Origin of the sequence: Frigidibacter sp. SD6-1 (genome assembly GCF_030143255.1) — a bacterium.
Classification (GTDB): Bacteria; Pseudomonadota; Alphaproteobacteria; order Rhodobacterales; family Rhodobacteraceae; genus TMP-24.
Map to the genome: position 1 here is coordinate 280434 of NZ_JARJNR010000005.1, position 53514 is coordinate 333947.

A 53514-nucleotide genomic window follows, 5' to 3' on the forward strand; every position below is an offset into this window, starting at 1 on the left:
TGGCTGATCTTCGGCGGCAAGTCCGACGATTACCGCGAGGACAGTGATTTCGCCCGGTTCGCCCGGCTTGATCGTGATGGCGACGGTCTCCCGGCAGGCAGCGGTGCGCGGGGATATGGCGGCGATGCCATGTCGGACACCAACAGCTGGTCGGACCAGATCGGCAGGCTGCGGCAGCGGGCGACCGGCATGCTGGGCAGCCTTGAGCGCGGCAGCAAGGACTATGTCGCCCAAAGCGCCCGGGTTCTGTCGGACTTCACCGCCGACATGACGGCCGCATTCCGCCATGGTCTGGACGACCTGTCCGAGGCCGCCGGTGAACGGGTGATGCAGGCGCGCCAGGCGGCTTACGCCGCAAGCCTGCGGGTCGAGCGCGGCGCCCGGGCCGGCGGGCGCCAGGCCGGCCAGATGATGAGCGATCATCCCCTGGTCGCGGGCGCTGTCGCCCTGGCGATGGGGGCGGCGCTGGGGGCGGCCTTGCCGCGCACCCGCATCGAGGACCGGAATTTCGGCGCCGAAAGCGACCGGCTGATGGCCGCCGCTGCCGACATGCTGCGCGAAGAGCGGGCGCGGATGATGCGTGTGGCCGAGGGCGTGGTGGATGAGGTCAAGAGCGCTGCCAAGGATGCCGCAGACGCCGTTGCCGAGGGCGTAGAGGAGCTGGGAACCAACATCGAGGATCGTGCGGAGCGCGAAAAGAAGGCCGCAAGAATGACCGAGGGCGCGCAGGAGGCGCAGAAGTCGCGGGCGAAGACCTGAACCTCCCGGCGACGTGCGTGCGCATCGCGAACCGCCGGCCCCGGTCCTGCCAGACCGGGGCTTTTCCATGTCGCCCGCCGACCGGCGATGGAACCCAACGCCGTCCCGGATGTTGTGACCGTGATCTCCACTTCAATCATAAGGATCTGTCATGACCGACAAACTGTTTCTTGCTCTCGCCGCTATCATGGTCTTCGGCCTCTCGGCCTGCGAAACCTTCGAAGGTGCAGGGCGCGATATCGAAAACGCGGGTGAAGCCGTAACCGATGCCGCGCAGGACGCGCAATATTGACACGACCGGCGCCGGTTTCCCCCGGAGGCACAAGCTGTTTTCGCTTACGGTCTCCGGAAACCGGCTCTCCGACAAACTGTTTTCAAGAGAAGAGGCAAGGCCATGGGAACCTGCGCCACATGCGGGAACGCATATGACAAGAGTTTCGACATTACGATGGGCGGAACGACCCTGACATTCGACAGTTTCGAATGCGCGATACACAGGCTGGCACCGTCCTGCAGCCATTGCGGCTGCCGGATCATCGGCCACGGGCTGGAGGCAGACGGCGCCATCTTCTGTTGCGACCATTGCGCCCAAAAGGCCGGGGTCGAGGGGCTGAGGGACCGGATCTGAACCTGAGGGAACCGGAACTTGCGGACGGCGTTGAGGGCGGCATCCGCAAGGGCGATTCCACATGAACGATCTGTCCCCCCCGCGCATACCCGGCCTGCGCTATTATCCCGACAGCCGCCCCGGGATCGCCCGGCGCCGATGCGGCAAGGGTTTTGTCTATGTCGCCGCAGATGGCACACGGATCGCCGAACCGGCCGAACGCGCCCGGCTTGCCGCCATCGCTGTGCCACCGGCATATGAAAATGTCTGGATCACACCCCATGCGAATGGCCATCTGCAGGCCACAGGTCGCGATGCGCGCGGTCGAAAGCAATATATCTATCACGACGGCTGGGCCGAACATCGCGCTCTGGCGAAATACGACCAGCTTGCAGACTTCGGCCGCTGCCTGCCCCGTCTGCGCTCTTACGTCGCGCGCAGCCTGCGGGCGGGGACCGGATCGGTTGATCTGGCCGTCGGCGCGGTTCTGGCGCTGATCGACCGGGCCTCGATCCGGGTTGGAAACTCCACCTACATGCGCGAAAACCGAAGCTTCGGAGCGACAACGCTGCTTGGTCGGCATGTCCGCTTCGGCGAGGACCGGGTGAGAGTGTCCTTTCGCGGAAAGGGCGGCAAACTGATCAGGCGCACGCTGGCAGGGCGCGCGCTGCAGGCCGCGATGAGCCGCATCCACGACCTGCCCGGCGCGGTCTTCGCAACCTGGATCGGCGAGGACGGGGAACCCCATGCCGTGACTTCGGAACGGGTCAATGCCGTCATTGCCGAGATCTGCGGAGAGGCCCATACGGCCAAGACCTTCCGTACATGGAACGGCACACACGCCGCCTTTTGCCTGGCGATGCAGCCGGGCCCGGTGAGCATCCGCGACATGGCCACCTGCGCGGCAGAACGGCTGGGCAACACGCCGGCGGTTGCGCGGTCTAGCTATATCCATCCCGCCGTCATTGCGCTTGCGGGCACCGACTTAGACGTCCGCCAGGCCCGCATGGCCGCCCTTGCCACACCTGCGAACGCCGGCCTTCGCGCAGGCGAAGCCGAACTGATCGGCTTTCTGGACGGATGAAGGGGCTGCCCCGGGCCATGGAACTCGCGCAGCCATCGCTGCGTTGACATGATCGAGCGGCCGACGGACAGGAACATGACGCAGAGCGATCCGGAACGACATGCCGAAGAAAACAAGCACGAGGATTCGCTCACCGATCACGAGATGCAGGCGATCGAGGAGCGGACGCCGATCCGGGCGGTGGCAATCTTTGAATCGATCCGGCGGGAAGGCCGGATGGAATTGCATCGACCGGCCACCGCGCTTGCCACCTCGGCTTTTGTTGCGGGCCTGACGCTTGGGCTGTCTGTCCTGTCGGAAGGTCATCTGCGCGCCCATCTGCCCGAGGCAGACTGGCGCCCCGTGGTGGAAAGCGCGGGCTACAGCGTCGGCTTTCTGTTCGTCATCCTCGGGCAGATGCAGCTTTTCACCGAAAACACCATCAAGGCGCTTTGCCCGATCCTCGACGACAAGTCGCCGGCGATGGTGGCGCGTCTGATCCGGCTCTGGTCCCTGGTGCTGGGCGCGAACCTGTGCGGGGCGGCAACGTTTGGCGCGGTGCTGTGGATCTCGAAGGATCTGCAGCCCGAGGTCTGGCAGGCGATGCGCGCCATTTCGCTGCATGCAACCGGCTTCGGCTGGGGCGAGACGCTGCTGCGCGGGATCGGCGCGGGATGGCTGGTGGCCACGCTCGTCTGGATCATGCCGAACGCGGGCGACAACCGGTCATTCGTCATCATCCTTGTCACCTATCTGATCGCCCTGGCTGATTTTGCCCATGTCGTCGCGGGAATGACCGAGGCGTCGCTTCTGGTGCTGGCCGGCGATCTGGGCGTGGCGGCGGCGATCGGCGGCTTCCTCGTACCGGCGCTGATCGGCAACCTGCTGGGGGGGTCGGTCTTCTTCACCACGCTCGCCTGGGTCCAGATACGCACCGAACTGGCCGGTGAGGAAACGCGCATTGCCCGGCAATTCCGCCACCGGTGACGTGCCTCTGCCGGGAACCGCAGGGCAGGTGAGCGGTTGTCGTTCGGTCGCGGCGGTGCGACCAGCCATCGAGGAAGTGATGCGCGACATGACCCATTCCGGCACGGCAGCGGACCTCTGCGGCATCTGCGTGATCCTGAACGGCAAGTCGGGCCGGCAGGACAGAAGAGAGCATGAGGCGCTGATGCGCGCCTTTCGCGAAAGCGGGCTGGATGTCGCCGTCAAGCGTCCGTCTTCCGGCGACCGGATCGCGGCCGCCGCTGCCGAGGCGGTGGCCGAGGGCTACGGCATCGTCGTTGCCGCCGGCGGCGACGGCACGCAATCGGCTGTCGCGGGCGCGCTTGCCGGTACCGATGTTGCGATGGGTATCGTGCCGATGGGCACGTTCAATTTCTTCGCCCGCGAACATGGCATCGACACCGATGCCGCCGCAGCCGTGGCGACCATCCGGCAGGGCCGCATCAAGCGCGTGAGCGTGGGCGACATCAACGGTCAGATCTTTCTCAACAATGCCAGTTTCGGCCTATATCCCGCGATCCTGCGCGCACGGGAGGATATCTACCGGCGCTGGGGCCGCAGTCGGCTGGCCGCCTACTGGTCGGTCCTGAGCGTGCTGATGCACATGCGCCGGCCGATGGTGGTGGATATCCAGGCCGACGGCATCCGCAGACGCTATGAAACCCCGCTGGCCTTCGTCGGAAACAGCGCCTACCAGTTGCGGATCCATGACCTCGCCGGGGCCGAGGCAGTCGGGGCCGACCGGTTTGCCCTGCTTCTGGCGCGGGCGCGCACGCCCTGGGCTCTTCTGGCATCCGCGCTGCGGCTGGCCCGGCGCAGCGCCCGGCAAGGCGTGGACTTCGACCTGGTCTGCGCCGACGAGATCGTGATCGCGACGCGAACGCGGACACGGCTGGTGGCGCGGGATGGCGAAAAGGCGCGGATGCGGGGGCCGTTCCGGCTGACCGTCCGGTCGCGCGCGCTTAAGATCATCGTGCCGACGGACGCTCCGGACGCGCCGTGACTTGCATCGTCCACCTGTCCGACCTGCACTTCGGCTGCATCCAGCCCTCCCTGACCGAACCGCTGATCGAGGCGGTGAACGCCGCCGGCGCGCATGCCGTGGCGGTGTCGGGCGACCTGACGCAGCGCGCCCGCACCAGCCAGTTCCGTGCCGCACGGGCCTTTCTCGACCGGATCGAGGCGCCGGTGGTGGTGGTGCCGGGCAACCATGATGTGCCGCTCTTCAACCCGTTCCTGCGCCTGGCCCGCCCCTTTGCGCGCTATCGACGGTGGATAGACGACAGGCTTGAATCCGTGCATGACCTGCCTGGCGCGGTGCTTGTGGGCCTGAACACTGTCGATCCCTGGAGGCATCAGCGCGGCCGCATCGGCGAGGGCGGGCTTGCGCTGGCCTGCGCGGCTTTCGCGGGCGGCCCCTCCGACCGGTGGAAGATCGTGGTGGCCCATCATCCGTTCGACCAAGCGCCAGGGTCGCGCAAGAAGCTGATGCGGGGTGCCGGCGCGGCTGCTGCCCGTCTTGCCGACTGCGGCGCCCATCTCGTCCTGTCCGGCCATCTTCACAGCTGGCGGGCCGAGCCGTTCGTCGAGACGCGCGGCCAGCGGCGCATGGTGCAGGTCCATGCCGGCACCGGCCTGTCCCGGCGCCTGCGCAACGAGCCGAACGATTTCTGCGTGATGAGGCTTGATGCGGACCGGCTGACGATCGACCGCATGGCCGCCCCGCCGGGCGCGACCCGATTTGACCGGATCGAGCGGTTCGCCTTCCGTCATACCTCCATGGGATGGCTGCCCGGCGGCGCAACCTGACCGCGCCTGCGGCCGAGGGTCGGGGACCGCCGGACCACCATGGAAAAGGCCCGCCTTGCGGCGGGCCCTTCGGTAGCCTGTCGGACCGCGTTAGCCGCGGTAGTCGGGCAACGCCTCCATCTGGTTCTTGGTCATCGAGATGTAGACCCGGATGTCCCCGCCGTCGCCGGAGCGAAGGATGTCGATGTCCGACAGGTTCAGCTGGACCGGCTTTTCGCCGATGCCAAGGAAACCGCCGACATCGACGATGACGGAATCGACGCGGCCGCTGTCATTGAGGACAAGTTCCGACACTTCGCCGATCCATTCGTCGTTCGCATCATAGGCGGCGGCGCCGGTCAAGCGTTCGGCAGTCAGGTCGACCTCGTCGGCCGTCGTATAGCCCTCGCGGACGACCGGCACCCGGGCACCGCTCACGTCGCCGGTCGCATCCGCATCGGCAGCACCCTCGGTGGTGGCCACATCGGCGTCGGCGCTATTGGCGGTGCCGGTCGCCATGTCCGGCTGATCGGTATCCGAGCCGGTGCTGGTGCCGGACTGTGCCTGATCCATGCGATGATAGGCAGGCGCCTGTTCCAGAGACTCGCGTGTCGTGTTCAGCACGAGGAAATAGTCGCTGTCGTTGTCGGTCGTCGAATCGTCGGTGACGAAGCGCAGGGCATTCATGTCGACCGCGACCTGGTTTTCGCCCATCCCCAGAAAGCCGCCGATGTCGACAAGGACAGACTGAACCTCGCCATCGCGGCTGAGGATGATGTCATTCACTTCGCCGATATCGTCCCAGCCGTCCTGAATACCCGCGTAGCCTGCGGCATCGGCGCCCTCACCGCGATAGATGCGCATGCCGATCAGGTTCGAGGCATGAATTTCCTGCGGATCAGCCTGGGTCCGGAACATGTTGTCAGCCGTCTGCGCGAAGGCCGGGGCGCCGATCGCCGCAAGGACCGCGGTCGTCATCATAAACTTCTTCATCGTGTCAGCTCCTTCGGGTTGGTGATCTGCAGCATAAACGCCCGGGGCCCGCGAAAGTTCCGCCCAGGGCCGCCTTGCTGCCGGTGCCCGCCCTATTGGCGGGAGATCATCGACTTCTCGATCCGGCCGAGGGTCCGCACGATGAAGAGAGCCAATGCGGTGACCACGATGCCGTGCAGCCACAAGCCCAGCCCGATGGCCACACCGATAGAGGCCGCCAGCCACAGGCTGGCCCCCGTGGTCAGGCCACGCACCTCTCCCTTGGTGAAAACGATCAAGCCTGCGGCCAGGAAGGCCACGCCGCCTGTCACCGCCTCGACCAGCCGGATCGGGTCCATCCGCACATGGTCGTCAACGTCCCAGGACAGCATTTCAAGGGTCGTAACACTGTAGCAGACCGCGGCCAGCCCGACGAGCATATGGGTGCGCAGCCCCGCCGGTCGATCCATCGTCTCCCGTTCAAGGCCGATGAGGCCGGTCAGGACAAGGCCGCCCAGAAGACGCACCAGTAGCACCGGCCAGGGCAGGTTCATCCCCAGCGAAAGCTCCTGCCGGAGCACCTCGGCTATCCAGGACATATCGATGATCATTCCTCCGAAGCGCCTGCGCGGGTCGTCGAATAACGAACGCCCTGCAGGGAAAGTTCCGCCGCCAACCCGTCGGCGGCGCACCCTCTCTCACCTTTTCCCTGGGTGAGACTGACCCGCCACGGGCGGTCGCGATGCCGCCTCGTCGTCGATCAGATCGAAGATTTCCCAAGACCTGACGATCTGGCACGGCGCCTGATAGTCCATCCTCAGACATCGCAGGAACAGATGGCCTTCCCTGCAAGGCGGGCGCGGCCTCAAAGGTGCAAGGCACCCTATTCAGTAATTGCCAGGGGGATCGCTGGCGGGAAAGGATTCGTCGGATTCTTCATCGACCTTGTCCCAGCTCTTGGGCGGGGTCTCCATCGCGCCGGGTCCTGCGGGCCGCACATGTCCCGGGTCCTTCACCTGATCGTCCTTCTTGTCAGCGTCGTCCTTCCGGGGCGCCTTGTCCTTCCGGGGCGCCTTGTCAGTGCCGGTCATGTTCTGTCCTCCATGAATGTCAGGCTGACACAACTGCCAGGTCCGGCTGACGTTCCGCTCTCGCGCCGGAAAATGCGCGGCCGCATGGTCGGCTGGCGTCAAACCGGACCCTGCCGCATCGGGCCTTCCTGCAAGACGCCAAGCTGGTTCATCACGACCAGCACGCCCGGAACACCACCCGCGCGGGCATCGGCGAGCAGTCTCAGAAACTCCTTCGATACCGCGCCGGTGAGCATGACGCAGCCCTGCCGAACCGCGACGGTCACATTCTGCCCCGCAAGACGGCCGTCCCCGTCGATCGCCTGCCGCACCCGCCCGGTCAGAGCGCTGTCCGTGGGCTGGACCAGCGGCGGGTTGACCGGGGCGGCGGCCATGGGGTTGCGCGGGGTTTCGATTGGCTTCTTCATCCGGTTTTCCTTTCTCTGTCCCGTCGGGCGACCGCAACGCGCGTTGACCGATGGAACGATCTGCCCCGTTGCCGGTTGAACGTCGTGGCGCGGCTCAGTGCGGTGTCCTGCGGATTTCTTCATGCAAGGAAACCGGGCAGCGCGCGGATTGTTCCGCTTTGCCCGCAGGCATGTGGCCAGCCACCGGTCAGGAGAAGACAGATGAGCCTTTACGAAACATCTCCCGCCGTCCTTGAAGGACGCATGCATGCGCACAGGCAGGTTCTGGCAGCGCTCGTGGCGGCGGTGACGGACCCGCGGCCGGAAACGCTGGCAGGCCTGCGGGCGCTCGTCAGCCGGGATGCGGTTGCGGCTTCTCAGTCCGAGGACCCGGGTGCGGTACCGGACAGGGCTTTCGCCATCCAGTCCTCGGTTGCCGAGGAACTGCGTCTTCTCGCGGACGAGGTCGCCCGGATCGTCGCCCAGCCAGCATGTTAGGCGGTCAGGATGGCGCGGCAGCCCCGGGTGGGAAGGCCACGTTTTCGTGATCTGACGAACGAATTGCCGGGCGGGCTGTTGAAAGCGGCGAACAGGCAGGGACGGCCCACGAGGCTGTTCTTCTGTTCGAGGTGAAACACAAGAAAGGCAAATGCATGCGACTGACAACGATTTTCTCGGCCGTTCTGGTGACTGTTCCGCTTCTGGCCAATGCCCAGCCGATTGTCTTCAACGATATCGACCTCGACAAGGACGGCTATCTCAGCTGGTCCGAACTGACGGCGGAATATCCAAACTTCCAGGAGGCTGATCTGGTCATGATCGACCTGGATGGAAATCAGAAGGTCGACAATGGCGAGTTTCTCTCGGCCCTGGAAAACGACCGGATCGATGCGCTGCGCGGCGTGATGAACGATTCTGCCGAAGGTGATGACGGCTGACGCGGACGTAGTCCGTTACCAGAAATGACCGGGGCGCGGCGTTGGTCGCGCCCCTATCTGTTGAGAGCCCCGCGCACTGCTTTTGCCCCTTTGCTGCTAGGTCCGCCTGCTCTCGCTGCGGGCAAGGGCGAGGATGTCGGCGGACGCGCACGAACAGCGGGCGTCCGCCCTGGATTTTCCGCCCTGGATTTACGGACAGGCCGCAACGTAACGTCTGCCATACTGATCGCTGTAGATGCAGTCGCCGGGCGTTTTCGCCTGTCCGATCAGACTGCCTGCAACCGCCCCCGCGACACCGCCCAGCAGTGCGCCTTCCACGCGGTCGTCGTCATTGACCGCCGCACCCAGCGCCGCGCCCGCGGCGGCACCCGTGAAAGCCGAATTGTTGGTGCTGGACTGGCAGGCCGCGGTCATCGCGACGACCGGAAGTACCAAAAGCATCTTGTTCATCGTCAACTCCATGTAGCGTGAGCCAGACAAACAACCCATCATGCGCATTGGTTCCGCCCCGGCTGGTCTCAGTCGGCAAGGGAACTATCCGCGCTGTCGCAGGTTGGTTTGCAGAACGACCCCGGCAAACGGGGTTCCCGCAGGCAGCCGAGGACCGGGACCCATGGACGATCGCAACGGCCCGTTGCCGCATACCAGCGCGTTTGGCGTGGGGCTGGCGCTTCTGGCAACCACCGCTGGCGCACTGGCGCTGTGGAACCTGCAGGGGCTTGCACTGGTGGTGTTCGCCGCAATCCTGATCGCGGTGCCGCTTGCGGCGGCGGCGGGCCTTGTGCGGCGCGTGCTGCCCGTCGGCCAGACGATCGCCGTCATCCTGACCATTGTCGTCTTCCTGGTACTGTTCCTGGGCACGATTGCCGCGATCGGCGCCCGGACAATCTCGGAGATCGCCGCGCTGTCCGCCGAAATTCCGGCGGCGATCGACCGGCTGGACAGCTGGATCGACCTCGGCAGCATCGAAACCTGGATCGCGGCGCGGGTGCAAAGCTCGGACGGCGCCTCGTCGGTCCTGAGCGGGCTTTCCGGGATGACAAGCATCGTGCTCGGCGCTGCCTCGGGCGTTCTTCTCGCGCTGGCGGGCGGGTTGTTCATCGCCGTCGATCCCGCCTGCTACCGCGATGGCTTTCTGCGCCTTCTGCCGCAGCGGTTCCGGTCGAAGGGCGGGCAGGTGCTGGACGCGACGGGCGCTGCGCTCAGGGCATGGCTTCTGGGGCAGGTGGTGTCGATGTTTGTCGTGGGAACGCTGACGGGCATCGGCTTGTGGCTTCTCGGAGTGCCGACGGCGATCGGCCTTGGCGTGGTCGCCGGGTTTTTCGAGTTCGTGCCCTATGTCGGCCCGATCGCCAGCGCCGTTCCCGCAGTGCTCGTGGCCCTTGCGGAGAGTCCGACGACGGCGCTTTGGGTTGTCTTGCTGTACGTCGGCATCCAGCAGGTCGAAGGGGCGTTTCTGATCCCGCTGATCCAGCGCGAGGCCGTGAATCTGCCACCGGCGGTCACGGTCTTCTCTGTCGTTGCCTTCGGCATTCTCTTCGGCTTCCCCGGCGTGGTGCTGGCGGCACCGCTTACCGTCGTCGCCATGGTGATCCTGCGGCAGCTGTGGATCCCCTTCATCGATGCAGGACGCCAACGTGCCTGGTCGCGCGCAAGCCTTGCCGGGGAAGTGTGAGATGCGTTCGCCCGGCACGAGGACATGGTGCGGCCCGCGGCTTCTTCGGCTGGCGCCGCTTCCTGTCCTGTGCGGCTGCGAGGGACGCCACTCCTGGCTGGCCGGCGCCGGGGCGGAAGCGCGCGCCATCGAGAGCTTGTTCTGGCCGTTCCTCATCGGCAGCGCGATTGTCTGGACCGCCGTCATGGCATTTGCCGTTTTCGCCTATCGTTCGGCGGCCTCCGACAAGGGCGAGAGGGTCGGGCGTGCTGTCATTCTCTGGGGCGGTGCCGTGGTGCCGACCATCGTGGTCGCCATGCTGCTTCTGACCGGTCTCCTGACCTTGCGGGCGCTTTCCGCAAGGTCGCCCGCGCTGACGGTGCAAGTCGACGGCGAGCAATGGTGGTGGCGGGTTGCCTACCGTGTCCCCGGGCAGGCCGAGGTTGTCACGGCGAACGAAATCCGCCTGCCGCGCGGCGAAACGGCCGAGCTGCTGCTGACCTCTGACGATGTGATCCATTCGCTCTGGGCGCCGGCGCTGGGCGGAAAGATGGACATGGTGCCGGGCAGGACCAACCGGCTGACCCTGACGCCGCTGACCATCGGCAGCTGGGGCGGGCTTTGTGCCGAATATTGTGGCGCTGCCCATGCGCAGATGCGGTTCGAGGTGGTTGTGACGGAACCCGAAGCCTTCCGCGACTGGCTGGCCGACGAGGCGATGCCCGCAGCGCCAGAGGCGCTGTCGGAAGGCGGGGGACTGGACGCCTTTCTCGATGCCGGATGCGGGGCCTGTCATACGATCCGCGGCACCGAGGCGGACGGACCCGTCGGTCCGGACCTCACGCATGTCGGCGGTCGCGGCCGGATCGGCGCGGGCCTGGTCCCGCTGACCGCGGCGAATTTGTCGCGCTGGATCAGCCATACGGATGACGTGAAGCCCGGCGTCAGGATGCCCGCCTATCCGGACCTCGCACCCGAGGCGCTGGACCGGCTGGTCGCCTTCCTCATGGCGCTGAAATGACCGGCCTGCCAGACATCGGCCCCGCGCCCCCCGACGACGCCGCCCGCGACCGGGCGGAGCGCGACGATCTGCTGGCTGCGTGGGAAACGCCATCGGGCTTCCGGCGTCTCTCGGCGGTCAACAATTCGCTGATCGGCAGATGGTATCTTGGGACCGCCTTCGGCTTCTTCCTGTTCGCGGGTGTGCTCGCCCTGATGATCCGCACCCAGCTGGCGGTACCCGACAACAGCTTCCTGTCGATGGAACTTTACAACCAGGTCTTCACCCTGCACGGCACCGCGATGATGTTCCTGTTCGCGATCCCGATCTTCGAGGCGGTCGCGATCCTCATCCTGCCCGAGATGCTGGGCGCCCGCGACCTGCCCTTCCCGCGCCTTTCGGCCTTCGGGTTCTGGTGTTTCGTCATCGGCGGCACCTTCGTCTGCGGCTCGATCTTCTTCGGTGCGGCGCCGAACGGCGGCTGGTTCATGTATGCGCCGCTGTCCTCGGATACTGACCAGACCGGGATCGGAACCGACATCTGGCTTCTGGGGCTGAGCTTCATCGAGGTCGCCTCGATCGCAGCAGCCATCGAACTGATCGTCGGCGTTCTCAAATGCCGCCCGCCGGGAATGCGGATCAACCTGATGCCGCTTTACTGCTGGTATGTGCTCGTGGTGGCGGGGATGATCCTGTTCGCCTTCCCGCCCCTGATCGCGGGCGATCTGCTTCTTGAGATGGAGCGCGCCTTCGACTGGGCCTTCTTCGATGCCGACCGGGGGGGCGACCCTCTGCTGTGGCAGCACCTGTTCTGGATCTTCGGCCATCCGGAGGTCTATATCATCTTCCTGCCCTCCATCGCGCTGATCGCCACGATGCTGCCCGCGCTGGCCAGGACGCGGATCGTCGGGCATTCCTGGATCGTGCTGTCGGCCATCGGGGTGGCGTTCCTGTCGTTTGGCCTCTGGGTCCACCATATGTTCACCACCGGGCTGCCGAACATCTCGCTCGGCTTCTTCTCGGCCGCGTCCGAGGCGGTGGCGATCCCGACCGGCATCCAGATCTTCTGCCTGCTGGCGACGGTGCTGGTCGGGCGTGCCACCGCCTCGGTGCCGCTTCTTTTCGCGGGGGGCGCGCTTGCGATCTTCGTCTTCGGCGGGCTGACCGGGGTGATGGTGGCGGTGGTGCCCTTCGACTTTCAGGCCCATGACAGCCATTTCGTCGTGGCGCACCTGCATTACACGCTGATCGGGGGCATGCTGTTCCCGATCTTTGCCGCCGTCTACTACTGGCATCCGTTTGTGACCGGCCGGATGCTGTCGCCCCGCCTTGGCCGCTGGGCCTTCTGGCTGATCTTCGCGGGCTTCAACATCACCTTCCTGCCCATGCACTGGACCGGTGTTCTTGGCATGCCACGACGTGTCTGGACCTATGCCGAGGAGATGGGCTGGGGCGCGCTGAACATGACCTCGACCATTGGCGCCTATATCCTCGCGACCGGCGTGGCGATCATGGTCTTCGACGTGGTGCGGCCGCGACGGTTCAAGGCCCCTGCAGGTGTCGATCCATGGAAGGCGCCGACGCTGGAATGGCTGCGCGAAGGGCCTGGCCACCCCTGGGGCATCCGCTCGGTACCCGTCATCACGACGCGCTATCCGCTCTGGCAGCAACCGGGGCTGTTCGAGGAGGTGACGCGCGGCAAGTGGTTCCTGGCGGACGCGTCCGGCGGGCACCGCGAGATGATCGTGACCGATATCCTCGATGCGCGGCCGATGTTCGTGCAACGCGTGCCGGGACCGGGCTGGGTCACGATCCTGTCCGCGGCGTTCCTGGGCGCGGTCTTCATCCTCGCCACCTGGCACCTGTGGACGGCCGCCGTGCTGTGCGGCGGCGGCTTTCTGGCGACGGTGCTCTGGTGGCTGTGGACCGGAACGGGCGGCGTGCCACCCACGCCCGAACGCGATTGCGGTCGCGGCCTGATCCTGCCGCTCTATGCCAGCGGCAACGGATCGGTCGGCTGGTGGGCCATGTTCATCACGATGATCGGCGACACGACGGCCTTTGCCGGGCTGGTCTTCGCCTATGCGTTCTTCTGGACGGTGCATCCCGCCTTTCCGCCCCCCGGGTCCGAACCTCCCGGCCTGCCGACGGCGGCTTTGGCTGCGTTGAGCCTGAGCGTGGCCTGGCTGCTGATGACCGTGGCGCAGGGGGCAAACCGCGCCGGACGCGGGAGTCTTTCCCGCTGGGCGCTGGCGATCGTGCCGCTGGCCGCAGCCGCAGGGGTCGCTTCGCTGGTCCTTGCCGCCGGGGCGGTGGGGCTCGATCCGACACGCCACGCCTACGATGCGACGGTCTGGGTGCTGATCCTTTGGATCGGTGTGCATGTGGCCGTGGGCGTCATCATGGACCTTTACTGCCTCGCGCGGCTGATGGCCGGTCGGATGGACGCAAGCCACGATGCCGAACTGCGCAACAGTGTGCTCTACTGGAACTTCCTTCTGGTGCAGGCGCTGGTCACGATCGCGGTGATCGGTCTTTTCCCGCTGGTGTCAGGAGGCATCCGATGACCTATCCTCGCATCATTGACGACGGCTCGGTCTGGATCGTGATCATGCCGCCGGTGATCTGGGCGGGACATTTCCTGGCCGCCTACTGGATCGCAGCGGTCTGGTGCGCGCGCGGGATGGGCGTTCTGGCGCCGGCGGCCTGGGCGATCCTCGCCCTGACGCTGATCGCGCTGGCGGCAATCGGCTGGATCGCCCGCATCGCGACCGTTCGCTACGAAGGTCTCTTGCGGCACGAGGCGTCGATCGCCGATGACAGGGAACGGTCGCGCGAGCGGTTCCTCGGCCACGTGGCGCTGCTTCTTTGTGCGCTTAATGCGGTGGCGGTGATCTTCACGGCCGCCCCGAGCCTGGTGTTCGGCCAATGCTGACCCCCGCGCGTATCCTGGCGATCGTCCTGCTGGCCGCGGTCTGGCTGTCGCCGCTGCCCGAATATGCCAGGGGCTCCATCATCGTGCATATGACGCTGCACCTGACGGTGATCGCAATTGTCCCAGCACTTCTGGCGCCGCGTCTGCCGCAGCGGCCCGGGCCCTTCGCGCTGGTGGTCGTTCTTCTGGCCGAGATGGCCGTTGTCTGGGGCTGGCATGCGCCCGCCGCCCATCTATGGGCGCGGCTCAGCGGAATGGGTCTGGCGCTGGAGCAGGCAAGCTTCCTTGGCGCCGGACTGATGGTCTGGGCGGCGGCGCAGTCGGCCGGGCAGTTCGGCGGCGCACTCGTCCTCTTCGGCACCGTCATGCACATGACGCTCTTGGGCGCGCTGATCGGTCTTGCGCCGCACCCGGTCTATGGCGCGCTTTGCGCAGGCTGGTTCGGCCTGACGGCGCTTGAGGAACAGCAGGTCGCGGGCGCGTTCATGGCGGTGGCGGGCGGCGCGATCTATCTGGTGGCGGCGCTGGTGCGGCTGGCGCCCGCCCTGGCAGAGCCGGAGGCATCGCGATGAGGATCGGCTGGCCCCATGTCGCACTTGGCCTTGCCGGGCTTGCCGTGGTTGCGGCCGGGTTCTGGTGGTTCGCACCCTACAACGTCGCTGCCTCGCAGCGTCACCTGCCCCCGGTCAGGGCCTTCCTGCATTCCTACATGGACAATGCCGTCGGCCGACGGGCGGCGGCGCTCGACCCTCCCGACTGGTTCAGGGCCGACGACCCCGCGCTGATCCGCCTTGGCGCGGCGCATTTCGCGACCGGCTGCGCCACCTGTCACGGCGCGCCGGGCCTGCCCCGCAATGCCATCGTCACCGCCATGCTGCCCGAACCGACGCTCATCGAAGAGACAGAGCATACCACGCGCGAATTCTACTGGCTGGCCCGGCACGGGCTGAAATATACCGGCATGCCGGCCTGGGCGGGGCAGGGCCGCGACGACGAGCCCTGGGCGGTGGCGGCATTCCTGTCGCGCTATTCCGCGCTCGACCCCGACAGCTATCGCGAGCTTGCCCATGAAGGCGGTAGCGCTGCGCCAGTCGGCGCTGCAGTCGCCTTCGGCGGCATGAGGGAATCTTCCAGATCGACCATCGACAATTGCGCCCGCTGCCACGGCGCCGACGGCATGGGCCGCGACGGAACCGCGCCGAAGCTGGCCGGGCAGAGCGAGGGCTACCTTCTTGCCGCGCTCGACGCCTATGCCGCGGACCGTCGGCAGAGCGGGTTCATGGAACCGGTCGCGATTGCCCTGACCCCGCAGGAGCGGGCCGACCTGGCCCGGCGGTATTCCGCAATGGCGGCCGACCTGGGCACCGGCCAGCCTGGCAGGATCGCGGGCGATGTCCTGCGTGGCCGTCTGCTGGCAACGCACGGCGACGAACATGACGAGCTTCCTTCCTGCATGTCCTGCCACGGCGCCGGGAAGGAACCGCCCGGGCTGGCCAGCGTGCCCCGCATCGCCGGGCAGGACGCGCGTTGGCTTGTCACATGGCTCCGGCTGTGGCGCGACGGGCCGATCCCTGACGGCCCGGCTGCCCGGCGGATGGCGGCGGCGGCGCGGAACCTGAGCGACCGCGACATCGCCGATCTGGCCGCCTTCTACAGCGCGGGCGCGAAAACGGAACAAGCCGGGGAACAAACTGCCCCCTGACATGTTGGGGAAAAAACCACCGACCGCAAAGGAGGCACTCGTGCCCGATATCAGCAATGCCCGCGTACTGGTCCTGGCGACCCATGGTTTCGAACAGTCGGAACTGGAATATCCCGTGAAGCACCTGCGCGAGAAGGGGGCCGAAGTCTGCGTCGCAAGTCCCGATGGTCAGGACATCTGCGGCTGGAGCGACGGCGACTGGGGCGAGAGGGTGGCCGTCGACGCGAAGATCGGCGATCTGCAAGAGGGCGATTTCGACGCCTTGGTCTTGCCCGGCGGCCAGATGAACCCCGATATCCTGCGCACCAAGCCCGAGGCGGTGCGCATGGTGAAGGCATTCTACGACGCCGGAAAGCCCATCGCCGCGATCTGCCATGGCCCCTGGCTTCTGGTCGAAGCCGACGTGCTGAGGGGGCGCAGCGCGACCTCCTACGCCTCGATCGCGACCGACGTGAAAAATGCCGGCGCGGACTGGAAGGACGAGGAGGTCGTGGTCGATCAGGCGATCATCACCAGCCGCTCGCCCAAGGACCTGCCGGCCTTCGTTGCCAAGATCGTGGAAGAGATCGAGGAAGGCGCGCACAATAGAAGCGCGGCCTGAGGCGGACGGCATGGAAAACCGCAGGAATTCGCAAGGTTCGGCCCGCGACGATGACAATCGCGACACGACCAGTCTGCCGGTTGCCGGTGGGACTGTCTCTGGCCAGGGACGGGCGGGCGGCAGGCTGGCCCGGGATGTGGGCACGCGCGACGAACTGAAGCGCGCCACCGAACGGCCCGCCGGAAAGACCCGCGTCCGCAAGGCCGACGAGGAGGACACTGGCGCATGACCCGGATCGGCGCGAAAGCCTGGGTGCTGATCGCCGATGGCGAAAAGGCCCTGTTTCTGGAAAATGTCGGCGATGCGCGCGATCTGCATCTACAGGTGGTCCGCAAGGAAACGCAGTCAAACCCGCCCTCGGCCGAACAGGGCACCGACCGTCCCGGCCGGATGAGCGATGGACCATCCGGCCATCGCTCGGCCCTTGATGACACTGACTGGCATGAGTTGGGCAAGCATCGCTTTGCAAAGGATCTGGCCAGGGATCTTTACCGATATGCCCTCGATGGCCGGTTCAGCGAGATCGTGATCGTTGCGGCGCCGGCTGTCCTGGGCGACCTGCGCAAGGAGCTGCATGAAGAGGTTCTGTCGCGGATCGTTGCCGAAATTCCGAAAACCCTGACCGGCCACCCCGTCCAAGACATCGAAAAGCTGCTGACCACCGAAACCGGATGACCGTCCGGCAGCCGACCGCGCGTCCGCCCGCATCCGGGAACAAACCGGGCGGCAGCTGCGTTCACTCATCACATAAACGAAAGGAGATACCGATGAATTGGGATCAGATCGAAGGCAACTGGAAACAGTTCAAGGGCAAGGTCCAGGCCAAATGGGGCGACCTGACCGATGACGATCTTGACCGGGTGAACGGCAACAAGCAGCAGCTTGCCGGCCTCGTGCAGGAGAAATACGGCAAAAGCCGCGAGGAGGCCGAGCGCGAGGTCGAAAGCTGGTCGCGCGGGCTCTGAGGACTGACGGATGAACACGATGGAAAAGCTGCGCGCCGATGCGCGCGGCACCCTCTTCGACAAGCTCGAAGAGCAAAGGGTCGGCATGCTGGGTCTCGTCGGTTCCGACCAGCACATGCAGCCGATGACCCATTACACCGATGCCGCGTCCGCGGAAGTGTGGTTCATCACCTCGTCCGACACCGATCTGGTGCGGGCGGTGGGGCTGGGCGTGCGTGCCCATCACTGCGTGATGACGCCCGACGGGGAGTTTTACGCCTGTCTGTCCGGAACGCTTGAACAAAGCGAGGATTCCCAAAAGCTCGACGAGCTTTGGTCACCGGTCGTTTCGGCCTGGTTCGAAGAGGGGCGCGACGATCCCAAGGTGACGCTTCTGCGGTTCGCGCCGCAGGAGGCGGCGGTCTGGGCCAGCACCGACAGCGCCATGGTCTTCGGGCTGGAAGTCGCCCGTGCCAACCTCCAGTCCGATCACAAGCCCGATCTGGGCGAACATATGATCATCCGCTTCGATGGCGGGTGACAGGGCGGTTGCCGGGACAGGCTGGCATGAGTGTCTGGGCGCTGGCGAATGATGGGCGCGCAAACAGCCGGTGCCATGGCGATGCCATGGCGCCGTGTCCATCAGCCGATGGACAGCCCATGGACACGGCGGCCTCCGACAGGCGTGCCGTCGAACGCACTTCCTGCAGCGACAGGCATCTCTTGGCAGACGGCTTGACCGGATCGGCGAGGCGCGACGAGAGCGGCAGTGTGACCGGCGAAGAGCCCTGCGGTGCGGCCCTTGCTGGAACTGCGCTTGCGGCAGATCGTTCGCCGGGGAACACTTGACCTGACATGGCCGGACGGATCGCTCTGCCGCTACGGAGCCGGCTTGCCGCATGTGGCGGTCGAACTGACTGACCCGCGCCTGCCGCGTCGGCTGGTGCTCGACCCCGATCTTGCGCTCGGCGAAGCGTATATGGACCGTTCCCTGATCATCCGCGAGGATGACCTCTACGGTCTGTTCGACCTTTTGCTGGGCAATCCGCCGCATCACCGCGCGCCTCGCCGGTCGCGGCCGGATCTGTTCCTCCACCAGGCTCTTCGACGGTTTGCGCAGTACAGTCCGTCAGCGCGCGCCCGCGCCAATGCCGCGCATCACTATGATTTGTCGGACGCGCTATATGAACGGTTCCTCGATGCCGACCGGCAATATTCCTGCGCCTATTTCCGCGCGCCCGATGATACGCTGGAAGAAGCGCAGGCACAGAAGAAAACGCATATCGCAACAAAGCTTCTGCTGCGGCCGGGACAGCGCGTTCTTGATATCGGCTGCGGATGGGGCGGGCTGGCACTTTCCCTTGCCCGTGACCACGGCGTCTCCGTAATGGGTATAACCCTGTCGGAAGAGCAGCTTGCCTATGCGACCGCCCGTGCCCGCGAAACGGGCCTCGCAGACCGCGTGACCTTCAGGCTTGCCGATTACCGCGACATCGCCGGAACCTTCGACCGGATCGTGTCCGTTGGCATGTTCGAACATGTCGGCATACCGCATTACCGCAGCTTCTTTGCCACGCTCACCCGTCTTCTGGCGGACGATGGCGTGGCGCTGGTCCATACGATCGGCCGGACAGAGCCTCCGGCAAGCAAAGGGCGTTGGCTGCGCAAATACATCTTCCCCGGCGGGTATGCGCCCGCATTGTCGGAAATCGCCGCCGCCTTCGAAAAGGAACGACTGTGGCCCACCGACATAGAGGTCTGGCGGTTTCATTACGCCGAAACCCTGCGCCACAGGCGGTCGCGGTTCGAGGCGCGCGAGGCCGAGACCCGCGCGATCTATGACGGCCGATTCTGCCGCATGTGGCGGTATTACCTGACGGCCAGCGAACTGGCGTTCCGCGCGGGAAGGCAGGCGGTGTTCCAGGTGCAGCTCGCCCGCAAGCGGGATGCCGTGCCGCTGACGCGGGATTATCTCTACCCCGGACGCCCACATGTCTCGCGGCGCGCGGCGGCGGAATGAACCGCCGTCGGGCGGGCAGGGGCCGGACGCCGGTTGGCGACGCGCTCAGCCCTGACCAAGGAACTGGCCGCCGATCAGCCAGGCGCCAACGCCATAGGGAACGAGGGCCATCAGGAACAGCAGGCCATCGCAGGTCAAGAGAGACAGCGAAAGGCAGGCGACGCCGATGGCGACGGTCGACGCTGAAAAGGGGATGACTTCCAGAAACGGCATGGCCAGCCCCGAGATCAGGCACAGGATCCGGGGAAGCCAGATCATCGGCCGATGAAACAGGACCGTCAGCCGGTGACGGGTGTGCCGGTCGATCCAGTCAATCACGGGGCGCGACTTTTCGAGCGCCTCCCGCAGGGATTTCCCTCTGACCGACCGGCGCTTGATGAAGCCCGGCAGGCGCACCTCCTGCGCGCTCATCAGCATCTGGGCCGCGACGAGGGCAATGATCACGCCGCATATGGCCGAGACGCCCGGTATGCCCGAAAGCGGCGTCGCGGCCAGGAGAGCGGGCACGAGGATCAGCGGCAGAAGCGAACGGTGGCCCACCGCGTCGATCACATCGGCGACCGACACGCGATCCCGCTCGGCCGCCTGCGCGATCCGGTCGGCAATCTGTCCCAGCTTCTGATGGTCCTCGGTTGGCATGGCTGTTCCTCTCCCCGGACGAACGGCGGGCAGGGCGCAATGTTCCCTCCGGCGGCCGGAACATTGTCGACCATTCGCTGTTGGGCCGAAATTCACCCCAGCAAGGAGCAGCCGACATGACCGATACAGCCGAGCAACGCCAGCGCCAGGTGCAGCGCGATGTGGCGAAGGACAGCGCGGATGCTGTCGGCGACGGCGACGGCGACGGGGCGATCCAGGCAGGGGCCCGCCATTATCCCGCGCCGCCCTTCCCAGAGCAGCATCAGAAGAAGCCGGGATCGGAGGCCGACCTCGACCCCGCGCCGATGTGGCAGGCGCCGTATTACAAGGGGTCCGGCAAGCTTCAGGGCAAGGTGGCGCTCGTGACGGGGGGCGATTCCGGCATTGGCCGCGCGGTTGCGGTGCTGTTCGCGCGGGAAGGCGCGGATGTGGCCTTCTCGCATCTTGGCGAGGAAGAGGAGGATGCCCGCGTCACGCAAGAGGCGGTCGAGGCCGAGGGGCGCCAATGTCTGGTGCTGACCGGCGACGTGGCCGACCGGGACACCTGCCGCCAGCATGCCGAGGCGGTGGTGCAGATGTTCGGCCAGATCGATATTCTGGTGAACAATGCGGCTTTTCAGGTCCATCGCACCGATTTCGCCGAGCTTTCGCCCGAACATTTCGAACTGACGCTGAAGACCAACCTCTTTGGCTATTTCTATATGGCGCAGGCGGTGCTGCCGCATATGCCGCGCGGCGGGGCGATCGTGAATACCGGGTCGGTGACTGGACTTCAGGGGTCGAAGGAACTGGTCGACTATTCCATGACCAAGGGCGGCATCCATGCCTTCACCCGCTCGCTGTCGGGCAATCTTCTCGGCCGGGGCATTCGCGTGAACGCGGTCGCTCCCGGGCCGGTCTGGACGCCCCTGAACCCGTCAGACCGCTCGGCCGGAGAGGTGGCGCATTTCGGTGCCAAATCGAAGATGAAGCGCCCCGCACAGCCCGAGGAACTGGCGCCAGCCTATGTGTTCCTCGCCTCGTCGCACTGCTCAAGCTACATCACCGGGGAAATCCTGCCGGTGATCGGCGGATACTGAGGGCCGGAAGACTGAAGGTCACATTGCGGAAATCAGAAGACAGGCGACCGCATGATGCTCAGACAGATGGCTGGCAAGCAAAAAAGACGGTGCGCCCGCCCATCCCCTGCAGCGGGCCCAGCAGACCGAGGGGAGCCCCGAAGGCTATCGGTCAGGCGTCGACCCTTCGATCACCATGCTCGGCTCTGTCCGCAAGGTGATCGACAGTATCCGCAGCAAGACGGCGCTGCGGCAGGACCCGCTGGAACAGCTGCAATACTCCGGCGGCGTGCGGATACTTCGCTTCAGCAGGTTGGCGGGAGAGGACCGCGACTACACCGTCACCCCCTATGGCGACAGATCCGTGGACCAGCGGCTTAAGGAAAACCGCGACACCATCATCGGAAGCCGCAACCAGCTTCGCGTCAGCCCCATTGCGATGCGCGCCCTGGATCGGGAAGGCTTTAGCCTGGATCAGGTCATCACCCGGGAAACCGGGGGAACCGCGCTGCTGGCCATCGTCGTCGATGAACGGGACGGGGCCAGTAGCCAGGCGGAACAACAGGCGGATCGTGCCGTTGCCTTGCCTTCATCCGGGGCGCTTGCCGGTGTCAGACCGGCATAGTCCGCCGCCGCAGGGCCGGGCCCGCCCGCGCCGGCGATCCTTCGGCGCACGCCAGTCGGCGCAGCCAGTCGTGGACCGCGTCGACCGAGGCGAGCGCATGGCGGGCCTCTGTCGGCCCCTCTGGGCGGACCCGGACAGAGAGACCGCCATTCCGGTTGACCCAGTCAAAGCCGCTTTCGTCCGACGTGTCGTCTCCCAGAAAGACCGGCATCCGGCCGCGAAACGGCGGGCGGGTCATGAACCAGGCGATGGCGGCGCTTTTCGTCGCCGCTTCCGGCAGCAGCTCGACCCCGGCATGGCCCGCGATCAGCCTGTAGCCCTGTGGCAGGCTCTTCAAAGCCGCGCGGGCCAGGGCGGTGACCTCGCTCAGCGTCTCAGGCGCGGCGCGCGTGTGGATCGCCAGGACCGCGCCCTTGTGTTCGAAAAACACCCCTGCCAGCGTTGCGCAATCCCGTTCCAGCGCCTGAAAGACGGGCGCCACGCGCAGCGCTTCCTCGCTTTGGGTCTCCAGCTCGCGGCCCAGCATCCGCTCGACCCCGAAAACCCCTGCGGCCGGCAGGCCGAGGTCGCCGAAGAGCCGTGTCACCATCTTCAGGTCGCGGCCGGTCACAAAGGCAACCGCTCCGCCCAGAGAGCGCTTCAGCCCGGTCAGAAGGTCGGGCAGGTCATCATGCACACGCACCGCGTCGGGATGCGCGGCATGTTCGACGAGCGTCCCGTCGATGTCGAGGAAAAGCGCGGAATTTCCCGGATCAGGAACTGGCGGTTTCAGCATCGTTTCCCTTCTCGTCATCGGGCAAACCAACCTTGCCGGACCTGGGGCCGTGCACGGGCCGCTCGGCCGTCGTGTCTGTCCGTCTGAGAAGGCGGCTGCGCCCCCGATAGTGCGCCGCATCGCTCAGAAGCCGTCCGGCCCAGCGGAAGATGTTCTTGCTGCGGACCGTGTCGCGCATCCGGCGCATCCGTTCCGCCTGTTCGCCAGGAGACATCTGCAACGCGCCGTTCAGCGTCTCGGCCATGGCCGAGACATCGAACGGGTTGACCGACAGGGCCTCGGGCAGTTCCTGGATCGCCCCGGCGAAACGCGACAGGATCAGCACGCCGTCGTCGTTCCCGCGCGCTGCCACGAATTCCTTGGCCACCAGGTTCATCCCGTCATGCAGGCTGGGCACCGCGCATATGTCTGTATCGCCATAGCAGTCGCGCAGCGCCACCCGGTGCACATGGCGATCGACGAATTCCAGCGGCAGATAGTCCCTTGTGCCGAAACGGTCGTTGATCCTGCGCGCCAGACGTCGGCATTCCTCCTGCAGGGCGCGATAGGGCGCGACTTCGCTGCGGCTCGGAGCGGCCACGTAGTAGAGGTGAACCTTTCCCTGCCAATCGGGATATCGCTGCAGCAGCAGCTCGTAGGCCGACAGGAATTCGGGAATGCCCTTTGTATAGTCAAGCCGACCGACCCCGACGACAAGCTTTGCGCCCGGCCGCATGTTGAAACGGTCGCGAATGGACGGGGATGCGGGCGCGGCAGGCGTGTCGCTGTCGCCCCAGTCGATGGAAATCGGATAGGTGCGCAGGCGCGACAGCGTGCCGCCATAACGAACCGACCAGTCCTCGCGGTTGATGCGGCTTTCCAGCGTGCGCTCGACACATTCGGTAAAATTCATCCGGAATAGCGGCACCTGAAACCCGACGATATCAGACCCCAGAAGACCGTCGACGATCGCCGCCGCATAAGGACAGATGCCGAACACCTCGGCATTGGGCCAGGGAATGTGCCAGAAGCTGAGGATCGTGGCCTTGGGAAGGCGGGCGCGAATCATGCGCGGCAGGAGTGCGAAATGATAATCCTGTACGATCACGATCGGAGTTTCGCTCCGTGCCTCCTGCCGCACCGCTTCGGCAAAGCGCTCGTTGACCGCGCGATAGTGGTTCCAGTCCGTTTCGCGGAACATGGGCCGGACGAAGGCGGTATGGCACAGCGGCCACAGGCCTTCGTTGGCAAAGCCGCTGTAATAGCCGCGTTCTTCCTCGGGGCTGAGCCAGACGCGCCGCAGAGTATATTCCGGCTTCCAGGGGGGCACGGCGATGCGGTCGTCCGCATCGACGGTCTGACGGTCGGCCGAGCCGCTGCCATGGGCGATCCAGGTGCCGCCGCAGCTGCGCGCGACCGGTTCCAGCGCCGAGACCAGCCCGCCTACGGGCACATCGCAGACGGCCGCGCCTTCGGTCGCCGTGTGGACATAGGGCTCGCGGTTTGAAACGAGGATCACGTCAGTCCCGGCCAGTTCCTCGGCAATGACCTTTCGCAGGCGCTCCACTGTCCAGAGGTTGGGATCGCTGGCGACCCCGCCCGCCGTCTTTCCCCATGTCGTCCCGGGTGCCCGCGGAAGCTGCGGCGCACCGAGGTCTGTGGTCGCCCGCGCCAGAAGATGGCCCAGACCTGACGGCAGGCTCGCGGGAAGGTTCGCCCGCATCTTGCGAAGTTCCGTCAGGATCCGGTGCACAGACGGCCAGGAGACGCGACTTTCGGAGCTGTCATCCTGAACTGTCATCTGAATATCATTCCCTGATGCCCGGCCTTGAGATGCCGGGCATCTTTCCGGCGGGTGAAGGCCCTCTGCCCAGCCAACAGTTCGGCGCGGATTTTGTTCCCCTCGTGCTGGCACTTCATTCGATGTGATGCACAAGCATCCGCGGCGCAGGTCGGCCATCGTGACGGATCGTGCAGGTGACCCGGTCTTCCTTCCTGATAAAACTGAGGCTCGCTTTGGCGCCGCCGATCGCGACCTGTCGCAGGTCCAGCTGGTCGAGGCCCGCCGGCAGCAGCGGGTCGATCACCCGGACCTCGCGCGCGTAGGCGTCGATTTGCAGGCCAAGCGCGGTCTGCAGCAGCAGGAACACCGACCCCGCGGCCCAGGCCTGCGGCTGACAGGCCACAGGGTAGGCCACCGGCCCCTCGCCGGGCCGCCGGGCGAAGCCGCAAAAGAGTTCCGGCAGGCTCTTGCCGAAATGGAACGAGGCCTCGAACAGCCGGCCCAGCGCGCGGGCGGCGGTTTCGGACTGCGCATAGCGGACGATTCCGGCGGTGCAGATCGCCGTGTCGTGCGGCCAGACCGACCCGTTGTGATAGGACATCGGATTGTAGCGCGCCTCGGTGGTCGCGACGGTGCGCAATCCCCAGCCGGTCAGGAAATCGGGCTCAAGCAGGGCCCGGGCGACGAGGCGCCCCCTGTCTGGCGCGGGCAGGCCCGAATAGAGCAGTTGCCCCGCGTTGGTCGTGCGCACAGCGCATTGCCGCGACCGGCCATCCAGCGCCAGGGCATAGAACTGCCGGTCGGGCATCCAGAACAGATCCTCGACGCTTTTCTGCAATCGGCCCGCGCTGTCTTGAAGCTGCGTCGCATAAAGCGTCTCGCCGCGCCGCCTTGCCATTTCGGCCATGCCGTTCAGCGCAAGATAGGCATAGCCCTGCACCTCGACCAGGCTGATCGGCCCTTCGGCCAGCGTGCCATCGGCGTGAAAGACCGCATCGGCACTGTCCTTCCATCCCTGATTGCGCAGACCGGTCGGGCAGGCGCGGTCATAAGTGACAAGGCGGTTCGGGTCGCCTGCGCGCCGCGCCTCGATCCATGCAACGGCCTTGCAGAGTGCGGGCCAGAGCCGGTCGATGAAGGCATCGTCGGCGGTGCGGCGGGCATATTCGGCCGCCAGATGCACGAAGAGCGGGGTGGTGTCGACGCCGCCGTAATAGCGCCCGAACGGCACTTCGTTGAGACGCGCCACCTCTCCGCCCCGGATCTCGTGAAGGATCTTGCCGGGTTCGGCATCCGCGAACGGGTCGGTCACGGTCGCCTGGGTGGACGCGAGAAACCCCAAGACCCCCCGCGCAAGACCGGGGTCGAGCCAGAGCAGCGACAGCGCGGTCAGGATGCCGTCGCGACCAAAGGCGGTGGAAAACCAGGGGATGCCGGCAAAGGGATAGGGCCCGGTTTCGAGTTCCGAGGACAGAAGCGCGATATCGGCGCGGGTACGGCCGACCCAGTCGTTGAAGAGCGGCCCCGAGGAATGGATCTGGGCCCCGCGCTGCCGCTTCCTCTTCATCGCCCGATGGGCCGCCGCCTGCATCTTGCGGTGCCGGGCGCGGCCGGGCGTGCCGCGGGTCGCGCCGGCCTCGATGTAAAGCACCCGGCGCGCGGAACGCGGAAGATGGATCGGTATGGTGATCTCGTCTGCGCGCGCGCTTGATGTCATTGGATGGGACAGGCTCAGCCACAGGCTCCGCCTTTCCTTGTCGAGGCCCTCGTACTGAAAGCCGACATGGCGGCTGTCCGTCTCGGCAGGCATCATCCGACCCCGCCGTGACCGAACCATGCCGCGGACCTCGAAGATGTCGCGGAAATCGGCCGCCAGCCGGAAGGACAGTACGGGCCGGATGTGTGACAGGCTGTAGTTCGTCAGCGCAATGCGCTCGAACAGACGGCTGTCCCAGAGGAACCGGGTGCGGTTGACATGAATGCTGCCCTGCGGCAGCCGGGTTCCGTCGTCAAGCGTGGCGGCCGCGTTCGTCAGGTTTGCCTCGAACAGTACCGCGTCCCCCGATATGGCCGAGCCGAGAAGGACGGGTCTGCGCCCGCCCAAGCCGAACACCAGTCGCGAGAGCAACCGCGTGTCGCTGCTGAAGAAGCCGTCGCCAAAGCCCGCTATGTCGCCATTGCTGCCGCAGACAAGAAAGCTGCCGCCGCTCATCAGCGCAATGCGGTTCAAGTGCGCGTTCGGCACATTCTCGTGCTGGTCGGCCATTGCCGCCAGGGGATCGACCGTGCTTTCGTCAAATGCGACGGGTTCGGCAGTCATGCGGTCACGCGGGGCCGTCAGACGGGGGCGCCGACGACATCCGCCGCCTTGCCGAGTTTTTCGTATACCCTGAGATAGTCGTCGATCATGCGCGCCGCGTCGAACCGCCGCTCGAACGATCTGCGGACCTGCCTTCGGTCCAGCGACAAGGCGCGCGGCACGGCGGCGACCGCCGCGCCAAGGCTGGAGACCGCAAAGCCCGATACCCCCTCGTCGATGATCTCGGCCATGGCGCCGTTGCGCCAGGCGATCACCGGTGTTCCATGCGCCATCGCTTCTATCACCACCAGCCCGAACGGCTCGGGCCAGTCGATGGGAAAAAGCAGCGCCGACGCCTGACCCAGGAAGCGTTCCTTTCCCTCCTCGCCGATTTCGCCGACATATTCGACCGAGTCGCCGTCGATCTCTGGCGCGATCGTCTCGCGAAACCAGGCGCTGTCTTCGGCGTCGATCTTCGCGGCCAGCTTAAGTTTCATCCCGACCGCGCGCGCGATCGCGATGGCACGATCCGCGCGCTTGTCGCGGGAAAAGCGGCCGATGAAGGCAAGGTAGCCGCCCTCGCCGCCCTGATGTTCGGCCAGGCGGTACAGATCGGGCGGCAGGCCGTGCGGGATGTTCGCAACCCAGTTCGCCTGCGCCAGCGGCTGCCGCTGGCTGAACGAGATGGAGGACATGGGCATCTGCGGCCAGCATGCGAGCGCGGCCGGAAGGTCGGCATAGTCAAGCCTGCCGTGCGGGGTGGTCAGCGTCCGTGCCGCGAACCCTTCGAAGAAAGGGAAGTGCTGGAAATGCGACAGATGGCAGTGGATCAGGTCGAATTCCGCCTGCCGTCTGCGCACCTCGTGCAGCATCGCCAGATGCGCGGCGATCGGCGAGACACGGCCCGTGTCGGCCCGCAGCCCGCAAGAGCGGCTGGCCGCAAGGTGCGCGCGGGTGCGGGAACCGTCGGCCGCGAACAGGGTGACATCGTGCCCCTTTTGGACAAGGCCATCACAGAGCGAGGCGATGATGCGCTCGGTGCCGCCATAGGCAGGCGGCGGCACGGTTTCATAAAGAGGTGCCACTTGTGCAATACGCATGCTTCTTCCATTTCCTGTCCGCCAACGCGCCAGGAAGGAAACGGTTCCGCCTCGCGCGCCATCCCGTATGCGCAGGCGCCGGTCGGACATTCCCCGCCTCGCCGGGCTATTGCGCGGCAATGGCCGCAGGAAGCAGAAGATCGTCGCGCCGCCACAATCCGGCGGCCAGAAGCCCTTCGTGCGTTCCGCAATCAAAGCGCTGTCCGCTGAAGCGCAAGCCCTCCAGCCCGTGCGCGGGGACCAGCGCGGAGATGGCGTCGGTCAACTGGATCTCACCCTGATGGCCGGGCGCGGTCCGCGCCAACTGGTCGAAGATGTCCGGCGGAAGGATATAACGCCCGACGGCGGCAAACAGCGAAGGCGCTGTGCCCGCGGCGGGCTTTTCGACGATCCCGCGGGCGGTCAGGACCGCGCCATCCTGCGCCAAGACATCGAACGCGCCATACTTGCCGATCTCGGCGGGCGCGACCTTCATTGCCGCCACCATCATCCCGGCGCGATCAGGGTCGTAGGCCTGGGCCATTTCCGCCATGCAGGAGGTCGGCAGCACCAGATCGTCGGGCAGGATCACCGCCACCGGCCCCTCGGCAACATCACGGGCCGCGCACAGAACAGCGTGCCCCAGGCCGCGCGCTTCATCCTGGTAGGCAAAGCGGGTCTCGACCCCCTCGGCAGCACCGGTCTGCTGCAGGCAATTGGCCAGCGCGTGCTTCTTCTGCCGGCGCAGCTTTCGAAGTAGCGCCGGATCGTGATCGAAATACTGCTCTAGCGCCTTCTTCGATTCATGCGTCACGACCACAAGGCGTTCGATGCCGGGGATGGACGCGGCTTCCTGAAGCGCGAACTGCAGCAAGGGCGTGTCGTAAACCGGCAACAGCTCTTTCGGCACGGTCTTGGTAGCCGGCAGAAGCCGGGTGCCAAGGCCCGCCACCGGCAGGATGGCAGTACGTATGGTGGCCGAACCCATTCTTGGTTTTCCTCGCGTTTCCGTTTCATCCGTTCCCCGGCGTCGCTGGTCGCCGCCCGCCTGTCGTCTCCTGTCCGGCGGTCAGTTGGACTGGTCGTTGCCGTCGCTGCGCTGTTCGTCGACCACGTCCGAAACCGGGCGCTCAGGGGACTGCCCGCAGACGGTCATCACCTTTTCGACGGGGATCTCAAAATAGCCGCTCATCCGGCCGATCTGCGCGGTCTGGCCGGTTCCGGCGCTGTCGTCCTGACCCGCCGCGGTGCCTTCGCCGGTCTGTGCCGTGGCCTCCGAGGAACCGGCCTCCGTTCCGTCTGTCGAGGTCTCGGCCTGCGACGCGCCTGCCGCATCCGACCCGGCGGCGCTCTGGTCGGACAATCCGTCCTGCACCTTCTGGGTCAGGTCCATCGTATCCTGTTGGCCGCGATGATAGCCGGCCACGAAGTAAAGCGTACCAGGCACGACGGCCGTATCCATCCGCGTCAGTTCGGCGCAGGTGATCTTGTCGGCGGTCGAACCGGCATCCGAAGCGCCGCTGCCCGTCATGTCGTTCTGGGCAAGGGCAGGCACGCCAACCGCGATCGCGGTCGAAAGAACGGCAGAAAATGAAATGTTCGAGCCTATGGTCCTGTTGGTCATGATCGATCTCCTTGTCAGATGGCCTTGTCAGGTGGCCTTGTCAGGTGGCCTTGCAACATCCGCCCGCAGTATTTGTTCCCTCTCGATCACCTCTGGCCGCTGCGGCCTCCGCCTGATCCTGCGGAAGCGTTCCTATGCGGTGATCGCGGCGGCTGGAACAATTCCGCGCGCCGTCCGTTCCCTCAGGACGGGTCATCGGAGGAAGGGAAAGCCATGCGACCGACAGATCTTTCGCGGCGGGATTTCCTGCAGGCCGCTGCGGCCGCCGGGGTGGTGGCGGCAGTCGCGCCGCTCGGCATGGCGCGGGCCGCGGTCCAGGGTGGGCGGTTCGTGCCCCCGTCGGGGTGGTATGACGGCCAGCGCGCCCGGTTCCGTGCCGACGGGATGGGAAAGGTCACGGGGGAGAAGACCTTCTCCATCGACATCCGCGCCCGTGACATGCCCGGCTGGCCCGACAGTCAATCCCACGCCTTCCTGTTGCGCGCGGCGCGGACGGACCGGGTATTCGAGGGCATCACGCTCGATCCGCTTGAGCCCGGACTGCGCCCCGATGTCCTGATCACCGCCGAAGAGCTTGCCCGCGACGGCGTGGCGATGGTCGAACCCGACTTCTATGGCGCCCTGCTGCTGCGGGCCGGAACCGCGCCGGTCTACCTCGGCCAGCCGCTCGCCCTTCTGGTCTATCACGATTATGCCCGGTTCCGGCTGGCCAAGCGCCGCATGAAATTCAACGAGGATGGGGTCCGCTACGGCGCGCCGGTCCAAGAACCCGACCGCGCCCCCTATGGCGGGGCGCGCTTCGTCCGGATCGGCGGCGGCACCCCCGTTGCACGCGACGTTTTCTCACCGCTGAAGGACACGGTGCTCTTCGCCAATTTCGACAAGAAGCGCAGCATCTGGCCCGTCCCCGACGAAGCGGGCGATGCCGGCCAGCGGGCCATGGCTCATGCCGAGGCTCTGCGCGCCGAACTGGAAACGCCGCCCGAGGGCTGGCAGGTCTTCCGGCAACGCTACAGCAGCCAGTACATCGATCCCGCCGCGATGGAGATGGATAACGGCAATGCCTGGTACGACGAGGCGGGAGAGAGGCTGCATGTCGTGACCGGCACCCAGTCTCCCTATACCAACGCCAACCACATCCTGCAGATGGTGTCCGACAGCCACTTTGGCCTGCGCGAGCTGAAGTTCCACGCAGGCTACACCGTGGGCTACGGGCAGAAGGAACATCACGCTTTTCCCTATTACGTCGCCATGGCCGCGCTATACGGACAGGGGCGGCCGGTGCGGCTGGCGCTGGACCGGTGGGAACATTTCCAGACTGCGCTGAAGCGCCATCCCTTCGACATCGAAACCACGATAGCGGTGGACTTTGAGACCGGCCAATTCAGGTCTCTCGCCGCCGATCTGGAAGGCAACGGCGGCGGGGTGCGGAATTTCAGCCCCTCGGTCGGGCAGGTGGCCGCCACGGCGCTGCAGTCGATCTATTATTTCCCGCAAAGCGACCTTGCGGTCAAAGTCGCGGCGACGCGGGCGCCAGCGGCCGGGTCGATGCGCGGCTATGGCACCACGCAATCCATGGCCACGACGGAAATGCTGGTCGACGAGATTGCCGAGGCGCTGCGGGTGGACCCGATCGAGCTGCGCCGCCGCAATGTCTTCCGCAGCGGGATGAAGAACACGCAAGGCGCCATTCCGGCAGGCCATCTGCGCATCGACGAGCTTCTGGAAGCCGCCGGGCGAGACCCGCTATGGACCGAGCGCCGCAGTGCCAAGCTGGCCTATGATGCCGCCCATCCGGGCCATCTTTACGGCGTGGGTTTCGCGGCCGTGCAGAAGGATTACGGCACCGGTGCCGAAGCCGCGCTGTGCCAGATCGAGATTGGCCGTGACGGCAAGGTAACGCTGCGTCATGTCGCCTCGGAAATCGGCTGCGGGTCGACCACCTCGCAGATGCTGGTGCCGCGCGACCACCTGGGCCGCCCCGCCGATGCCGCCGAATTCGCGGTGGTGGACTGGCCCGACCTGCCTCTGACCTCGAACGACGAACCCTATACGATGAGCCAGGAGGATCAGGACGCTGCCAAGGCAGACCCGCACTGGGTGCCGCGCATCACCTCACCGCGCTCGGCCTCGAACTCGGCATACTACTTCTCGCACGCCACGCGCGAAGCGGCGCGCATCCTGTTCGAGGAGGGTCTGTGGCGCGCGGCGGTGTCGATCTGGTCCGAAGGGATCGGCGGCGGGCAGGCGCGGCCGCTGGTCGTCCGGCGCGAGAATGCCGAATGGCGCGATGGCCAACTGGTCGCGGGCGGGCTTGAACCGCTCGACATCGGTCGGCTGGCGCAGCGGGCGCATGACCGAGGGTTCGTGACCGGCGTCACGGTGCACACGTTCAACCGCTGGGCCTGGGCGACGGCCGAGTTCGACCTGCCGGGCGGCAGGCGGCTGGAGGCACCGATTGACGCGCTGTCGCTGCGCTATGGCGACGGCAATGCGCAAAGACAGGCGGCGGACCTGTCAGAGCGGGGATACCGGTTCCTGCCGCGCAGGCGGGTGTCCTACCCGCCGGTGCAGCGCACCAACGCCGCCGTGGTCTACTACGCCCCGGTCGCGACCATGGTGGAACTGGCGGTCAACGCGGGGTCGGGCGAGGTCACGATCCTGTCGCACAAAAGCTGGATGGAGTGCGGGAACATGATCGTGCCGGAACTGGTTTCGGGCCAGTTGCAGGGCGGCATCGCCATGGGCATCGGCCACGCGCTGTACGAAGACATGCCGCTTTACGAGGACGGGCCGGGCAACGGCACCTGGAACTTCAATCGCTACCGCCTGCCGCGTGCCCGCGACGTCGCGGTCTGGACGCAGGAAGGTCAGGTCCTGCCGCCCACCTCGCGCGACGATCCGCCCAAGGGCATCGCCGAGGTGGTGATGATCCCGGTCATCGCCGCCATCGCCAACGCGGTCCATGACGCTACCGGCGCGCGGTTCCGCCACCTGCCGCTTACCGCCGACAGGATCAGGGAGGCCATCACATGACGGTCAATGTCAGCATGACGATCAATGGCGAGGCTGTCGGACCCGTCGAGATCCCCGAAGATCTGATGATGGCGGAATTCCTGCACGAGTACCTGAACCTGACCGGCACCCGCATTTCCTGCGAACAGGGTGTCTGCTATGCCTGTTCGATCATCGTCGACGGGGCGGAGGGCGGCCGGATCATGCCCGCCTGCGTGACCGGCGCGCTTTGGTGTGACGGGCGGTCGGTGCGCACGATCGAAGGCCACGCGACCCGCGACGACGAAGGCCGCATCACCGCCCTGTCGCCGGTGCAAGAGGCATTCCTGACCCACTTTTCCTTCCAGTGCAGCTATTGCACGCCCGGCTTCGTCAATGCCGCCACCGTTCTTGTCGAACGGCTGGGCCGCCAGCCGGTCCCGCGCGCGCGCCTTGAGGATGAGATACTCGAGGCGATGAACGGCAACATCTGCCGCTGTACCGGGTATGTCCGCTATCTGACCGCTGTGCGCGACGTGATCCTTGCGACGCCGGGTCTTGTGACCGGGGACGAGGGGGACGCAGCATGAAACGCGTTCTTCTGGTTCTGGCGGGTCTTTTCGTCGCCGTGATCGTGGGGCTGGTGCTCCTGTGGTTCGCGGTCGCCGGGCCCGGCCCGGTCCCGCCGGCCACCGTCAGCTTCACGAGCCTTGCGCCCGATGAACGCGCCGCCCTGGCGCGCCGGGGCGAATATGTCGCGCGGGCGGCCGATTGCATGGCCTGCCACATGTCGCCCGAAGAAACCGAACTGGCCGGCGGGCTGCCGTTCGAGACGCCGGTGGGCACCTTCTACGGCACCAACATCTCCTCCTCGCGCCGCCACGGAATCGGCGACTGGACCGCCGACGACCTTTACCGTTCGCTAGTCTGGGGCATCGGCGAGGAGGGCGAACACCTTTATCCCTCCATGCCCTATACGGCCTATCACGGCATGACACGGGCGGACGTCGATGCGCTTTGGGTCTATCTGATGCAGACCCGGCCTATCGAAAAGCCCAACATCCCGCACGATCTGGTCTTTCCTTTCAACATCCGCCCGCTCATTGCCTTCTGGAACATGCTTTACCGGCCCGACGACCGGCCCGGCGCGATGGCCCGGGTCGGGGATCGCGGCGAGGGCTGGCACCGGGGCCGCTATCTGGTCGATGTGCTGGGCCATTGCGGCGAATGCCACACGCCGCGCAACCTTGCCTTCGCGACGACCGGGCCGCATTTGTCGGGCGAGGTGCTGGAAGGCGCGCTGGCCCCAGATATCACACCCGACGGATTGTTCGCTCGAGGCTGGAGCCCGCAGGATTTGGCGCAGTTCCTGGCGACCGGCCTGTCGCCGCAGGGCACGCCCTCGTTCCGCATGTATTCGGTGCTGGACCATTCCACCCGTTATCTCGCGCCTGCGGACATAGACGCAATGGTCGCCTATCTGTTCGACGGGCGGACCGATGTCGAGGCGGCCCCTCCGGTCGCCGTCGCCGCCGACCGGGCCGGCGATGGCGAAGGGCATCGGCTGTATCTTGGCCTTTGCGCGGGCTGCCACGGCAGCGACGGGCAGGGGCGGCCTTTCTCGGCCGTGCCGCTGCAGGGCAACACGACGCTGATGTTCGACAATCCCCGCAACCTGATCCGGGTGATCGACGAAGGCATCCCGGCGCGGAGGCTGGGCGGCATGATGAGGATGCAGACCATGCCCGCCTTCGGCGACACGCTGTCGGCCGATCAGATGGCGGCGCTGGTGAACCATCTGCGCGAACGCTGGGGCGGGCGCGGCACCGAGGTCACGGCGGGCGATGTGGCCGACGTGATCGATGACGATGACTGAAGAGGAGAGCCGGCCGTCCGCAGCACACGGACGGCCGGGAGGCACCGTCCAAGACGAACGCGCGCTGCCCGGGGCAGCGCGCGTCATTCCGGTGGGAACAGTGGAAAGTCGTCGACCGATGCGGACGCTGCCCGGCGGTACGCCGCCGGGCAGGGGGGTCATTTCGACCGCTGCTTCGACGCCGAGTTGTCCGAGCTGCTGCCCGACTGCGAGGAACCCGGCGATTGCTTGACCCGCAGGTTGTTCTGCACATGGCTGATACCGGAAACGGACTCTGCGCAATCCTCGGCCCGGCGCTTGTCCTGGCGCGATCCGACGGTGCCCGAAAGGGTTGCCTCGCCCCCGGAAACCGAGACCTCGATCTCGGTCGCGTCCAGGCTGTCATCGTCCTGCAGGCGATCGTTCACATCTTCGGTGATGCGCTCGTCGGACCGGGAATAGTTTTTCGGGCCCTTGCCGCGATGGCCTTGTCCGGCCATCTCGCCGTTGCGCGAACCCGAGGATCCGCCATAGCCCGACGAACCGCCGTCGCCTCCAAGACGCCGATGCCTGCCCTGATCGTCGCCCGACCAGTTGCCGCCACCCAGGCCGCCACCGGTGTTCTGGTCGCCGTAATCCTGCGATCCGTATTGCCGGGACAGACCCTCGCTCATGCGGCCGCCACCCCAACCTTCGGTGCCGCGCCCGCCCGAGCGCCAGTCGCTTTGCCCGCCGCCCTGCCAGTCACCGCTGCGGTCCCGTCGGCCGTAGTCCTGACGACGATAATCCGGCTGACCGCGCCCCGCACGCCGGTCATACTCTCCGCCGTCAGCATAGGTCTGGTCCTGACCGTAGCCGCGGCCACGATCATCGTCCCGGTCATACTCGTGACGCGCCTGCCGCGCAGCGGGATAGTCGCGACCTTCACCCGATGATCCGTAGCCGCGCTGCGCATTGCCATGACCGCGGTTAAGCTCCTCGTCCTGATGCCGGTCGCGCCCGTGGCGTTGGTCGTTTCTTTCATCCATGTCGTAACGTGCCAATTCTTCCTCCAGTTGTAGTGCCGACGCGATGCGAGGGCATCGCGCGTGCAGGGTCCGTGCGTTCGAACACGACGCCCGGAGAACAGGTCGGGACCGGTTTTGTTCCGCACCCGCCCACCCCCTGAAGAAAGCTTCCGCTCTGCTCGGGTCTGCGACGAAACCTGACGCCGGGGAACAAATCTCGGGAAAGGCGGTTGCCACAACGATTCACACGGAGGCAGCAATGAGAGTGACAACCCAACGCAGAGTCGTCGAGGTGACGCCGACGGAATCGGCATATGTCCGTCGCGGCGTTCCAGCAACCGCCCATGTGGCCGGGCATCCGGTGCATGCCGCACTCGTCCCGTTCCCGATCGTTTGCTTCACGCTCGCGCTTCTGACCGACGTCGCCTACTGGCAGAGCGGAACGCTCATGTGGCAGCATTTCTCGGCCTGGCTTCTGTTTGTCGGCATCGTCATGGGCGGCCTGGCCGCCCTTTTCGGCCTTGTCGACATGCTCTCGCGTGATCGCCTTCGGTCCGACAGGAACGCGATCGTGCACGGGGTCGGCAATGTCATCGTGCTCCTGCTCGCGCTGGTCAACAACCTGGTGCATGCGCGTGACGGCTGGACATCGGTGGTGCCTTGGGGGCTGACGCTGTCGGCGCTGACCGTCCTGGGGATGATTGTCACGGTCTGGTTCGGCCGCGACATGGTATTCCGCGAAGGCGTGGGGGTCCGGTACGATGTGTGACAAGCTGCCCGCCGCCCTTGCCGCCGCCCTTGCCGTTGCCCTTGTCGCCGCTCCACTCATGGCACAGAGCATCGACCCAATCGACCAGATAGGACCGGATCCGGTCCTGCCCGAACCGGAATCGCCACTGTTGGTCGGTATGAAGGTTGCCGAAGTCATCGGCTGGCAGGATGACGAGACGCCAGAGGTGCCCGAGGGCCTGACCATCACCGCCTATGCGCGCGGCCTTGTCAATCCGCGCACCGTCTACACCCTGCCGAACGGCGACGTTCTGGTCGTGCAGGCGCGCGGTCCCGGCGGCAAGCCGAAACCGCGCCCGAAGGACTGGATCCGCGACTGGATCATGGCGATCGCCCATGGCGGCGGCGGGGGGCCGCAGCAGGAAAGCAACCTCATCACGCTTCTCAGGGACGGGGACCGCGACGGCACGGTGGACGAGCGCTACGACATCCTGACCGGCCTCAACTCGCCCTTCGGGGTCGCGTGGTACGACGGCACGCTCTATGTCGCGGCCACCGATGCGATCCTCGCCTATCCGTTCCAACTGGGACAGACCGAGGTCACCGCGGAGCCGGTTGAACTGACGCCGCTGCCGGGCGGGCCGATCAACCACCACTGGACCAAGGATCTGGCATTGAGTCCGGATGGCGAACATCTCTTTGTCTCGGTCGGCTCGAACTCGAACGCGGCCGAGCGTGGCATCGAGGCCGAAAAGCAGCGTGCCGCGATCTGGGAAGTCGACCGCGAGACGGGTGCTTACCGCGTCTTTGCAACCGGCCTTCGCAATCCCAATGGCCTGTCCTTTCACCCCGAGACCGGCGTCCTTTGGGCCGTCATCAACGAGCGGGACGAGCTGGGGCCGAACCTTGTGCCGGACTATCTGACATCGGTGCAGGATGGCGCATTCTACGGCTGGCCGTGGAGCTATTATGGCGATCACGTGGACGAGCGGGTCTATCCGCCGCGCCCCGACATGGTGGCGAAGGCGATCAAACCCGATTACGCGCTGTCGAGCCATGTCGCGCCGCTGGGTCTGACCTTTTCCAACGGCTCCGCCATGCCTGACCCCTATGCCAACGGCGCCTTCATCGGCGAGCACGGCAGCTGGAACCGCGACAATTTCAACGGCTATCATGTCGTCTATGTGCCTTTCGAGGGCGGCCAGCCATCTGGCATCGCGCAAGAGGTGGTGACGGGCTTTCTGGCCGGTGACCAGGCGCGCGGGCGTCCGGTGGGCGTCGCGATCGACGGAACCGGCGCGCTGCTGGTCGCCGATGATGCCGGCAACACCGTCTGGCGCGTGTCGGCAGCCGATGGCCGCGTCACCGACGGGCCGGTTGGCACGGATGAACGCGCGCGCGGGCAGCGGTGCGGCCGAACCTGCCGAACCAGGAGCGGCTGAGCCGGACGGCGCAGCAACCGCACCGGAAGATGGCGAAGCTTCCGACGTCGGCGGGCAGACCGAAGAGCCGACAGGCACAACGCAGCCCTGACCGGCCCGTCACGCCCTGTGTTTGCAGTTACGAGTGCGGGAAGGCGGAAGCCTCGTACGCCTTCCCTTTTCCTCTCCCGGGTGCATTCGCCCCCTCTCGCGGCGGGCCTGCCCGGCGGGTCAGTCGCCCACACGCCCCAGCGCGTCGACCACCAGCGCGCGGGCCCGGTTCACCCGGCTCTTTATGGTGCCGACGGCACAGCCGCACAATTCTGCGGCATCTTCGTAGCTTTCCCCCAGCATCACGACCAGGATCAGCACCTCGCGATATTGCTCGGGCAAGGACCGGATCACCGCCATCAGTTCGGTGCCGAACACCGACCACTCCTGGGTGGCCGGGGTCGAGACGGTGAGCGAGGCACAGTCGTTCGGCATCGTGCGCTCGCGTTTGGCGGCGTGGACGCGGTTGAAGAAAGTGTTGCGCATGATCGTGAACAGCCAGGCGCGCAGGTTCGTGCCTTTCTGGAACTTGTCCTCGTTCGCGATGGCTTTCAGAAGCGTGTCCTGCACAAGGTCGTCGGCGTCGGGACCGTTCTTCGTCAGCGACCAGGCATAGGCCCTTAGCGTCGGCAGGAGTTCGATCACGCCGTCAAGCGTATCGGTAGGCTTGTCGGCATGCATGATTGTTTCCACCCTGTCCATGGTGCTCAACGTACGATCTCGCGCAGGGTTCCGCGCAAATGAGGGACAGGTGGGGCGCAGACGATGCCGCGCGCTTCTCTGAGCGGTATGACGCTTGTCCCGGAAGCATGAATGTTGACGAACTGTTCACACCCAAGATACGCTGCAATCCGCGATTGCGGGCAGCTTGTCTAACGCGTCCCAGGTTGCGTCCTTGATCGCCTGCAAGGTCGCGACGTGAAGGAGCTGCCATTTTGAAGCGCGCGCAACAGGTCGGAAACAGGTCGCAGCGTTCCGGTGCGCTTGGCGCGGCGCAGCCGCAGGCAGTCTGGAGTGAAGCGCGAACGGGCGCGGGATCGATCCTCGGCGCCCTGACAGATGGCCGCCCTTCGGCGCTTTCCCTTGCTGCAGTCTACGTCGCCTATCTTGTCGCGGCCGCCTTCGGGCAATGGGTGATGGTCATCCCCGATGTCTCCATCACAGTCTGGCCGCCGAACGGCGTCGTCGTTGCGGCCTTGCTTCTTCATCCAAGGAAAAGCTGGCACTGGTGGATCGCCGTCGCGTTTGCGGGGGAGCTGACTGCGAATTTGGTCTGGTTTCACAACCCCACCCTGCATGCAATGGGTTATATGGCCGCCAATGCCGCCGAGGTGCTGTTCGCTGGCCTGATCCTCATCCCGTTCCTGAACCCCCCTTTGCGGCAGTTCGCAACGCTGAGGCAGGTTCTGGCCTTCCTGACCCTCGGCGTCATTCTTGCGCCGGTCGTCGGCGCGACACTCATCAGCGCCATCGACGCGCTGATCGGCAAGAACGCATTCACGGTGGTCTGGCCACTGCTGTGGCTGGGGGATGCGACAGGCATCCTGATCGCGACGCCGCTTGTCATCTGTGCGGCGGAACTCTGGCGGGAGAGAGCACGGCCAAGTGCGGCACGCACGGTCGAAGCTGCGGCCATCGGCTTTCTGCTGGTGGCCCTTACCGCCTGGCATCTGCTCAGCGATCTAGCCAATGGCTTTTTGCTGTTCATTCCGGTTCTGTGGGCGGCGCTCAGGTTCCAGTGGGTGGGCTCCAGCCATGCGGTGCTGACGCTGGCGCTTCTGATCGGCTATTTCGCGCAGGATGTGCCTGTCGCCGTCGCGACGGCCGAACGTTTTGCCCAACGCCATTCGATGCTGCAGGTTCTGGTCCTCGTCGTGGCGTCGACGGGGCTGGTCGCGGCCGCCATGATCAGCGAGCTGCGGGCGGCGGTCACGGGTCTGGCGGAGGCGAATGCGTCGCTCGAAGACCGCGTCGAGGAACGCAAACGTCAGATCGAAGCGGCCGAGAAGCGCTTTCGCGCGACCTTCGAGAATGCCGCGGTCGGCATTGCCATGGTCAGCGCGGACGGGATGCTTGCGCGTGTCAATGCTGCGCTTGCCAAGATGCTGGCCTATGAGCGGACGGAGATGGAGGGCCAGTCGCTCGATCATTTCACGCATCAGAGCGATCTGTCCCGGGGCCATGACGCCATGGACAGGCTGCGCCGCGGCGAGGCCGAAAGCTACGAGGTGGAAAAACGGTATCTGAGCAAGTCCGGCGACATTGTCTGGGCGCGCACATCGGTCAGCAGTGTCCGCAACCCCGACGGCACCATCGCCTACATGATCAAGATCATCCAGGACATCACCGATCGCAAGCATTCCGAAGAGATACGCCAGCTTCTGATGCGGGAGGTCAACCACCGCAGCAAGAACCTGTTGGCGACCATCCAGGCGATCGCGCGGCAAACGGCGTCGAAGATGCCGCGCGACTTCATGGACAATTTCAGCCGGCGCCTTCAGGCGCTTGCCGCCAATCAGGACCTGCTGGTCAAGAGCGGCTGGGAAGATATCGACCTGAAGGAGCTGGTGCGAAGCCAGCTGGCGCATTTTGGAGGGCTTCTCGACAGCCGCATCTTGCTTGAGGGTTCGCCCGTGCTTCTCTCGCCCGCCGCCGCGCAGGCGATCGGCATGGCGATCCATGAGCTGGGCACCAACGCCGCAAAATACGGCGCGCTTTCCAATGAGGCCGGGCGCGTCGAAGTCGGCTGGAGCCTTGACGAAAGCATCTTCCGGATCGCATGGCGCGAGGCCGACGGTCCTGCAGTGACATCCCCTGCGTCCACCGGGTTCGGGACGACGGTCCTGGACATGTTGGTCAAGACCACGCTCAGCGGCGAGGTCCATATCGATTATGCCAGGGAGGGCCTCTCCTGGACGCTGCAATGCCCGCGCACATCCCTAAGGCAGCAGATGCCGCCTGACGCTGTGTGAGGCGCCCGTGCCGCTCGTGCGGCACGGGTCCCGCTTGGCCTTGCGGCTCAGGCCGCCCGGTTGAGGCGGTCTTCGGCGATCTCGGTCAGTTTCCTGTCGGCCGCCTTTTCCTCTTCCAGCGTCTGCTGAAGAAGACGCGCGCACTCCTGGTTGCCCATTTCCTGCGCCCAGGCGATCAGCGTGCCGTAGCGAGACATCTCGTAGTGCTCGACGGCCTGTGCGGCGGCCGCGAGAGCGGCATCAAGGACACGGGCGTCGGACACGTCACCGGCAATGTCGTTGGCTTCCTCGATGATGCCGTCGATGGCCGGGCAATTGACGCCTTTCGCCTCCTGTCCGATCATCCCGAACACCTGTTCCAGCCGCTGCACATGGCCCCGGCTTTCTTCAAGATGGTGCTGGAAGGCCTGTCTGAGCTGCGCGTTGTCGGCCTTTTCGATCATGTCGGGCAGCGCCTTCACGATCTGCTTCTCGGCATAGTAGATGTCGCGCAGCTGATGGAGGAAGAGGTCCTCGAAACTTTTGATGTCGGCCGAGAAAATACCCATGTCAGTCTCCGGTTTTGCATGCGCCGCCGACCCCCGTGGCCTGCGGTCCCGCGGTGAACCCTGCAAGGCGCGAATTGTTCCGCCAATATGGCGGACGTCAGCCGGTCTTCTCGCTGCCCGCCAGTTTCTGCAACGCCCTGAGAAGGGGTAAGGGCAGGTCATCGACCTTGCCGACCGGATAGGCCCGGCGCAGGTTCCCGTCGACCTGGGCCGACGGATCCTGCTGTTCCCATTCATGCGTGTGATTTGCCTGCAATGCATTCCGCCACATTTTCTGCCTCTTCTGTGCCTGAAGCATTCAAACTGGACATTGCGCCGTTTGTTCCGCCAGCCGTTCCCGCAAGGGCCGTCGGGCAAGGCCCTGCGGTTCACGATCGTGTCAACGGGCGCGTACTGTCCTGCCGTGGCATCAGTCTGCCGGAGCTTATTTTTGAAGGCGTGCGATCACGGCCGCGCCCCAGGGGCCGTGGGGCGTTCCGCGCTGCCAGTCCGGGCAGAGGTGCGCCAGGCATCCCGCCCCGCCCGTGCTTCTGGAAGAAGCAGGGTCCCTTGAGCCCGCCGGGGCGGCGGAGCGGCGACAGCGCCCGCCCGATGCGATCTTCCGGTCGCCTGCAAGCGCATAGTGCTGCACGATGGCCAGCCCTGTGCTGCCGGTGCCGGCGAAGACGGGAAAAGCCGGACCGTCCCCGAGCCAGAGGATGGCCGGGCCGCACCGGCGGACCCGCTGATCGGGGACAGGACGAAAGCCGCAGGCACCGCCGTCGAGAGGTCAGTGCTTCAGAGCACGCCGGATCAGACCGGTCGCCTCGGCCTTCTGGGCCTGACGAACCAGAGCCTCCAGAGGTTTTTGCAAGACGGGGTGACGAAAGCGTGGGCTTCATCCGGAAAGGCCGAAATCCGTGTCAGCTCACAAGGAACTTTTTCCGCTCGCATCGGTTTCTGTGCTGTCGGCTTTCCTCCCTCAGCCGGCACACCGGGAATGAGTGCTCCCCGCTCTGCCCCTGAACCGTCGGCCACCTCCTCGCGTGGTCGACGGTTCTACTTTCACCATCCCGGCGCGCCCGATCCGTCGGCAGCAGGTCTGACACACAATGTCTGAACCAGGGCGGACCGGCAGACGCCTGGCGTCGCAGACAACCCGATGAGCAGGACTGACATGGACCTGTCCGAGCTACTGGCCAAGCACGATCATGGCGAAGCGCAGAGATGAAGGCGCTGGAACAGCTGTTCGCCGCCTTGGCACCGTGGGTTCGGAAGCTCCGCATCGCCGGCGTCGGAACCGCGCGCGTTCACCCTTTGCAGGATCATCCCGCCGTCAGATGGCAAGGGTTCGGGCAGGTGCGACCCGATGACATGTCGGGGCAGACGATGCTGGCGGTCGGCTGCACCGCCGGTTTCCATGCGATCGACCTGGCGCGCCGGACGGCGGACAGGGCCTTGGCGATCGACAGCGATCCGCGTTATCTGCGGCAGATGTGCGCCTGCGACGTGGCGCAGCCGGACGAGATGGTCGATCTCTTGATACTCTTGCGGGTTTTCCAACACCTGCGCCACCCGCGTCTGGCGGTGAAACTTCTGTGGGACCATGTGGCGGACGACCGACATCTCGTCCAGTCGATGCACCGCGGTGCGGGCTTTGCGGTTGCGGCACATCCCGAGACGGGCGGATGATGCCCCGCGTCGTCAGCGCCCTGATTGCCGATACGCTCGCAGGCGCGATGCTGGGGGCGGTCTTCCTGGCGGTCGCGGCGTATTTCGACCGGACCGGACTGGCGCAGGCGATCCTGGACCTGCCGCTGCCGCTGTTTCTTCCGGTCATCGCCGGGGCCTTGCTGCCGTTCGCCGCCGGTTTCGCCGCGACCGGCCTTGACTGGCGCAGCGCGCCGGACGAGCGCTGAGCAGGCGCCTGACCAACAGGGCTGGAACTTTCCCGCCTGCCCCCTGTTTCTGTCTGTCACTCGATCAGGAGAAACAGGATGCGCTTTTCAACGATCTTTCCGGCATTGCTGATTGCGGCGCCGGCCCTTGCCGCCGAGGGGGATGCGGTGCGGGCAGAACTGTCCGGCGACGGTATCGAAGGCACCGTCACGATGACCGAAACCGCCTCGGGTGCGGTTCTGGTCCGGATTGATGCAAAGGGTGTTCCCGAAGGTATGCACGGCTTTCACGTTCATGAAACGGGCCTTTGCGAAGGCAGTTTCGAAAGTGCGGGCGGCCATATCGCCGCCGGGCTCAATCATGGTGTCGGGGCCGAGGGCGGGCCACATCCCGGTGACCTGCCGAATCTCCATGCCGCCGCCGACGGGATCGTGCGCGCCGAATTCTTCACCCGCGGCTTCAGCCTGGGAACAGAGGGCGCCGAGCGGATCAGGGATGACGACGGCTCGGCGGTGATCCTGCACGCCGACGCCGACGACTATGCCAGCCAGCCCTCCGGCAAGGCAGGGGACCGGATCGCCTGCGGGGTTCTGGAAGCGGGTTCCTGAGCAAGGGCCGGTTCAAAGAAGCGTGGCGGCCAGGGGTTCTGGCCGCCGCCTTTCCTTTGGGTGCCTCCGACTGCCCGCCTCCGACTGCCTGCCTCCGACGCTGCGGGAAGGATGGCGGCTGGGGCTTGTCCGGCAGCGAGGCCGACCAAGACTGATGGACCGGGCGAGCGCGGTTCTTGTCGAAGGCCTCCGCCCGGCGCGGCGCGTCAAGTCGCCTCGCCGCTGTCAGGTTTGCCGCCCCGTCGTGGTCTTGGTCGCGGCAGACGAAAGGTCGCTCATGCCGCGGACGCGCAGGTTGTTCTGGACATGCTGCACGCCGCTGACGCTGTCGGCGCAATCCTCGGCGCGCCGTTTGGCCTGCCGCGATGCCACGAAGCCCTCCAGTGTGACTTCCTGGTCTTTCACCTCGACCGTGATGTCAGAGGCGTCGAGCCAGTCGTCGTCTGTCAGGCGGTCGTTCACATCCTCTTCCAGGCGGCTGTCGGACCGGCGGTAATTCCTGGGTCCGCGCCCCCTGTGATCTTCCCGGCGTCGCTCGCCGGCGGCCTCGTCGCCGAACCAGGACGATATTTCGTCACCTGCGCGTTCGAGAACGCCACGCTCGTTGTCTCTGTCCCGGTCTCCCGACCAGCGGTCCCGGCCATAGCGGTCCCGGCTATAGCGTTCCCGGCCGGGATAGAGCCCACGATCATACCAGCCTGCGCCCAGATAGCCGCCCGGTATGCCGGGGTAGAAGCCTACGGGATAGCCGTAGCCGGGATAGCCATACTGGTCGCGATCCCCACCTTCGGGACCGGCAACCCGATCGCGGCGGTAAGGGTCGTTGCGGGCGGCTTGGTCCTGATCGCGCCAATCACGTCTGTTCATCATGTGCCTCCGATCTTTGGGTGGGCTGAACAGCCGACTGGCGAATTTGTTCCCCGCCCCGGCGCGCCCCGCCCCGCCCCGAGACCTGCTTTGGCACATTTGCGTCGGACGCCGGTTTCCCCACCGCCGGGCGGAGCTGCCGCCAAGCCCGGATCAATCCGGTATCTGGTGGCTGTCGCCTTTGCGGGGGCCGCCACCCCTCGGATCGTCACGACCACCCGAGAGCAGCGTCGTGCAGGGCACCCGCCCGACGGCGCGCCCGAGCCACTCTGGCGCTCCTGCGCGGCGGCCACCGCTTCATCTCGCGTCGGTGCGACAGGTTCGGATCGGCCGCTTTCGTCGCCCGCATCCTTTTGAGCCGCGCCATCTGCCTGCGCGGCCCCAGGGGCATCCGGAAAGCCCGGAAGGCGCCAAGGCCCGGCAACGGCGTTCTGCTGCATCTGTAGCGCAACGACCCCGGCCCCGGCGCACGAGGTCGGAAGATCTAGCCCTTGTCCAGATCGTGCCTGCGCAACAGCTGCTGCAATATCCGCGCCAGTTCCAGAAGCCTTTCGGGCTGTTCCTCTTCAGCGATGTCTCGAAGTCGGCGCTTCAGCTCCACATTCCAATCGTCCGGCCCATCGTCCGTCCTGCTATTCCTGTTCATCGCCGCACGCACCCGCTTGCCCTGTCCCAAAGGCATTAACGGGAGCAGCTCGCACGGATCAACATCTTTCGTCTTGCGATCTGCTGCCGGGCTGCGGGCGAGGGTATTCAGCAACATGTCGCAAGAGCGGGTGTCACAGCAACCAGGCAGAAGCGGCGAGCAGGAAGCAGAACGCGAGGACGAGCCAGAGGATGGGCGGCAGGACGGGCGACAGGACGGGCGCCTGATGGCGGGGCACGCCCGGCTCAGGGGAAGCGGGCGCGCGGCCCACCTCTTCGCTTTCGGCCAGTCGGACCTGCTCGTCCGTCGGGGGCGTGCCCGCGGCCTCGGCGTCGGTCCCAAGCGGCGCCGCCGCCGGATCGGGATAGTCCACCTTGTCGGCGGCATTGCCCGTGTCGATCGCGCGGCGGAGACGCGCCGCGCCGGCGGCATCGGCATGCGTGTCCTCTTCGGGCCGGCGCGGGTTCCGGCCCTGGTTGTCTTCGATCATTGCATCGCTCCTTGGCTTCGAACGGGGCAGGTGAACCGGAGATTTGGGTGATTGTTCCGCATCGATTGCGGACCCGGAACAATGCCGCCGCGTGGTTGTTGGCCGGTCCATGCACACACTCATGCCGTATCTGTTCGATGGCTTCGCCGGTATCCTGAGGACGATCGGTGTCGGGGCGCTGGCCTATCTCCTCCTGATCCTGTTCCTGCGGGTTTCGGGAAAGCGGACCCTGTCGAAGATGAACGCCTTCGATCTGGTGGTCACCGTCGCGCTCGGCTCGACGCTGGCGACTGTGCTTCTGTCCCGCGACGTGGCCCTTGCCGAGGGTGCCGCCGCCTTTGCCACGCTGATTGGCGGTCAGTACATCATCACCTGGCTTTCGGTCCGCAGCCGGTCGGTCCGCAGGCTGGTGAAATCGGAACCCGCGTTGCTGGTCAGTCGCGGTGCCTTCCTTGACGCGGCGATGATGCGGTCGAGGGTGACGCAGGCAGAAATTCACGCCGCCATGCGGGCCGAAGGAATAGCCGCGTTGCAGGATGTGGGCGCGGTGCTTCTGGAAACCGACGGCAGCTTCACCGTCCTGGCGGCGCGAAACACGCCCGAAGGGTTCGCGGGCCGGTTCGCTTCGCGGCGGACAGGCCCGGTCCCGGGCGCGGAGGACGGGGGAACATAGCGGCCGCCGCGCCGGTTCCCCTGCAGGATCAACTTCAGGAGGCTCGAATGGACCTGCAACCCGGGGCGACCTTTCCCGACTACATCCTTCCCGACCATACCAGGACGCCGCGTCGCTTGTCCGACCTTCAGGGCGACCAGCTGATGGTGGTCGTGCTGACGCGCGGCTTCTTCTGCCCCAAGGACCGCCAGCACATGATGGAACTGGTGCGTTTCCATCCGCAACTGGTGGTCGGCTATACCCAGGTCGTGACCATTACGACCGACGACTGGCACACGACGAACAATTACCGGCAGCAGACGTCCGCCCCCTGGCCTTTCCTTCATGACGAGGACCGGATCGTCCAGAAGGACCTTGCCATCAAGGAATATACCGACAGCCAGCACGACGTGATGATCCCGCATACGATCGTGCTTGGCCGGGGCCTTGAAGTGTTCAGGGTCTTCAACGGCTATTATTACTGGGGGCGGCCCTCGATGGCGGAGCTGCACGGCGTTCTGCGCGATCTTGCCCGGCAGACCTACCGCGACTGGGACATCACCGAGGCCGGGCTGCGCCGGAAATGGGAGGCGGGCGACAGGTCGGCCTTCTATCCCTATGGCGAGGGCTCGGTGTCCATGCACGAGCTGATGCTGGAAATGGCCGGGGCCGTCGACCAGTATGCGGGACGCGCGGCCAGGTCCGACTGACGGTTGCCCGGGTCCGGGTGGTCGCAGTCCGTGCGCTTGGTCAGCCGGATCGGCGCGGCGCCCTTTGCTGTTCCCGCGCGCGAGATGAGATCGACGACGAAGATCGGCCCCGACCGAACCAGGCGCCGCCGCGACCCGTCGCGTGCGGGACCTGCTTCCTGTTCTGGCGGCGCATTTCGCGACGATCCCCTGCAGACAGGCGATCCAGTCCGCCATGAGCGGGACCTCCACCAGAAGCTGCAGAACCTTGGAATGGCCGCGACATCCATCCGGCCACAGCCTGTCCGCCACCGTCTGCCGTCCGGGCCCGGCAATTCCTTCGGGAACAATTGCGCCCGTAAATGATTGTGGGCTGAACCAATTGACAGGAGTTCTACTGATGCGGACCATGGATGTTGTCTCTTTGATCCTTGTGATCGTCGGAGGATTGAACTGGCTGCTTGTCGGCCTTTTCGAATTTGATCTCGTCGCTGCGATCTTTGGCGGTCAGCTCGCGGCCCTGTCGCGCATCGTCTACGTGCTGGTCGGCGTGGCCGCGGTCTGGCTGATCTTTGCAGCGCCGCGCCTCGTGCCCGGCCACCGGGCACCGCCTGTCTGACGCCGCCGACCCGCCGCGGTCGGTCCCGAGGACGGTCGCGGCGGGCATTCACCCCTGCGTATGTTCGGGTTTTCCCTTCCGAGGGGTCGAGGCCATCTCCTCAAGCTCTGCTTCGGACATGGAATCGTACATCTCCCGCGAAGCGCCCTGCAGGTCGCCTACCTTCGTCTCGCCTCGTTTGGCCGACAGGGCTGCGCCCGCAGCCTTTTGCTGGGCCTTCGATTTCGCTGGCATGAAAGCTCTCCCTGTTTGATCGGCATGGAACAAGAGCAGAGACCATTTGTTCCCGCCCTGGAAAAAATGGTGCCCAGAGGGGAACAATTTCAACTCGAAGTGGTTCGAGCAGATCACGACACCGTTAAAGATGGAGTCGCTTATGCCGGATGCAGCAATGACGACCGCCCTCCACACGATTTGCAGATGGGTCGATGCGCGCGACGATCAGCCCGCGCGCAGACCCGGCACGGGTGACCAGGGCATTCTCGGAACAGAGTCCAATCCACCCGGCGAAGACCTGGAGCCGACGGTCTGGGCTGAGGTTTCCGCCGTTTTCGACGGTCGGCAGTTCAGAGGTCTTCATCAGCAGGAAACCGAGGCCGACGCCAGAAGCCGACGCGACAAGTGCGTCGACCGCCAGGACCCGGGCGCGAGTTGAGGCCGTCGGCGGGAACGGGGGAAACCCATGGGGTGATGCCGCCAGACTGCGGTAGCCCGGCGCGCGGCAGGGCGTCGTCGCCCTATCGCGCGGCCTTCGGAGGGCTGCCCATTGCAAAGCCATTCGGCCTGCCACGCGACGTCAACCTGCGCGGTGCGAGAGGCCGCAGCTGGCACGGCCGGAAGCTGATCGAAGAGGAGCTTCCCTGCCAGCTGGGCGGGAGAATGACGTTCGAGCCCCTGCCGCGAGGGCTGCGGTGCAGCATGTCCTTTCCGATCTCGACATCTCTTACGGAGCCGTGACCTGATGGATGGACAGATTCTCCGCCACCGCAGGGTTCTTCTGGTCGAGGACGAGTATGTGATTGCCGTGGATCTTTGTGCCGAGCTGACGAGTGAAGGCGCCGAGGTCGTCGGACCGGTCAGCAGTGTGGATGCGGCCCTCAGCATTCTGAAATCCGGCGCGCAAATGGACCTCGCCGTCCTGGACATCAACCTGCGCGGAAAGATGGTCTATCCGGTGGCGGACCTTCTGGCCGGACGATCCATCCCCTTCATCTTCGCCACCGGCTATGACGGGATCGCAATTCCGCGCCGCTTCGGCTCTGTACCGTGCTGCGAAAAGCCTGTCAGCATCGCCAGTCTTCGGAGGGCTGTGGCACGGGCACTGCAGGCATCCTAGGCCGTGCCGGGCCGGTCGGGCTTTTGTCTGACACTGCGTCCCGTTGCGATCGCGCCCTGTCGCCCCGGCAAGAAAAGACTGCCGGAAAACCTGGTTTTCCGGCAGCTAGGAACAAGGGAAGCCCGGGCGAGGGAGGGATCCTGATGTGCCCGGGTTATGGAACAAACATGTATCTTGCCTGAAGGTTCCCTTGCTTGAACAATTTCTCCGACGCTGATCCGCGCCGTTTGCAACCAGTGGCGATGGCCAGGCAGCGCCGTCCAGGTGAAGGATCGTTATCCCTTTGGTCCAGGGCGCCTTTTGCGCGACTTCAAGGCCTTGTAGGCCAGTCGCAGCCCCGCAAGGCCCGCCCCGGCGAAAAGGAGGGAACGGACCGCCGCGCCTGTTTCGGCGGGGGCGGGTGCGCGCGCATCGGCCTCACGGGCGGGCCGGGTGCCCGGGGTCGGTCCCGTGTCTTCGGCGGGCTCTGCCGCCGGGCCGGTCCGGGCCGCCGAGGGTTCCTCCGGCGCTACCTCTCTGGCGCCGAAGTCGCGGGCGCGGCCAAGGCCGTTCCAGCCCGGTTGCGTCCGGGTTCCGGCCGGGCGGACATATCGCCGGGGGCCAAAGGAATCGCGCAGCCAATAGCCGTTCGAGGCCGCGTTGGGACTGGCCTCTTCGGGCATCTCTATGGGCGCATCCGGAGGGGTTTCAGGCGGGCTTTCGACCGGAATCTCGTCAGGCGCGGGGTCGGGAACCTTGCCGGGAATGCCGGGCGGAACCTGGGGCGGGTAATTGTCGGGTTGCTGCATGGCGGGTCTCTCCTCGAATGTCCTGGTCAACCGGGTGCCCGGGGGATTGTTCCCGTTTCCGGCCGCCTGCAGCGGGCTGGGGCCATGGGGCGCGGCAACGCCTTGTCGGTCCGCGCAGATGCCGCCAGCGACTGAGCGACGACCTGATCCATGTTCATGTACTGGTAGCTGGCCGGCCGACCGACGACCCGGACAGCCTCGAGCTCGTCCGCAAGCGCCCGATAGCGGCGGTGAAGCGACTGGTTCTCACTAGGCGTAACCGGACAGAACGGATCGCCTTCGGCGGCGGGATATTGCCAGGTGACGCTTTTCCGCGGATGGTCCATGCGCGTGGCTAAAGGCTGAACGGAAACCATACATTTGGTCATGTGGCAGATGTCGGACCGCACGATCCCGCGATCCTTCCGCATGGTCGAGCGCTTCGGCGTTCACACGTTCCGTCTGGTGAACGAGGCTGGCGACAGCACGTTCGTCAGCGTCCGCTGGAGGCCGCAGCCGGGCCCGACCTTGCGGTGATGGCGCTGCCCTGAGACCGAACGCGCGCAACTCTCCCGCAGCCGCCGTGCTGGTCAGCGCAGTCGCTTGGCGGGGGCCGAGGAAATCATCGAAGCCTTCTAGGGTGCGCCGACGCTGGATGCTGGCCTGGTGTCTGCCGCGCAGGCCGTTGAACATTACGAGATCGCCCGCTACGGCACCTTTAGCGCCTGGGCCGAGGTCCGTGGCCTGGACGAGGTGGCCGAACTTCTGGACCGGACGCCGGAAGAATAAACCGGACGCCGGAAGAATAAGAGGCGACGGACCAAACGCCGAGCGAGCTTGCCGACGGCTCGATCTACGACGCGGCGCTTGACAAGTCGGCGTAGTGGCTATGGGCCGAGCGGCTGCCGGGCAGGGCCGACTGCCCGGCGCCACGGGACCCGCGCCGCGCTGGTGCGGGCCGCCGTTGCCGCGGCCCGGGCGATGACCCAGGCACAATTCCAAACCGCCGACATGATGGCGGGCCGGACGGCGCCGGAGCCTGGGGGCGCACCCGACCTCGTCGATGCGCCGGGGTTGGCCTGCTCGCCGTTCAACCAATGGTGCCAGGATGCAGTTGGAGCCAATGAGAGCGTCATCCCCCGCCACGACCCCCGCCACCGCCTCTCCGCGACAAGAGATGAAGGGATAGGGCCACCGCACTGGCCGGTCTCTCGGGCCGCAGTCGACGACAGCCGGAGATGAGGATCGGCCGCCTAGTCAGGCGAAGCGGTGGGCGAGGTGGCGGGCGGAGCCGAAATCACTCCGCCCGCCCTCCGCCCGCCTCTGGATCAGAACCCGTAGACCAGCGAGAAGGTCAACTTGTTCTGCGTGTCTTCGTTGCGCGAGTCGTTGTATTCGGTGAGATAGCTCACCCGGGTCGAAAGCGCGTCCGAGACCTTGAAGTTCAGCCCCAGGTCGTTGGAGGCCCGGAAGGCCGTGTCCGACGACAGAAGGTCTGCATCGTTGGTCAGATAGACGTTTTCGCCAAGCTGGGCATAGAACCGCGACGAGGCGATGCCGCCCGGTTCGGATTCGTCGCGCCCGTCGCCGTATTTCAGGTAGGACAGGCCGGCACCGGCCTGCAGACGCCATGTCATGTCCGGCCGGTTGATGACGCGGATACCTGGGCCGACGCCGATGAAGGCATCCGTGTCGATCTCGCCCGCAGTGGCCGCCAGCCCGTTGGAGTTCAACCGGCCGATGGCAAAGCCGTAGAAGTTGGTATTCCAGTCGTAGGTCAGGTCGTAGATCGCGAAGATGTCTTCTGCGGTCCTGGTGCTGTTCACTTCGCTGAAGGACAGGATGAAGCCCAAAGACTGCACCAGCGGGCCGCGTACGTCGGTCAGCCGTGCGCCGAACGACAGGTCCTGATCCTCGGTGGGCCCGGCAGAACCGGAATAGCTGAGGGAGAGGCTGCCCGACAGGCCTTCGCGCTGTTCGGAGGGGCCGAAGCGGCGGGCATCATTGCCGCGATTGATGCTGATTTCCGCATCGCGGCGCAGGTCGTCGATTTCCTCGTCGACATCCCTGATGCCCAGAATGGTGGTCTGGGCTGCGGCGGGGAAGGCCGTCAGCAAGGCGAATGCTGCCAGAAAGAAGGTGCGGTTCAACGTCATTTTGTTTTCCTTTCTCGGCGGGTTTCTGTTCGAGGCAGGCCTGAAACAGTGGTCGCCGAAGGTAGTTCCCGCCGAAAGGCCCCTGCGGCAAACCTGTTGCCGATCGGCAACGATCGGCTGTTGCGCCGTCGGCCAGAGGGTCAGCGTGCGGTACGTCTCGACGCTGTCGGCTGTCAGTGTCGACACGTCTGTTCCTTCGGGAAAGAGCGGCAGGGTTTGATCCTGCGTGATGGTCGGTTCATGGGCAGCGAAGACCGAATTGTCCGTCTCCGAAGTGACAACGACCGACCCTGACAGGCGGCAATCGGCACTGTTCGCGGCAAGTTCGCAGGTGCTGGCCAGCGACACCTCGTAGGCCGATGCCGATCTTCGCGCCATCTTCGGCCGTCCGGTCCCCTGTCTGGGTCAAGACCGCCCACTGGAAAAGAAACCCGCGTGCACGCGATCCGTTCCCTGGCGAACACCCGGCGAAGGCGCGCAAACGTGACCCGCTATCGATCCCGGTTCCCGCAGACAAGTCGCGCAACTCTGCTGGCCCGGTGGAACAATCCGCAAGGATCGTCGCTTTCTCCCGCGTGAAAATCGAGACAGGAGAGCCGATATGACACCTCCCGACACCAATCTGGAAACACAGACCCGCCGCCATCGCGGACCGCTGGTGGGCATGCTTGTCGTCGTCGTGTTCGCCGTGGGGATCATCTTCTACTGGCTTGTAGCCGAAGTGGAACAAGCCGAGACGAACGATCAGACCACACCGACGACAGAGCCGCCCGTTGCCACCCCCGGCGAAGGCGCACCGGCGACGGGCGGTGAAACCGGTGCGACCGGGGCGGCACCGGCCACTCGGTGACGGCAGTCCGGGTGGGCCTTGCGGCGCGCGGCTGCAGGGGCGGCCGGTGCGCAGTGCGCGGGTCCCAAACGGGTGGGCCCGCATGCGGGCATGGCGGTCATAGGCACAGGCGGCATTGCGCCGACGGCCGAGGGCAAGACCGGAACATTCCGACAGGCGCCCTGTTGAGAGCTCCGTGCGGCAAAGCGAACCGCCATCTCAGGAGAGTTCCATGAAAAACGACGACAAGAAAGACGACAAACCGAAACAGCCCGGCACCCATCGCGACGAAACCAGGGATCAGGAACGCGGCGGGGCTGGCAAAGGCAGCCAGCACAGCGGCGGCGAGCAGGGTCAAGCCGGCCGTCCGCAGGAAAGCGGCGGCCAGGGATCCGACAGGCACCCCGATCGCTGACGCCGCGCTGGCAGCCGGGACGGTGCAGCAGATAAGCCCGACTGCCCGTCCAGCCGCTGCGGCAATCCCGCCAAACGATCGCTCGGGCCGCAATCCTGCACCCCGACATACCAGGAGACACGAGATGAACATGAAACCTACAGTGCTGGCCACGCCGATCCTTCTGATCGCGATGGCAGCAGCATCCTTTGCCCAGACCGAAACCACCGGGGGTAATGACACTGCCGATGGACAGCAAAACCAGCGCATGTTCGGCCAGAACTGGTCCGACAGCATGGGCGGCGCGCTGTTCAGCGATGACCGGCGCGAAACCCTGCGTGGCGATGACGAACTGACCGGCGCCTGGGACACCATGTCGGAAGAGGATCGCCAGATGCTGCGCGACGATTGCCACATGATGGGGAACAGCGCTGGCACGGACGCCTCGACCGACAGTTCGGCCACCGGCGGCTCGGCGACCAACACCACCGGCAACGACAATGACGTTTCCGATGACGCGACCGGCGCCATGACATCCACGGGCGAAGCGGGCACCGATTCCACATCGGCTTCCACGGCGGGTTCCACGTCGGCTTCCACGTCGGGCGCGGCAGGAATGGCCAGCATTTCGGCCGAGAACATGACGCATCTTTGCAGCGTTCTCGGCCTGAACTGAAACG

Annotated in this window: 65 protein-coding genes (1 of these 65 cut by a window edge); 42 read left to right on the top strand and 23 right to left on the bottom strand. The window is 65.9% G+C overall.

Features of this window, described 5'->3' with window-relative positions; translation table 11 throughout:
• From P0645_RS11575 to P0645_RS11605, 7 genes are all read left to right on the top strand, one after another.
• On the top strand, nt 1-759 hold the 3' portion of the coding sequence (locus tag P0645_RS11575; protein WP_284164735.1) for a DUF3618 domain-containing protein. The gene continues 225 nt to the left of window position 1, outside the view; only the last 759 of its 984 coding nucleotides appear in the window; its start codon lies off the left edge, out of view; its stop codon occupies nt 757-759.
• 151 nt (nt 760-910) lie between these two features.
• Nucleotides 911-1051, top strand: coding sequence for an entericidin A/B family lipoprotein (locus P0645_RS11580; RefSeq protein ID WP_284164736.1), 141 nt, complete (start codon nt 911-913; stop codon nt 1049-1051).
• 102 nt (nt 1052-1153) lie between these two features.
• On the top strand, nt 1154-1387 hold the full coding sequence (locus P0645_RS11585; RefSeq protein ID WP_502854866.1) for a metallothionein: 234 nt from the start codon (nt 1154-1156) through the stop codon (nt 1385-1387).
• Between the two features lie 61 nt (nt 1388-1448).
• A complete protein-coding gene (locus tag P0645_RS11590; RefSeq protein ID WP_284164738.1) occupies nt 1449-2450 on the top strand; it encodes a DNA topoisomerase IB in 1002 nt (333 codons plus the stop codon).
• Between the two features lie 75 nt (nt 2451-2525).
• Nucleotides 2526-3416 carry a formate/nitrite transporter family protein gene (locus P0645_RS11595; protein WP_284164739.1) on the top strand — a complete coding sequence of 297 codons (891 nt, stop codon included), beginning with the start codon at nt 2526-2528 and terminating at the stop codon, nt 3414-3416.
• Complete coding sequence (locus P0645_RS11600) at nt 3391-4437, top strand: diacylglycerol/lipid kinase family protein (RefSeq protein ID WP_284164740.1); 1047 nt, start codon at nt 3391-3393, stop codon at nt 4435-4437. Before P0645_RS11595 ends, P0645_RS11600 begins: the two co-directional genes overlap by 26 nt.
• A complete protein-coding gene (locus tag P0645_RS11605; RefSeq protein ID WP_284164741.1) occupies nt 4434-5243 on the top strand; it encodes a metallophosphoesterase family protein in 810 nt (269 codons plus the stop codon). The genes P0645_RS11600 and P0645_RS11605 overlap by 4 nt, the downstream gene beginning before the upstream one ends.
• Nucleotides 5244-5333: 90 nt before the next feature.
• Here the strand turns inward: P0645_RS11605 and P0645_RS11610 are convergent, their stop codons facing one another.
• From P0645_RS11610 to P0645_RS11625, 4 genes are all read right to left on the bottom strand, one after another.
• Nucleotides 5334-6215: a PRC-barrel domain-containing protein gene (locus P0645_RS11610; RefSeq protein WP_284164742.1), complete on the bottom strand. Its 882-nt coding sequence runs from the start codon at nt 6213-6215 to the stop codon at nt 5334-5336.
• A gap of 92 nt (nt 6216-6307) precedes the next feature.
• Nucleotides 6308-6805 (bottom strand): MgtC/SapB family protein, encoded by a 498-nt coding sequence (locus P0645_RS11615; protein WP_284164743.1) that lies wholly within the window; start codon nt 6803-6805, stop codon nt 6308-6310.
• A gap of 276 nt (nt 6806-7081) precedes the next feature.
• The gene (locus tag P0645_RS11620) at nt 7082-7285 is read right to left on the bottom strand and encodes a hypothetical protein (RefSeq protein ID WP_284164744.1); all 204 of its coding nucleotides are present in this window, start codon (nt 7283-7285) and stop codon (nt 7082-7084) included.
• A gap of 98 nt (nt 7286-7383) precedes the next feature.
• Nucleotides 7384-7692 (bottom strand): BON domain-containing protein, encoded by a 309-nt coding sequence (locus P0645_RS11625; RefSeq protein ID WP_284164745.1) that lies wholly within the window; start codon nt 7690-7692, stop codon nt 7384-7386.
• A 201-nt stretch (nt 7693-7893) separates the two neighbouring features.
• On the opposite strand from P0645_RS11625, the gene P0645_RS11630 reads away from it, so the two are divergent.
• Entirely contained in the window at nt 7894-8169 is a 276-nt protein-coding gene (locus P0645_RS11630) for a hypothetical protein (protein ID WP_284164746.1), read from the top strand.
• A gap of 155 nt (nt 8170-8324) precedes the next feature.
• The gene (locus P0645_RS11635; protein ID WP_284164747.1) at nt 8325-8609 is read left to right on the top strand and encodes an EF-hand domain-containing protein; all 285 of its coding nucleotides are present in this window, start codon (nt 8325-8327) and stop codon (nt 8607-8609) included.
• A 189-nt stretch (nt 8610-8798) separates the two neighbouring features.
• On the opposite strand, the gene P0645_RS11640 is transcribed toward P0645_RS11635, so the two are convergent.
• Entirely contained in the window at nt 8799-9059 is a 261-nt protein-coding gene (locus P0645_RS11640) for a YMGG-like glycine zipper-containing protein (protein ID WP_284164748.1), read from the bottom strand.
• Between the two features lie 163 nt (nt 9060-9222).
• Here P0645_RS11640 and P0645_RS11645 point away from each other — a divergent pair, with 163 nt between their 5' ends.
• From P0645_RS11645 to P0645_RS11700, 12 genes are all read left to right on the top strand, one after another.
• Entirely contained in the window at nt 9223-10284 is a 1062-nt protein-coding gene (locus P0645_RS11645) for an AI-2E family transporter (RefSeq protein ID WP_284164749.1), read from the top strand.
• 1 nt (nt 10285) lies between these two features.
• Nucleotides 10286-11284 (top strand): cytochrome c oxidase subunit II, encoded by a 999-nt coding sequence (coxB, locus tag P0645_RS11650; protein ID WP_284164750.1) that lies wholly within the window; start codon nt 10286-10288, stop codon nt 11282-11284.
• Nucleotides 11281-13830 (top strand): cytochrome c oxidase subunit I, encoded by a 2550-nt coding sequence (gene ctaD / locus P0645_RS11655; RefSeq protein WP_284164751.1) that lies wholly within the window; start codon nt 11281-11283, stop codon nt 13828-13830. The genes coxB and ctaD overlap by 4 nt, the downstream gene beginning before the upstream one ends.
• Nucleotides 13827-14198, top strand: coding sequence for a hypothetical protein (locus P0645_RS11660; RefSeq protein ID WP_284164752.1), 372 nt, complete (start codon nt 13827-13829; stop codon nt 14196-14198). Before ctaD ends, P0645_RS11660 begins: the two co-directional genes overlap by 4 nt.
• Nucleotides 14192-14770, top strand: a complete 579-nt coding sequence (locus P0645_RS11665) for a cytochrome c oxidase assembly protein (protein WP_284164753.1) — start codon at nt 14192-14194, stop codon at nt 14768-14770. The genes P0645_RS11660 and P0645_RS11665 overlap by 7 nt, the downstream gene beginning before the upstream one ends.
• The gene (locus P0645_RS11670; RefSeq protein WP_284164754.1) at nt 14767-15900 is read left to right on the top strand and encodes a c-type cytochrome; all 1134 of its coding nucleotides are present in this window, start codon (nt 14767-14769) and stop codon (nt 15898-15900) included. The genes P0645_RS11665 and P0645_RS11670 overlap by 4 nt, the downstream gene beginning before the upstream one ends.
• A gap of 40 nt (nt 15901-15940) precedes the next feature.
• Nucleotides 15941-16501 (top strand): type 1 glutamine amidotransferase domain-containing protein, encoded by a 561-nt coding sequence (locus tag P0645_RS11675; protein WP_284164755.1) that lies wholly within the window; start codon nt 15941-15943, stop codon nt 16499-16501.
• A gap of 10 nt (nt 16502-16511) precedes the next feature.
• Complete coding sequence (locus tag P0645_RS11680) at nt 16512-16730, top strand: hypothetical protein (protein ID WP_284164756.1); 219 nt, start codon at nt 16512-16514, stop codon at nt 16728-16730.
• Nucleotides 16727-17176 (top strand): host attachment family protein, encoded by a 450-nt coding sequence (locus P0645_RS11685; protein ID WP_284164757.1) that lies wholly within the window; start codon nt 16727-16729, stop codon nt 17174-17176. Before P0645_RS11680 ends, P0645_RS11685 begins: the two co-directional genes overlap by 4 nt.
• 92 nt (nt 17177-17268) lie before the next feature.
• The gene (locus tag P0645_RS11690) at nt 17269-17466 is read left to right on the top strand and encodes a CsbD family protein (protein WP_284164758.1); all 198 of its coding nucleotides are present in this window, start codon (nt 17269-17271) and stop codon (nt 17464-17466) included.
• 10 nt (nt 17467-17476) lie between these two features.
• A complete protein-coding gene (locus P0645_RS11695) occupies nt 17477-17986 on the top strand; it encodes a pyridoxamine 5'-phosphate oxidase family protein (protein WP_284164759.1) in 510 nt (169 codons plus the stop codon).
• Between the two features lie 276 nt (nt 17987-18262).
• Nucleotides 18263-19465 carry an SAM-dependent methyltransferase gene (locus tag P0645_RS11700; RefSeq protein ID WP_284164760.1) on the top strand — a complete coding sequence of 401 codons (1203 nt, stop codon included), beginning with the start codon at nt 18263-18265 and terminating at the stop codon, nt 19463-19465.
• Between the two features lie 45 nt (nt 19466-19510).
• Here P0645_RS11700 and P0645_RS11705 read toward each other — a convergent pair whose 3' ends face one another.
• A complete protein-coding gene (locus P0645_RS11705) occupies nt 19511-20104 on the bottom strand; it encodes an exopolysaccharide biosynthesis protein (protein ID WP_284164761.1) in 594 nt (197 codons plus the stop codon).
• A 116-nt stretch (nt 20105-20220) separates the two neighbouring features.
• Between P0645_RS11705 and P0645_RS11710 the strand changes: the two genes are divergently transcribed.
• A complete protein-coding gene (locus P0645_RS11710; RefSeq protein WP_284164762.1) occupies nt 20221-21183 on the top strand; it encodes an SDR family oxidoreductase in 963 nt (320 codons plus the stop codon).
• A 196-nt stretch (nt 21184-21379) separates the two neighbouring features.
• Nucleotides 21380-21787 (top strand): hypothetical protein, encoded by a 408-nt coding sequence (locus P0645_RS11715; protein ID WP_284164763.1) that lies wholly within the window; start codon nt 21380-21382, stop codon nt 21785-21787.
• On the opposite strand, the gene otsB is transcribed toward P0645_RS11715, so the two are convergent.
• The 6 genes from otsB to P0645_RS11745 all read right to left on the bottom strand — a co-directional run bounded on the left by otsB (nt 21774) and on the right by P0645_RS11745 (nt 29326).
• Nucleotides 21774-22562: a trehalose-phosphatase gene (otsB, locus tag P0645_RS11720; RefSeq protein WP_284164764.1), complete on the bottom strand. Its 789-nt coding sequence runs from the start codon at nt 22560-22562 to the stop codon at nt 21774-21776. The genes P0645_RS11715 and otsB overlap by 14 nt on opposite strands.
• Nucleotides 22540-24342 (bottom strand): alpha,alpha-trehalose-phosphate synthase (UDP-forming), encoded by a 1803-nt coding sequence (locus P0645_RS11725; protein WP_284164765.1) that lies wholly within the window; start codon nt 24340-24342, stop codon nt 22540-22542. Before P0645_RS11725 ends, otsB begins: the two co-directional genes overlap by 23 nt.
• A gap of 115 nt (nt 24343-24457) precedes the next feature.
• Nucleotides 24458-26644 (bottom strand): amylo-alpha-1,6-glucosidase, encoded by a 2187-nt coding sequence (locus P0645_RS11730; protein WP_284164766.1) that lies wholly within the window; start codon nt 26642-26644, stop codon nt 24458-24460.
• Nucleotides 26645-26661: 17 nt separating this feature from the next.
• Complete coding sequence (locus tag P0645_RS11735) at nt 26662-27723, bottom strand: glycosyltransferase family 4 protein (RefSeq protein ID WP_284164767.1); 1062 nt, start codon at nt 27721-27723, stop codon at nt 26662-26664.
• A gap of 106 nt (nt 27724-27829) precedes the next feature.
• A complete protein-coding gene (locus P0645_RS11740; RefSeq protein WP_284164768.1) occupies nt 27830-28690 on the bottom strand; it encodes a UTP--glucose-1-phosphate uridylyltransferase in 861 nt (286 codons plus the stop codon).
• A gap of 81 nt (nt 28691-28771) precedes the next feature.
• Nucleotides 28772-29326 (bottom strand): HdeA/HdeB family chaperone, encoded by a 555-nt coding sequence (locus P0645_RS11745; RefSeq protein WP_284164769.1) that lies wholly within the window; start codon nt 29324-29326, stop codon nt 28772-28774.
• A gap of 213 nt (nt 29327-29539) precedes the next feature.
• On the opposite strand from P0645_RS11745, the gene P0645_RS11750 reads away from it, so the two are divergent.
• From P0645_RS11750 to P0645_RS11760, 3 genes are read left to right on the top strand one after another with little or no spacing between them, the layout of a single operon-like run.
• Nucleotides 29540-32362: a xanthine dehydrogenase family protein molybdopterin-binding subunit gene (locus P0645_RS11750; RefSeq protein WP_284164770.1), complete on the top strand. Its 2823-nt coding sequence runs from the start codon at nt 29540-29542 to the stop codon at nt 32360-32362.
• Complete coding sequence (locus P0645_RS11755; protein ID WP_284164771.1) at nt 32359-32910, top strand: (2Fe-2S)-binding protein; 552 nt, start codon at nt 32359-32361, stop codon at nt 32908-32910. The genes P0645_RS11750 and P0645_RS11755 overlap by 4 nt, the downstream gene beginning before the upstream one ends.
• Nucleotides 32907-34196 (top strand): cytochrome c, encoded by a 1290-nt coding sequence (locus tag P0645_RS11760; RefSeq protein WP_284164772.1) that lies wholly within the window; start codon nt 32907-32909, stop codon nt 34194-34196. The genes P0645_RS11755 and P0645_RS11760 overlap by 4 nt, the downstream gene beginning before the upstream one ends.
• 158 nt (nt 34197-34354) lie before the next feature.
• Here the strand turns inward: P0645_RS11760 and P0645_RS11765 are convergent, their stop codons facing one another.
• A complete protein-coding gene (locus tag P0645_RS11765) occupies nt 34355-35218 on the bottom strand; it encodes a BON domain-containing protein (RefSeq protein WP_284164773.1) in 864 nt (287 codons plus the stop codon).
• Between the two features lie 223 nt (nt 35219-35441).
• On the opposite strand from P0645_RS11765, the gene P0645_RS11770 reads away from it, so the two are divergent.
• Together P0645_RS11770 and P0645_RS11775 are read left to right on the top strand one after the other, a co-directional pair.
• Nucleotides 35442-35951, top strand: coding sequence for a DUF2231 domain-containing protein (locus P0645_RS11770; protein ID WP_284164774.1), 510 nt, complete (start codon nt 35442-35444; stop codon nt 35949-35951).
• Complete coding sequence (locus P0645_RS11775) at nt 35944-37353, top strand: PQQ-dependent sugar dehydrogenase (RefSeq protein ID WP_284164775.1); 1410 nt, start codon at nt 35944-35946, stop codon at nt 37351-37353. The genes P0645_RS11770 and P0645_RS11775 overlap by 8 nt, the downstream gene beginning before the upstream one ends.
• A 210-nt stretch (nt 37354-37563) precedes the next feature.
• Here the strand turns inward: P0645_RS11775 and P0645_RS11780 are convergent, their stop codons facing one another.
• Nucleotides 37564-38064 carry a sigma-70 family RNA polymerase sigma factor gene (locus P0645_RS11780; protein ID WP_284164776.1) on the bottom strand — a complete coding sequence of 167 codons (501 nt, stop codon included), beginning with the start codon at nt 38062-38064 and terminating at the stop codon, nt 37564-37566.
• Between the two features lie 254 nt (nt 38065-38318).
• On the opposite strand from P0645_RS11780, the gene P0645_RS11785 reads away from it, so the two are divergent.
• A complete protein-coding gene (locus tag P0645_RS11785) occupies nt 38319-40355 on the top strand; it encodes an MASE1 domain-containing protein (protein WP_284164777.1) in 2037 nt (678 codons plus the stop codon).
• A 47-nt stretch (nt 40356-40402) separates the two neighbouring features.
• Here P0645_RS11785 and P0645_RS11790 read toward each other — a convergent pair whose 3' ends face one another.
• Nucleotides 40403-40903, bottom strand: a complete 501-nt coding sequence (locus tag P0645_RS11790) for a YciE/YciF ferroxidase family protein (RefSeq protein ID WP_284164778.1) — start codon at nt 40901-40903, stop codon at nt 40403-40405.
• Nucleotides 40904-41000: 97 nt separating this feature from the next.
• The gene (locus tag P0645_RS11795; RefSeq protein WP_284164779.1) at nt 41001-41174 is read right to left on the bottom strand and encodes a hypothetical protein; all 174 of its coding nucleotides are present in this window, start codon (nt 41172-41174) and stop codon (nt 41001-41003) included.
• A gap of 935 nt (nt 41175-42109) precedes the next feature.
• Here P0645_RS11795 and P0645_RS11800 point away from each other — a divergent pair.
• The 3 genes from P0645_RS11800 (at nt 42110) to P0645_RS11810 (ending at nt 43389) form a co-directional block, all read left to right on the top strand.
• Complete coding sequence (locus P0645_RS11800; RefSeq protein ID WP_284164780.1) at nt 42110-42574, top strand: class I SAM-dependent methyltransferase; 465 nt, start codon at nt 42110-42112, stop codon at nt 42572-42574.
• Nucleotides 42571-42801: a hypothetical protein gene (locus P0645_RS11805; protein WP_284164781.1), complete on the top strand. Its 231-nt coding sequence runs from the start codon at nt 42571-42573 to the stop codon at nt 42799-42801. Before P0645_RS11800 ends, P0645_RS11805 begins: the two co-directional genes overlap by 4 nt.
• A 78-nt stretch (nt 42802-42879) precedes the next feature.
• Nucleotides 42880-43389 carry a superoxide dismutase family protein gene (locus P0645_RS11810; protein ID WP_284164782.1) on the top strand — a complete coding sequence of 170 codons (510 nt, stop codon included), beginning with the start codon at nt 42880-42882 and terminating at the stop codon, nt 43387-43389.
• Nucleotides 43390-43614: 225 nt separating this feature from the next.
• Here P0645_RS11810 and P0645_RS11815 read toward each other — a convergent pair whose 3' ends face one another.
• The 3 genes from P0645_RS11815 to P0645_RS11825 all read right to left on the bottom strand — a co-directional run bounded on the left by P0645_RS11815 (nt 43615) and on the right by P0645_RS11825 (nt 45392).
• Nucleotides 43615-44256, bottom strand: coding sequence for a BON domain-containing protein (locus P0645_RS11815; RefSeq protein WP_284164783.1), 642 nt, complete (start codon nt 44254-44256; stop codon nt 43615-43617).
• Between the two features lie 484 nt (nt 44257-44740).
• Nucleotides 44741-45019 (bottom strand): hypothetical protein, encoded by a 279-nt coding sequence (locus P0645_RS11820; protein WP_284164784.1) that lies wholly within the window; start codon nt 45017-45019, stop codon nt 44741-44743.
• 16 nt (nt 45020-45035) lie between these two features.
• Nucleotides 45036-45392, bottom strand: a complete 357-nt coding sequence (locus tag P0645_RS11825; protein WP_284164785.1) for a hypothetical protein — start codon at nt 45390-45392, stop codon at nt 45036-45038.
• Between the two features lie 121 nt (nt 45393-45513).
• On the opposite strand from P0645_RS11825, the gene P0645_RS11830 reads away from it, so the two are divergent.
• From P0645_RS11830 to P0645_RS11840, 3 genes are all read left to right on the top strand, one after another.
• Nucleotides 45514-46065 carry a DUF421 domain-containing protein gene (locus tag P0645_RS11830; protein WP_284164786.1) on the top strand — a complete coding sequence of 184 codons (552 nt, stop codon included), beginning with the start codon at nt 45514-45516 and terminating at the stop codon, nt 46063-46065.
• A 47-nt stretch (nt 46066-46112) separates the two neighbouring features.
• Nucleotides 46113-46754 (top strand): redoxin domain-containing protein, encoded by a 642-nt coding sequence (locus tag P0645_RS11835; protein WP_284164787.1) that lies wholly within the window; start codon nt 46113-46115, stop codon nt 46752-46754.
• A 379-nt stretch (nt 46755-47133) separates the two neighbouring features.
• Nucleotides 47134-47352, top strand: coding sequence for a DUF378 domain-containing protein (locus P0645_RS11840; RefSeq protein ID WP_284164788.1), 219 nt, complete (start codon nt 47134-47136; stop codon nt 47350-47352).
• Between the two features lie 48 nt (nt 47353-47400).
• Here P0645_RS11840 and P0645_RS11845 read toward each other — a convergent pair whose 3' ends face one another.
• Complete coding sequence (locus P0645_RS11845; RefSeq protein WP_284164789.1) at nt 47401-47586, bottom strand: DUF3008 family protein; 186 nt, start codon at nt 47584-47586, stop codon at nt 47401-47403.
• A gap of 46 nt (nt 47587-47632) precedes the next feature.
• Here P0645_RS11845 and P0645_RS11850 point away from each other — a divergent pair, with 46 nt between their 5' ends.
• Together P0645_RS11850 and P0645_RS11855 are read left to right on the top strand one after the other, a co-directional pair.
• Complete coding sequence (locus P0645_RS11850; RefSeq protein ID WP_284164790.1) at nt 47633-48007, top strand: hypothetical protein; 375 nt, start codon at nt 47633-47635, stop codon at nt 48005-48007.
• A gap of 306 nt (nt 48008-48313) precedes the next feature.
• Entirely contained in the window at nt 48314-48688 is a 375-nt protein-coding gene (locus P0645_RS11855; protein WP_284164791.1) for a response regulator, read from the top strand.
• A 275-nt stretch (nt 48689-48963) separates the two neighbouring features.
• Here the strand turns inward: P0645_RS11855 and P0645_RS11860 are convergent, their stop codons facing one another.
• Nucleotides 48964-49476, bottom strand: a complete 513-nt coding sequence (locus P0645_RS11860) for a hypothetical protein (RefSeq protein ID WP_284164792.1) — start codon at nt 49474-49476, stop codon at nt 48964-48966.
• Between the two features lie 26 nt (nt 49477-49502).
• Nucleotides 49503-49886 carry a UDP-galactopyranose mutase gene (locus tag P0645_RS19345; RefSeq protein WP_349814648.1) on the bottom strand — a complete coding sequence of 128 codons (384 nt, stop codon included), beginning with the start codon at nt 49884-49886 and terminating at the stop codon, nt 49503-49505.
• Here P0645_RS19345 and P0645_RS11865 point away from each other — a divergent pair.
• Nucleotides 49837-49992 carry a catalase gene (locus tag P0645_RS11865; protein WP_284164793.1) on the top strand — a complete coding sequence of 52 codons (156 nt, stop codon included), beginning with the start codon at nt 49837-49839 and terminating at the stop codon, nt 49990-49992. The genes P0645_RS19345 and P0645_RS11865 overlap by 50 nt on opposite strands.
• A 114-nt stretch (nt 49993-50106) precedes the next feature.
• On the top strand, nt 50107-50244 hold the full coding sequence (locus P0645_RS11870; protein WP_284164827.1) for a DUF892 family protein: 138 nt from the start codon (nt 50107-50109) through the stop codon (nt 50242-50244).
• Nucleotides 50245-50783: 539 nt separating this feature from the next.
• Here P0645_RS11870 and P0645_RS11875 read toward each other — a convergent pair.
• Complete coding sequence (locus tag P0645_RS11875; RefSeq protein WP_284164794.1) at nt 50784-51989, bottom strand: DUF481 domain-containing protein; 1206 nt, start codon at nt 51987-51989, stop codon at nt 50784-50786.
• Between the two features lie 223 nt (nt 51990-52212).
• Here P0645_RS11875 and P0645_RS11880 point away from each other — a divergent pair, with 223 nt between their 5' ends.
• The 3 genes from P0645_RS11880 (at nt 52213) to P0645_RS11890 (ending at nt 53510) form a co-directional block, all read left to right on the top strand.
• A complete protein-coding gene (locus P0645_RS11880) occupies nt 52213-52461 on the top strand; it encodes a hypothetical protein (protein ID WP_284164795.1) in 249 nt (82 codons plus the stop codon).
• A 211-nt stretch (nt 52462-52672) separates the two neighbouring features.
• Complete coding sequence (locus P0645_RS11885; RefSeq protein ID WP_284164796.1) at nt 52673-52855, top strand: hypothetical protein; 183 nt, start codon at nt 52673-52675, stop codon at nt 52853-52855.
• Between the two features lie 124 nt (nt 52856-52979).
• Nucleotides 52980-53510, top strand: a complete 531-nt coding sequence (locus tag P0645_RS11890; protein WP_284164797.1) for a hypothetical protein — start codon at nt 52980-52982, stop codon at nt 53508-53510.
• Nucleotides 53511-53514: the final 4 nt, after the last annotated feature.

Coding starts and splice junctions, on each gene's coding strand:
- P0645_RS11580 (WP_284164736.1), top strand. CDS start 911: ATGACCGACAAACTGTTTCTTGCTCTCGCCGCTATCATGGTCTTCGGC.
- P0645_RS11585 (WP_502854866.1), top strand. CDS start 1,154: ATGGGAACCTGCGCCACATGCGGGAACGCATATGACAAGAGTTTCGAC.
- P0645_RS11590 (WP_284164738.1), top strand. CDS start 1,449: ATGAACGATCTGTCCCCCCCGCGCATACCCGGCCTGCGCTATTATCCC.
- P0645_RS11595 (WP_284164739.1), top strand. CDS start 2,526: ATGACGCAGAGCGATCCGGAACGACATGCCGAAGAAAACAAGCACGAG.
- P0645_RS11610 (WP_284164742.1), bottom strand. CDS start 6,215: ATGAAGAAGTTTATGATGACGACCGCGGTCCTTGCGGCGATCGGCGCC.
- P0645_RS11615 (WP_284164743.1), bottom strand. CDS start 6,805: ATGATCATCGATATGTCCTGGATAGCCGAGGTGCTCCGGCAGGAGCTT.
- P0645_RS11620 (WP_284164744.1), bottom strand. CDS start 7,285: ATGACCGGCACTGACAAGGCGCCCCGGAAGGACAAGGCGCCCCGGAAG.
- P0645_RS11625 (WP_284164745.1), bottom strand. CDS start 7,692: ATGAAGAAGCCAATCGAAACCCCGCGCAACCCCATGGCCGCCGCCCCG.
- P0645_RS11630 (WP_284164746.1), top strand. CDS start 7,894: ATGAGCCTTTACGAAACATCTCCCGCCGTCCTTGAAGGACGCATGCAT.
- P0645_RS11635 (WP_284164747.1), top strand. CDS start 8,325: ATGCGACTGACAACGATTTTCTCGGCCGTTCTGGTGACTGTTCCGCTT.
- P0645_RS11640 (WP_284164748.1), bottom strand. CDS start 9,059: ATGAACAAGATGCTTTTGGTACTTCCGGTCGTCGCGATGACCGCGGCC.
- P0645_RS11645 (WP_284164749.1), top strand. CDS start 9,223: ATGGACGATCGCAACGGCCCGTTGCCGCATACCAGCGCGTTTGGCGTG.
- coxB (WP_284164750.1), top strand. CDS start 10,286: ATGCGTTCGCCCGGCACGAGGACATGGTGCGGCCCGCGGCTTCTTCGG.
- ctaD (WP_284164751.1), top strand. CDS start 11,281: ATGACCGGCCTGCCAGACATCGGCCCCGCGCCCCCCGACGACGCCGCC.
- P0645_RS11660 (WP_284164752.1), top strand. CDS start 13,827: ATGACCTATCCTCGCATCATTGACGACGGCTCGGTCTGGATCGTGATC.
- P0645_RS11665 (WP_284164753.1), top strand. CDS start 14,192: ATGCTGACCCCCGCGCGTATCCTGGCGATCGTCCTGCTGGCCGCGGTC.
- P0645_RS11670 (WP_284164754.1), top strand. CDS start 14,767: ATGAGGATCGGCTGGCCCCATGTCGCACTTGGCCTTGCCGGGCTTGCC.
- P0645_RS11680 (WP_284164756.1), top strand. CDS start 16,512: ATGGAAAACCGCAGGAATTCGCAAGGTTCGGCCCGCGACGATGACAAT.
- P0645_RS11685 (WP_284164757.1), top strand. CDS start 16,727: ATGACCCGGATCGGCGCGAAAGCCTGGGTGCTGATCGCCGATGGCGAA.
- P0645_RS11690 (WP_284164758.1), top strand. CDS start 17,269: ATGAATTGGGATCAGATCGAAGGCAACTGGAAACAGTTCAAGGGCAAG.
- P0645_RS11695 (WP_284164759.1), top strand. CDS start 17,477: ATGAACACGATGGAAAAGCTGCGCGCCGATGCGCGCGGCACCCTCTTC.
- P0645_RS11705 (WP_284164761.1), bottom strand. CDS start 20,104: ATGCCAACCGAGGACCATCAGAAGCTGGGACAGATTGCCGACCGGATC.
- P0645_RS11710 (WP_284164762.1), top strand. CDS start 20,221: ATGACCGATACAGCCGAGCAACGCCAGCGCCAGGTGCAGCGCGATGTG.
- otsB (WP_284164764.1), bottom strand. CDS start 22,562: ATGCTGAAACCGCCAGTTCCTGATCCGGGAAATTCCGCGCTTTTCCTC.
- P0645_RS11725 (WP_284164765.1), bottom strand. CDS start 24,342: ATGACAGTTCAGGATGACAGCTCCGAAAGTCGCGTCTCCTGGCCGTCT.
- P0645_RS11730 (WP_284164766.1), bottom strand. CDS start 26,644: ATGACTGCCGAACCCGTCGCATTTGACGAAAGCACGGTCGATCCCCTG.
- P0645_RS11735 (WP_284164767.1), bottom strand. CDS start 27,723: ATGCGTATTGCACAAGTGGCACCTCTTTATGAAACCGTGCCGCCGCCT.
- P0645_RS11740 (WP_284164768.1), bottom strand. CDS start 28,690: ATGGGTTCGGCCACCATACGTACTGCCATCCTGCCGGTGGCGGGCCTT.
- P0645_RS11745 (WP_284164769.1), bottom strand. CDS start 29,326: ATGACCAACAGGACCATAGGCTCGAACATTTCATTTTCTGCCGTTCTT.
- P0645_RS11750 (WP_284164770.1), top strand. CDS start 29,540: ATGCGACCGACAGATCTTTCGCGGCGGGATTTCCTGCAGGCCGCTGCG.
- P0645_RS11755 (WP_284164771.1), top strand. CDS start 32,359: ATGACGGTCAATGTCAGCATGACGATCAATGGCGAGGCTGTCGGACCC.
- P0645_RS11760 (WP_284164772.1), top strand. CDS start 32,907: ATGAAACGCGTTCTTCTGGTTCTGGCGGGTCTTTTCGTCGCCGTGATC.
- P0645_RS11770 (WP_284164774.1), top strand. CDS start 35,442: ATGAGAGTGACAACCCAACGCAGAGTCGTCGAGGTGACGCCGACGGAA.
- P0645_RS11775 (WP_284164775.1), top strand. CDS start 35,944: ATGTGTGACAAGCTGCCCGCCGCCCTTGCCGCCGCCCTTGCCGTTGCC.
- P0645_RS11780 (WP_284164776.1), bottom strand. CDS start 38,064: ATGCATGCCGACAAGCCTACCGATACGCTTGACGGCGTGATCGAACTC.
- P0645_RS11790 (WP_284164778.1), bottom strand. CDS start 40,903: ATGGGTATTTTCTCGGCCGACATCAAAAGTTTCGAGGACCTCTTCCTC.
- P0645_RS11795 (WP_284164779.1), bottom strand. CDS start 41,174: ATGTGGCGGAATGCATTGCAGGCAAATCACACGCATGAATGGGAACAG.
- P0645_RS11800 (WP_284164780.1), top strand. CDS start 42,110: ATGAAGGCGCTGGAACAGCTGTTCGCCGCCTTGGCACCGTGGGTTCGG.
- P0645_RS11805 (WP_284164781.1), top strand. CDS start 42,571: ATGATGCCCCGCGTCGTCAGCGCCCTGATTGCCGATACGCTCGCAGGC.
- P0645_RS11810 (WP_284164782.1), top strand. CDS start 42,880: ATGCGCTTTTCAACGATCTTTCCGGCATTGCTGATTGCGGCGCCGGCC.
- P0645_RS11815 (WP_284164783.1), bottom strand. CDS start 44,256: ATGAACAGACGTGATTGGCGCGATCAGGACCAAGCCGCCCGCAACGAC.
- P0645_RS11820 (WP_284164784.1), bottom strand. CDS start 45,019: ATGTTGCTGAATACCCTCGCCCGCAGCCCGGCAGCAGATCGCAAGACG.
- P0645_RS11825 (WP_284164785.1), bottom strand. CDS start 45,392: ATGATCGAAGACAACCAGGGCCGGAACCCGCGCCGGCCCGAAGAGGAC.
- P0645_RS11830 (WP_284164786.1), top strand. CDS start 45,514: ATGCCGTATCTGTTCGATGGCTTCGCCGGTATCCTGAGGACGATCGGT.
- P0645_RS11835 (WP_284164787.1), top strand. CDS start 46,113: ATGGACCTGCAACCCGGGGCGACCTTTCCCGACTACATCCTTCCCGAC.
- P0645_RS11840 (WP_284164788.1), top strand. CDS start 47,134: ATGCGGACCATGGATGTTGTCTCTTTGATCCTTGTGATCGTCGGAGGA.
- P0645_RS11845 (WP_284164789.1), bottom strand. CDS start 47,586: ATGCCAGCGAAATCGAAGGCCCAGCAAAAGGCTGCGGGCGCAGCCCTG.
- P0645_RS11855 (WP_284164791.1), top strand. CDS start 48,314: ATGGATGGACAGATTCTCCGCCACCGCAGGGTTCTTCTGGTCGAGGAC.
- P0645_RS11860 (WP_284164792.1), bottom strand. CDS start 49,476: ATGCAGCAACCCGACAATTACCCGCCCCAGGTTCCGCCCGGCATTCCC.
- P0645_RS19345 (WP_349814648.1), bottom strand. CDS start 49,886: ATGCGGAAGGATCGCGGGATCGTGCGGTCCGACATCTGCCACATGACC.
- P0645_RS11875 (WP_284164794.1), bottom strand. CDS start 51,989: ATGGCGCGAAGATCGGCATCGGCCTACGAGGTGTCGCTGGCCAGCACC.
- P0645_RS11880 (WP_284164795.1), top strand. CDS start 52,213: ATGACACCTCCCGACACCAATCTGGAAACACAGACCCGCCGCCATCGC.
- P0645_RS11885 (WP_284164796.1), top strand. CDS start 52,673: ATGAAAAACGACGACAAGAAAGACGACAAACCGAAACAGCCCGGCACC.
- P0645_RS11890 (WP_284164797.1), top strand. CDS start 52,980: ATGAACATGAAACCTACAGTGCTGGCCACGCCGATCCTTCTGATCGCG.